Here is a 56,758-nt window from a genome sequence, read left to right as displayed (position 1 = left end):
TCGCTGCAGGGCGTGCGGTGTCTCGGGTACTGCTACGACTCGCCGGCTGTTCTGGACGGGGAGCAACCGGGTAGTGGTGAGCAACTCGGCGGGTTGTTCGGCGATCCGCGCGCCGCCGAGCGGCGGACGAGGCCCGGCTGGGCGGAGCCGTTGAAGATGCGGGCCACGCAGATACCGCACGCGAGCGCGGTGGATCGTCCGGTGGTGCTGGCCGGGTTGGTCGGCGACGAAGGCCCTTGGGAGGTGTGGCCGGGCGTCGTGGCTTCCGGCTCACCCGATCAGGTGATAGCTGAGGTCGCCACGTCGGGCCTGCGCGGGCGGGGCGGGGCCGGGTTCCCGGTGGCGAAGAAGTGGTCCGCGACCGCGCGGGAACCCGGGCCGAGGTATGTGGTGGCCAACGGCGACGAGGGGGATCCCGGCTCGTTCTGCGATCGGCTGCTCATGGAGAGCGATCCGCACCGGATCCTGGAGGGCCTGGCACTGGCGGCCTTCGCGGTGGGAGCGCGGCATGGGCTGATCCTCGTCCGGTCGGAGTACCCGACAGCCGCCAGGCGGCTGCGTGCGGCAGTGTCCGAGGCGCGGGAGAGCGGCCACCTGGGCAAGCGGGTACACGGCTCGGACTTCGACTTCGACGTGGAAGTTGTGCGGGGCGCCGGCTCGTACGTCGCCGGGGAGGAGACGGCGTTGCTCCACGCCGTGGCCGGCCTGCGGGCCGATGTGCGGGCCCGCCCCCCTTACCCCACCAGCCACGGGTACCTAGGGCAGCCGACCGCCGTAAACAACGTAGAGACGCTGTCGGCCGTGCCCTGGATCGTCCGGCACGGCGGGGCCGGGTACGCCCGCCTCGGTCATCCGGACGAGCCGGGCACCAAGCTCGTCTGCCTGAGCCAGCGCTTCCGCAGGCCGGGCGTGTACGAGGTGGAGTTCGGCGTGCCGCTGCGCCACCTGGTCGAGGATCTCGGTGGCGGGCTGCGCGAGCCGCACACACTGCGGGCGGTGCAGGTCGGCGGTCCCCTCGGCGGGTTTCTCACGCCGGACCAGCTGGATCTACCGCTGCTGTCCCGGCCGCTCGCGGAGGCTGGCGTCGCGTTGGGGCACGCCAGCCTCGTCGCGGTCGACTCGGCGCTGCCCGCCGCCGCGATCCTGCGGCATGCCTGGGCGTTCGGGGCTGCGGAGAGCTGCGGGGCCTGTACGCCCTGCCGGGTGGGGACCCGCCGTGGGGTCGAACTCGCCGAGCGTATCGGGGAACCCACCCAGGCTGAGGCGGCCCTGGCCGCCCACGAACCACTGCTTGAGGTGCTGACCGAGGCGAGCCTGTGCGCCTTCGGACGCGGAGTGTCCTGTGCGGTGCGCAGTCTGCTGCACGTCTACTCGGACGAGCTGCGCCGGACGGGCGAGTAGATGCAGCTGTCCGTCAACGACATAACTGTCCAGGTAGCTGACGGGGCCAGCGTGCTGGATGCCGTCAAGGCGGCCGGGGCAGTCGTGCCGACCCTCTGCTACGACGAACGGCTCACCCCCCAGGGGTCGTGCCGGGTCTGCCTGGTCGGCGTGAAAGGACGGGCGATGCCGGCCTGCACGACACCCGCCACCGAGGGCATGGTGGTGCACACCGACGACCCGGTCGCCCGTCGGTCGGCGCAGCTGTCGCTGGAACTGCTCGTCTCTCAACTGCCCGCCCGGGCGCTCGACGTTCCCGCCGACCGCAGCGAGCTGGTCCGCACGTGCGAGTACTTCGGGGTGACCGGGAGCCGGTTCGACGGGGCCATCCGAACGCGGGGCGTCGACCACTCCCACCCGTACGTGAAGCTCGACCGGGACCTGTGTATTGCCTGCAATCGGTGCGTGCGGATGTGCGCGGAGGTTCAGGGCACGTTCGCGCTCTCCCTGGCCGGGCGCGGGTTCGACACCGTGGTCGCGGCCGGCACGGGCGACGACTGGGTGTCTTCTCCCTGCGTCGCCTGCGGCGGCTGCGTCGACACCTGCCCGAGCGGGGCATTGTCCGAACCAGGGCTGCTCGACGCTCGCCCGATCAGCCGGACGACCACCACCACCTGCGGATACTGCGGCGTGGGATGCAGCCTGCGGGTGCACGTACGCGACGACGAGGTGGCCGCCATCACCCCCGTGCACGGCGCTCCCGTCAACCGCGGCCACGCCTGTATCAAAGGTCGCTTCGCACATGCCTTCACCCGGTCCCGGGACCGGCTGACCACACCGCTGATGCGTCGCGGCGGCCGGGACTCGCCGTTGGAGCCCGCGTCCTGGGCGGAGGCGCTCACCGTGGTGGCGACCCGGCTGGCCGAGATCCGGGACCGGCACGGGCCGGATGCGATCGGGATGATCTCGTCGGCGCGGGCGACGAACGAGGAGAACTATCTCGCACAGAAGTTCGCCCGTGCCGTCCTCGGCACGAACAACGTCGACAACTGCTCCCGGCTCTGTCACGCCCCGTCGGCGGTCGGGCTGACCGCCTCGTTCGGCTACGCCGGCGGAACCAACTCCGTGGACGACCTCGACGGCACCGACTGCATCCTGATCGCCGGGGCGAACCCGACCGAAGCCCATCCAGTCATCGGGGCGCGGATCAAGCAGCTGGTGCTGCGCGGAGCCCGGCTTGTCGTCATCGACCCGCGTCGCATCGACCTCGCCGAGATGGCCGACGTGCACGTGCAGGCCAGCCCCGGCTCCAACGTCGCCGTCTTCAACGGCATCGCCCGGGTGCTGCTCGACGAGGGCTACGCCGACGAGGAGTTCCTCCGCACGCGGGCCAGCGGGCTGGCCGAACTTACCGAGTTGCTCCGCGACTACCCGGTGGATCAGGCCGCGCGACTGGCCGGGGTCCAGCCCAAGACGCTCACCATGGCAGCCCGCCTGTACGGGACCGCGCGACGCCCGGCGATCGTCTACGGGCTCGGCATCACCGAGCACGCCCACGGCACCGACGGGGTCCGGACGCTGGCAAACCTGGCCATCCTGAAAGGCGCCGTCGGCACGCCAGGCTGCTGCGGCGTGCTGTCGATGCGCGGGCAGAACAACGTCCAAGGGGCGTCGGACATGGGCGCCCTGCCGGACATGCTGCCCGGCTACCAGCGCGTCGCCGACGCTGACGTCCGTGCCCGTTTCGGCCAGTGCTGGGGCGTGGACGTGCCCGACCGGCCCGGGCTGCGCATCCTGGAGATGTTCGAGGCGGCCGTTGCCGGCCGGGTGCGAGCGATGTACGTCATCGGGGAGGACATCGCGCAGACCGACCCCGACAGCGGAAATGTGCGCAAGGCGCTGGCCGCCTGCGACTTGGTCGTCAGCCACGACCTGTTTCTCTCCCGCACGGCCCAGCTCGCCGACGTGGTGTTCCCAGCCGTGTCCTTCCTCGAAAAAGATGGAACCTTCGTCAACTTCGATCGACGTGTGCAGCGGGTCCGCCCAGCACTGACGCCACCCGGCCAGGCCAAGCCCGACTTCGACATCCTGCAACTGCTTGCCCAGACGATGAGCGCCGACCTCGGTTGCCCCACCCCGGCCGATGCCCTGGCCGAGTGCGCCACGCTGACCCCGACCTTCGCCGGCATCTCCCACGCCCGGCTAGACCGGGACGGGCCACTGCACTGGCCGTGCCGCGCGGCGGACCAACCCGGGGAGGGGCGCCTCTACCTGGACTCCTTCGCCACCCCGAACGGGCGTGCTGCCCTGGCCGCGCGACCGTACCTGCCGCCGGGCGAACAACCCGATGCCGCTTTCCCCTACGTCCTGATCACCGGCCGCCGGCTGGTGCACTACAACAGCGGCTCGATGAGCCGCCGCACCCCCAACGTCGAGCTTCGCCCGCGCGAGGCGCTCGACCTCCATCCGGACGACGCCGCCCGGCTCGGGATCGCCGACGGAGACCCTGTCGAGGTGAGCAGCCGCCGCGCAGCCGTGACCTTCTCCGTCCATCTGACCAACACGGTCGCCCCCGGCCAGCTGTTCACCGCCTTCAACTTTCCCGACACCCCCACCAACGCCCTCACGTCTGACGTCACGGACACGGTGACGGGATGCCCCGAATACAAGGTGACCGCAGTATCACTGCGTCCGATCTGACCTCCCAGCTGGGCCGGAGGCGGCACATTGAGCAGCGCCGCCGGTCGCACGCCGGCAGGCGGTGTCGGCCGGCCCGCCGGCACCCGTGGTGACAGGAGGCTCGCATGGCGAAGAGCCCCAGCCGAGGGCAGGTGAAGGCCGAGAAGCTGTGGTGGGATTGGGTGCTGCTGGTTGCCGTCACGGCGGCGGTGCTGGCCGGGGCAGCACTTGTGGTTCGCCGGCCGGCGCGGCGCCGCAGACCTGCTGTGGGCCGCCGCAACCGCGGTCGCCCTGCTACCCGCGATCACATGGGTCGTCCGGTCGTTGCTGCACCGGCAGGTCGGGGTCGACGTGATCGCGGTCCTGGCACCGGCCGGTGCAATCGGCACGCCGACGAACCCCGCAGGGTGCCATCGAAACCGTGCCGCTCGACGCGGTACAGCCGGATGACCGCCTGCTCGTCGGCCCCGGTGAGGTCGTGCCCGTGGATGGGCGCACCGAGGACCCCGCGGTCCTCGACGAGTCGGCAATCACCGGCGAATCACAGCCAGTCGACCGTAAGCCAGACGAAGGGGTCACCAGCGGCGTGGTCAACGCCGGGCCGGCCTTCGGCATGCGGGCCACGGCCACGGCGGCGCAGAGCACCTACGTCGGGATAGTACGTCTGGCCGAGGAGGCGACCGCCCGCAAGGCGCCGATGGTACGGCTCGCCGACAGATACGCCGCCGCGTTCGTGCCATTCACCCTCGCCCTGGCCGTTGGGAGCAGCGGGGTGCGCTGAACGGCCTTCAACTGCACCCAACGGCGCTGAACTGCAATCAACGGCATCGGCCCGACCTGCGCTCATCCATTCCTACAGGTCAGAGTGGGTGCAGCGTCACGGTTCACACGGAGTGCTCAGCCGTATTGGGCAGCAGTCGACAGCGCTCTGTGTCGCCTGGTGGGGGAGTATCCGCAGGTCCGGCCGGTAAGGAGCCCCGGGCTGCTTGGCCTTGCATGAGGGTGCAGATTGGGCGCAGCTTGGCGAAGTGGTCACGGCGTCCGAAGTGGTCACCGGCCCTAGGCGACTATGAGCCGGCTGACCAGCGACGATGCGGGGGACCTGGCTGGCATGACCTCCCAGAGAAGACCGAAGTGGTCAACGTGCCAGCGCTATAGGACCCCCGAGCTTCGCCGGCCACGTCGGCGCCCCCAGACGCCGTCGCCTGAGTTGCTCCATCGACGTATATGTCTGCACTGCAGTGGCGGGGCGTCGACGGCTGTCCCATTTCCTGGAACGCTGATCTCACCCGCAATGCCGTGACCAGGATGTTCTGGTTGGTGACCTCTTCGGCGGCTCCGAAAGCGTCAGCATCCGTGGGTCTGACTGGTCAGCCGGGCGACGTCCTCAATTGCCGATGAGAGTGTGGTCGAGGCGTTCGACCGATCGCGTCCCATCGACGGCCGCTGCTAGCGTCACCGGCAACCATGGAGAATGGAGTGCCGATGGTGGATCGGGCGGAGGTCGGTGGACGGCCGCGGTCGGTAACGATTGCAGTGACTCTGATGACCGTCGTGGCCGTCGGGTATCTCGCAGACGCGGTGGCGGTCGTCGCTGGGGCAGCTGCGTACCCGGACCGTGTGCGCGAGGCACTGAACACCTCCGAGGTCGACCCACGTGCCTTTGACGCACTCAAGCCAGTGGCCTCGGCATTGCCCTACGTCGCGGCGTTGATCACCGCCGTGGCAGCACTGGTCCTACTGGGTATCGCGGCCTCGGTGCGTGCGGGGCACTTCGCGGGCCGCATCATCGCCTGGATCGCGATCGGTCTGTCCCTGATCTGCAGCTCCTGCGGGCTGCGCCAAGCTGGTACGCCCGCTTTCAGCGGAATCGCCTACGTGTCCGCCTTCAGCCGTGACGACTCCGGAACTCACACGTTCGTCCAGCGGTTACCGGCCGCGTACCCGCCGGCCTATCGGTACCTCAGCGCCGGCTTCGCCCTCTTCGCGATGCTCGCCTTGATCGTCGTCGCCGTGCTGCTCGAGCGACCCTCAGCCAACCGCTTCTTCCGTCCGGTCAGACAGCTGGCACCGCCGCCAGCTACTCATTACCTGGGCGGCTCGGCGCCAGCGCCGGTCGCTGGGGCAGCCCGTCCGACGGACGACCAGATCTCCCAACTGTCGGTGCTGGTCCGGCAGCATCAACGCGGCGAGTTGACCGACGAGGAGTTCGTTGCGGCTCGCCAGCAACTGCTCGGTGGCCCCTGATCGCGGCACGTCAGACATGCTGGTATCCGCTCGGCGGGAGACGCAGTTGCGCGGCCGCAGGGTCACACTCCTACCTCCCGCCATCGGCCACCGCGCGGTAACGCCCGCACATGGCCGCCGAGAGGGCGGTCGTGCCACGGAGAAAGCGCCAGACGGCCTGGAGCTGCATCTAACGTGGCGTTGACAGCGGCCCCAGGGTCTGAGCGAACATGGTGGCGTGACCGACAGAGGTCAGGAGCCCATCCAGCTCCGCCCCGGCTCGTACGACGAGCGGGCGGCGGACGTCCAGCCAGCACAAACATCGTCGGCCCTGCGAAGCGGCGAGTCGCGGCGTAGGTTCAACTGGGGCGAGCATCCCCTTGCAGAAGTCGGTTTGGGTGTGACTAGTTTGCTCGCTCTGGCGGGCTGGCTTGCGGCCGGGATTCTCATCTTCATGCTCGTCGACGACCGCGACGGACCGGAAGGCATGACGGGTCTTGCTGTCGCGTTCTCGATGCCGCAGGTTCTTGTGGTGGCATTCGGATTTACCGCGGTGGCGGCTTTCATATGGCACAGGTACTGGGGCGGGCGGGTCTCCCTTGTCGTCAGTATCATGGTCGCCTTGGCCGCGGCCGTCGTGCCGTGTGCTTGGGTGGCCGTAGTTTTTCAATGATTGATCGCCAAGCTGGCGCGTCACTGTCGGGCGACATCCTCAGATACCGCTGTCAAGGCGCGCCGGCCGCTGGTCGGCTCGTCACCGTCCGTGCCCGCGGTCTGCGTGGCTACGGCATCCGGAACTGCCGATGAGCGGTTGCGTCGGGAGCGGTCGACCAGCGTGCGGCTGGCATGCCCGACGGATAGACGAAGGGGGTAGTTCTCGGGGCGTTCCCCGGACTGAGGTTCGCTGTCGCCACCGTCGTCCCGACGGGGCGGTTGACGTCTCCGCACACTGCGACTTGACGCAACCCGAGTTCGTGACGGGCGACCTCATCCGGCCGAATCAGTCGTCAGCGCTCCGCCTGTCATGCAAGCGCCGCCGGCGATCGGACAGGGCTGTCGTTCACTGCCCGAGAGGGCGGTAGCGGAGGTGTACGACGCCGTTTCGGAATCGGCGCTCATCGAGGAGCTCAAGGTCGGCGCGCATGCCGGTCGGCAGCCCTGGCTTGCCCCCGCCGACGACAATGGGCAGGATGAACAGCTGGCACTCGTCGACCAGCCCGGCCTTGAAAGCCTGCGTCGCGAGGTTGGCACCTCCTACGGTGAGATCGCTGCTGGCCGTGGCCTTCAGTTCGTGTACTGCGGCGGGGTCGAAACGGCGTTCGAGTCGGGTGTCGGCAGTTGACGCCGCGGGAAGGGTCGTGGAGTACACGACTTTGCTTGCCGCCTGCCAGGCGCTCGCGAAGTCGGCCATGAGGTCGGACTGCGCGGCCAGAGCGGCGTCGGTCTCCCAGACGGCCATCGTTTCATACAGGCGCCGCCCGTAGAGAAACGTGCCCACAGACCGCAGGAGGTCGGTGGTGAACGCGAATACCTCGTCGTCGATTGGGAACCAGTCGAACGCGCCGCGTTCGTCCTCGATGTAGCCGTCAAGCGACACGTTCGTCACGTAAATCAGCTTCGCCATGCCTCTACCTCTCGATGATTAGCTGCACCAGCCTGGACATTCATCAGCGTGGCGTCCAGCTTGGTGAACGCTTGGAGCCAACCCTCCTCGCTGGGGCGCGCCAGGCGTTCGGGGAGCCACTGGCGGATCTCGAGTCGCGTCCGTCCGTCGGCCTCGTCGTGGAACTCGATCCGGAGTCTCGTCTCGAACGGCTCGATGCCCTCCTGCAGCCGGCCACTGACGTGCATGACGCCTTCGAGCAGTTCGCCGTCGGCGACGTCGGTGAGGTCGACGTGGATGTGCACGCGAAGCTCGGGTTCGGCTGCATTGACCTCCGTCCACCGTTGATAGCCGCCGGGGCGTACGTCGAACTCGATCTCGTCGCGCGGTAGTGAGTTGCCGGTCGGGCCCCACCACGCCGCTAGGTGGTCGGGATCGGTGAAGGCTCGGTAGACGAGCTCCCGCGGCGCGTCGAACACACGCGAGATGACGAGCTGCGGAGCTTCCGTTTTCATTCGAGCTCCCTGGGGTCGTCGGCCATCCGGTCCGTTGCCCGTCCGGCGGCCTGCACCGCGGCGAGGTGGGCATCGAGGCGGGTGAGGGACGAGTCCCAGAACCGCCGGTAGCGCTCGATCCAGTCGGCCGCCTCGCGCAGCGGGGCAGCTTCGAGGTGGCTCGCGCGCCACTTGCCCGACCGCGACCGCGAGATGAGCGCGGCGCGCTCGAGCACCTTCAGGTGCCGTGACACCGCCGGCATCGAGATGGACAGAGGAGCGGTGAGCTCTGTGACCGTGGCGTCGCGTGCGGCCAACTCGGCGACGATCGCCCGTCGAGTCGGGTCGGACAGCGCCGAGAACACCGCGCTGAGCTGATCGGTGCCAGCCATCGGAAGCTCCCTTCACTTAACCACCGTGTTAAGCGTATGAGACGCGAGTGATGTTGTCAACGGATGAGTCGCCGGGCAGGCTCGGTCCTGCCACCAGCGCTGACATGCTGCCAAACAACCTGCGGAAAGACGGTGTCCGCTTCTGCCGCGGACCGAGCGTCACGGAGCGTGGCCGGCCGGCATGGGATGGGGCATCCTGACGTGCCGAGAAGAGTGCGTCGAGTGGCCATGCGTTCCGGTCGTCCGGGCGCTCGTCTCGGGATCCTGTGCATCCTGAGACGGGCGCATTGGCCGCGACGGTTTATCTGAGCGGTACTGTCCGGACATCGGGCGTTGCGGCCAGCAGGAGCGCCGACACGGCCCCGAAAGCGGCCGCACCGACGAAGACCAAACCCGGTGATGCGTACGCCAGCGACCACCCGAACGCCGCGCCGGCCGCAACCGGCACCGCGGTCTCCGCAACGGCACCGATTCCGGTCAGCGCGCCCTGCACGGTCCCCTGCTCGTTGGCCCGGACGCTGCGAGAGATCCATGACTGCGCGGCCGCACCGCCGACCGAGCCGAGCACGCCGACCGCCTGCAGGACGTAGAGCATCCACGGCACGGACACGAACGCGGTACCTACCAGCGACGCGACGCCGAGCAGGCTGCCGGCCACTGCGGCACGCTTGTCGCCGAGCAGGCGGACGACCGGGCCGACGGCCCGGGCCTGGAAGACCGCGCCGGCGAGCGCGCTGGCCGCCATCACGACGCCGATGTGCGCGGTGTTCCACGCGAACTGGTACGTGAGGAAGAACGTCCAGATCGACTGGTGGGTCATGCGGGCGACGTCGGCGCAGAAGTGGGCGTACGCGAGCCTCCCGAGCACCGGCCGGCGCAGGACGACGGCGAGGGAGCCGACAGGGTTCGCCATCCGCAGGGTCAGCGGGGTCGTCCCGTCTTCGGGCCGCGACTCGGGCAGAACGAACCAGCCGTACGCGACGTTGGCGAAGGACAGCGCGGCCGCGGCGAAGAACGGCAGGCGTACGTCGACGGCGCCGAGCAGGCCGCCGATGGTCGGGCCGGCGACGAAGCCGAGCCCGAACGCTGCGCCGATCAGCCCGTACGCGCGGGCCCGCGACTCGGGTTCCGTGACGTCCGCGATGTACGCGTTAACCACGGTGTTCGTACCCGCGCACGCACCGGCGAGGGCGTGGAACAGCAAGAGTGTCCAAGGGCTGGGTGAGATCGCGTGGGCCAGCCAGTCGACGCCGAGGCAGGTCAGCGACGCGAGCAGGACGGGACGCCGGCCGTGCCGGTCGGAGAGCCGTCCGAGCAGCGGCGAGACGACGAACTGCAGCAGCCCGTAGATCGAGCCGAGCAGGCCGGACCAGCGGACAGCGGCGGTGGCGTCCTCGGTGACGGCCGTCATCAGGGCCGGCACGATCGGCACGATCAGGCCGAGCCCGAGCATGTCGAGGAAGACGGTGACGAGGAGAAAGGAGAGGGCGGGCGCCCGGCGCATTGCGGCTCCTGAGTGTCGAGAGGGCAGGGCCCCCTCGCGACTCACGGTCCGCCGAAAGTACGGAGGATCAGAATATCTCCGTTGTCAAAATCATTTTTCACCATCGCACTGCGGCATGCCCCACCGGCAATGCATCGACTACTATCATCAGGGGCTAATCGACCGACAACCTCCGGCCAAGCCGTCCAGCCAAGAAGCGACATCCGGATCTGCCGCGCCCCGCGCGCTGCCAACAACGCACCGACGAGGGCCGCCCGCAGGGCGTGGCGCAGGCCCGTGCCGATGTACAGGTGTGTGGTCTTGATGTATGCGATGCTCGGCCGGGGGGACCGCGTTTCCGACTCTGAGGGCGAAGGCTGCGTCCGCCGAGCGGCATCCCGCGGTCAGCCGCTAATGCGGTAGAAGTGTGGCGGCCGCGCCCGCCAGAAGCGGCGCGGGTATTGCCAGGCCATTCTGAAGGTCGGCCAGGACGCTTCGATCTGCCCCGAGGATCTGCTCCATCTTCTGGCTGTCCGACACCCGGCTCAAGATCGTCTGCCCGTCGTTGAGGTCCCCAATCGGAAACAGGTGCTCACACAGTTCTTGTCCGCGACGTTGTAGAGCTGCCCAGCCCGGCACGTAGGCCAGCGCCACCAGCAGTGAACCCATCCCGCCGAAGACCAGCGTGTACTGAGGTGGCAGATCACCGAGCGGCAGATGTGTGCTCTTCTCCAACATCATGAGCGCGCCGAACTGGAAGGTCACTAGCGCTACCAGGGTTCCGACTGCGGCCAGGAGTCGCCGCAGCAGCCGGCGCAGCGCAAGGAGCAGGACGACTCGTTCGCCTGGCGTGTTGGGAACCGGCCAGGTGGATGCCACGTGCCGCACGCCGTACATGACTCCCCCCGCAGGAGCGCTCGCTAGTGCAGCTCCGCGTTAATCCTTGAGGGGTCAGGACCAGGCGGTGGGGTCGCCGAGGTAGAGGCCGCAGGCGCAGTCGATGGCCTCTTCGGGGGTGCCAACGGGTTGGCCGTTGGGTAGGAACGAGTCCTCGTAGCCGTCGCGGCTGGCCAGGTGGATGGCGAAGCCCCACCGGTCGGCGCTGCCGGTGTAGCGCAGCCGGCACAGGGGCCAGATGTCACCATCCTCGTCGGCGTCGATGTAGGCGTAATCGCCGCGGAAGCGCACCACGAGTCGGGTCAACTGGGGCCAGCGGGCCGCCCGGTGTGTCTCCACCCGGTCGGCGAGGGTGGCCTTGACGGCGTCGGTCGGTCGCACCATGCCGTTCATCGTGCCCGACCACGGTGTGTCGCACCGCGTGGCTCCCGTCGGCGTTGGTACAGATCCTCTTCGCGTGGCCGAGATCATCCCCCGGCCGGTCACGCGGAGAGGTCACTCCTATGCCGCCCCGCGCCCGGAGCGTGGTCATCGACGCTGAACACCGTCCCCGGCTGGAGGCCCTGGCGCGATCGCGGACCGCCCCGCTGCGCGACGTCCAACGGGCCCGCATCGTCCTGGCCGCCGCCGACGGCGCCTCCAACGCCGCGATCGCCCGGGACCTGTCGATCAGGGAGTCCACGGTCCGTACCTGGCGGGGGCGGTTCGCCGAACACGGAATGGCCGGGCTGGGCGACCGGCTACGCCCGGGACGACCCCCGATCTACGGCCCGGACACGCACCTGCGGATCGTGGCTGCCGTCACCAGCGAGCTGCCCGAGGCGGACACCGTATGGTCGCATCGGCTGCTGGCCGAGCACCTGCACGAAGACGGGATCAGCGCCTCCCAGATCGGGCGGATCCTGGCCGATCTGGACCTCAAGCCCCACCGGGTGCGCGGCTGGTTGACCCGCCGCCCGGATCCGGCCTTCTTTACCAAGGCCGCCGAGGTCTGCGACCTGTACCTACACCGACCCGACGGATCCGTGGTCATCTGCGTTGACGAGAAGACCGCGATCGCCGCCCGCAGCCGCAAGCACCCCGACCAGCCCTGCCGAGCGGGCCGAATCGCCCGCCGCGAGTTCGAGTACGTCCGCCACGGCACCGTCTCGATCATCGCAGCCCTGTATGTCCACAGCGGCCAGGTCCACACCGAACGCATTGGCCGCAACAACTCAGATACCTTCATCGACTTCCTGACCAGGCTCGACCAGCGCATCGACCCGACACTGACCATCCACCTCGTGCTGGACAACGGCTCCTCACACACCTCGAAGGCCACCCGCAAGTGGCTGCGGGACCACCCCCGGTTCCAGCCGCACTACACCCCCGCCCACGCCTCGTGGCTGGACCAGGCCGAGCTGTTCTTCTCGATCCTGACCCGCCGGCTGCTCCGCCGAGGCGAGTTCACCTCCCAACAAGACCTCGCCGACCGGATCGACAAGTTCGTCACCGTCTACAACCGGACCGCCAAGCCCTTCCGATGGACCTACGACGGCCGACCACTCAAAGCAGCCTGATCCCTCAAGGATTAACGCGGAGCTGCACTAGGACGACGAGCGAGACAAGTAGTCCGTTGTGCCAGGTCGCGTTCGCGTGGGCTCGCTCGGGGAGGACCCGCGTGACGTTGATGGCCACCACGCCTATGGTCGCGATCGCCGCCACCGGTACCGCCACGTCGCGCACGCGCACCGGATGCAAGGCAGCGAGTTCGGTCCAGCGACGGAGCCCGTAAACGAGGACAGCTGCTGCGGAGGTGCTCAGGGCGACCGCTAGCGGCGCCCACACCAACCACAGCTGGCTTGCGTGGCCTGGATGCGTCATAACCACCGCAATTCCGCCGGCAAGTCCCAGGACAGGGGCGGTGAGCGCCGCCACCGAGGCCGTGGCTGTCCTCTGCATCAGCAACTCCATCCGGTGCCGTCGATCCGTGCGATACGAGACCACGTGCCCCTAGCTAGCTCCGGGGCGACCTGCCTGATGCCTCTCCGCCATCAGGCCAGCAGATCACTGGCGGCTCTGCCAGCGGTAGCGGCCGGTCGGTGGAACTCGTAGCTGGCCATCACGGACCGCAGGTGAACCTCAGGTACGGGCGGGTCGAGGTCGAACGCGTCGCGCTCCGAACGGACGTATGGCGGTGGATACACCGGGAACCGACCGAGAAGCCGTAGCCGGGGCAGCGTCGATGAGCCACTCATGTCGGTGTCGGCCGGGGCCGTCAATGCGCTCAAGTAGTGGAGGCAACGGGAACTCCGCCGACCATCGTCTATGACCAAAGGCGCAGGCGCGGCCTGCAAGGTCAGGTGCACGCTCATAGCCGCGATGCGAGCGCCGCCGTGACGACGACGGATGTCCGGGCTCGGGCTTTCGAGGCGGCTGCTCCTATCCTCCCTGTTCACCAATCCGCCGCGGCCGGTAGGCGGCGGTCGTCCCCGCGAGGCTGCCGAAGGACAGGGCGAAGGCCAGCGGGAGGAACAAGTCCACGGGGGGCGGCCGGAATACGGCAGAAAGGGGCCGCGGCGGCGATCGGCGCGTGGTCGACGCCCAGCTCGCCGACCCCGCCCCTCAGTGCTCGGTACCAGGACAAAAATGGGTGGCCTCGCCAGCCCGTCCCGCCCTACCTTGTAACTGGATCTTCTTCTCCGACCCGCTCACGAGAGGACTTCACCCCGCGTGACGCCGCCTGCTCTTTAGACCTGACATCTTCCCCGTGCATCGGTCGCCGACGTCGCCGTCGGCTCTTTTCCCGTGCCTTCCGTCAGGTCTTCAGAGAGATCATGTCTACGCGTCCTCATATCGTGCTGTCCTGGACCGTTCGGCGCACGCGCCTTCCCCTGCTCGGGTTCCGCTGCGTCCACTGCCATTCCGGCCTCGCCAGCACTGGCGACGGGAAGTTCCGCGTCAGTGCCAACGGCAAACTCCTCAACATCTGGTTCCTGGTCGCCTGCGTTTCCTGCGACCGCATCAGCAAAATCACCGTTCACGATCGCTTCCCGGTCCGGTACCTGGATCCGATCCTTCTGGAGCGCTACTCCGGCAACTCCTCTGCCCTCGTCGCCCGCGTCCTTCTCGACCCGCTGATCGCCCGGCGCAACCGGTTCGCCCTGGAGTGGGACTCATGCTGGGAACTGCTCGCCCCGTCCCCTCCCGAAAGCCGCTGGCCCGTCCAGGTTTCTGTCATCTTCGACGACCCCGTGGCCCCTTCGCCCCGAACGGCTCATCGCCCAGGGGCTGGGCATCAGCCGCGGGGAGATCGCTCGCCGCGTCAAGATCGGCATTCCGCTGAACCGCAGAACTCACAGGGACTTCTCGTTCGTCCTGCTATGAGCCGCCGCCGTGGGCCTGAGCCGGGGCGAGAGGCAAGGTGGCCTTGCCCGGGACTGCATCACACGGCGCTCCGCGCGCGGTCGCTCATGACCGGGCGCGAACGAAGGTCAGGGCCGGCCCGATACCGGCGACGAAGGTGAACGCCCGGGTGCATACATCCGGACGTGCCGATGAAAGGGTGCACCGCTGGTCCGGTCTTGACAACTCCAGAAACCCTCGGAGTGCATCCTTTACGGCGTTCATCCTCCGGCTGCGCCGGTCGGTCTTCGGCGGCCCGCCTGACAATCGTGATCCGCCCGGTGGCTCCGCTTCCGTCAGGCATGAGGGCTCGGATCTTCGTCCGGTGATGGCGCCCGGGTGGGCGGTACAGGAGACAGATCCCGGTGGGTGCCGGTGATCCCGGCCGCCTGTTCGTGCGCCCGGTTCAGGATCGCCTCCGCCTCCCGTCGGGCGGCGGTCACGATCCCCTCGGCTTCGAGCCGCGCCTCGGCGCGGTGGTCGTCGGCCTGTTCCTCGGCGAGTTTGAGGATCTGTTCTACCCGGGTGCCCAGGCCGCTGAGGGTTGGCCGCTGCCGGTTCCGCCGTCGTCGTTCCGCGACGACCGCGGTTCCTGTGGTCGTCCCGTCGCCTGCCACCCCGGCGTCCTCGTCGCCGTCGACCAGGCCGTCCCCGACGAGATCGGATTCCGTCGTACCGACCAGGGAGAGCGCGACGCCGAGCGCAGCGATGGCGACGCCGGACCAGACGGCGGCCGGCCCGAGGGACGGACCGACCGTGGCGCCGACGCCGAGCCCGAAAAGGACGGCGGCAGTCTTGGCCGGCTTGTACATCGGTCCTCCTCGTGTGGTGCGGGCGTGGGGCTTCCGGTTCCAGCATGACGAACGAGTCAACCCGGGTCGATCCCCGACGGAAGGTCCCGGCGCACGAGGGGCGCTGGATCGGCCGAGCTCGTAGTTCCCAGTGGCGGACAATCGAATATCCGGATCTGCCGCTGTCCGCGCGTTGGTAGCGCTTGGCGCCGTGCGCTGTCATGTGCCGAGACGAGGATGTGGGGGCGGGACCCGTAGCAGTGTCGGTGGACGATCGTACGGATTTCCGCGCGGTTCACGCAGGTTTCCGGCCCCAGGCCGAGATCATGGGCGAGGTGGCGAGATCGAGAAGCCCCGCCGCGACGTTGTCGAGATGCCGGTCGACTGCTTCGTTGGTAGCCAGGCCGGCGGCGACCAGCCGGTCGCGGATCTGCGCCACGGTGGCCTGCTCCAGCAGGGTGCAGGCAGCGCCGGTCATCGGGTAGAAGGCGTCGGCTTCGACGTCGACGAGTCCCGCGCCGCGCAGCAACCGAGGCAACGTGCGCCCGTAGGACAGGTCGACCCCACGCTGAGCCATCAGCGTGCGGAAGTCGCGCTTGAGTTTGTTGGCCAACTGCTGGGCCGGACCCGACTCGTCCGGGCAGACCAGCGGCTGCATCATCGGGTCGGCCTCCTCCACCAGCAACCAGCCGCCGGGCCGCAGAGCCGAGATCATGGCGGCCAGCGCCGTGGCACGCTGTGGTACGTGCACCAGGACGAGGCGCGCGTGCACCAGGTCGAATCCATCCCCTGCCGGCGGCTCGACACCGACGTCGTGGCGGCGGACCTCGTAGCCGGCGTCGGCGACAGCGGTCATCCACGAGACGTTGATGTCGGTGGCAAGCACGTGCCCCGCCGGGCCGACGCGCGCGGCGAGCCAGGACGGCACGCTGGGGCCGCCAGCGCCGACTTCCCAACACCGCCAGCCTCTCGCGATGCCAAGCGCGTCGATGTGCCGGAACGTGGAAGGGTTGAACAGCGCCGCCAGGGCGCCAAAGCGAGTCCCTGCTTCCGCCTGCTGATTGTCGAGCAGATAACCGCTGTCATCGGCCATGTCCGCATCATCCCTCTCGCTGATGTCCAGGTTCCGCCACGCCGCGCGGAGCGTGTGGCCGACGAGCGGAGCAACGCGCTCAACTGCCGCCGACCGTGCGCCTGCTGTAGTTCAGGCACTGCCGCGTCGCGCTGTGCGGCGGTGCCACCGTCGCGTGCCCGCTCTGCGCTGCCCTGGGTGACGGTCCTGGATCGGCCTCGGTCGCTTCATCGTTGCCAAAGGAACGCGGCGTCGCTGCAGGATCGGCAACGAAATCCGTAACCACAGCCACCGCCGCCGAAGTTCGCCGAGGTTCGGTAATCGTGTCCTTCCTCAAGCTGCACGACGAACGACATCGGTTGATCACAGACGCCGCAGTCGGGCGTCTCGTCGTTCTGCAGCCACGCCGGCCGACCACCGACCTGGCCCAGCACCTCCGGCCAGGACCGACCGGTCTCGCGAGCCCAACGGTCCCGCGCTCCCAGATAGTCGTCCCCCTCGATCTGCACGAAGCCGATCGCGGACGTCTCGTCGAGCAGCGTGACGCCGTCATCGGGTACCGGGGCGGCCCGCGTGGCATCGGACCCGAACACGAAGGCGCTGTTTCCGCCCGAGGCGGCATCCCATTCGTCGCAGAGCCCCGGCTCGTTCTGGCACATGAAAACCGACAGCAGACTGGCACTGCCGGGATCGGCGTCAGCAAGGCAAATCTGAGGCAGGAACTGCATCGGCCCTTCGCACTCGCGGCACCGAGGCCACTCGAACTCTGGCGGCGTGAGCGGGACTCCGCCCGTACGGGTTTCCGACGCGTCTGCTGCCGCGGCGCCGGCGTAGATCATCAGCTTCACCACGCGGGCAGGGTACGCGGCGCCCTTCGAACAAGCGGTCGGACGAATGCCGTTCTTCGGCGGGGCTGACAAGACTCACTGATTCGTCGCTGACTGCGCGAAGCCCATCCACACTGAGACTCTCGGTTAATCATTCAGATAGCCGACTGCTGCGGAGCCGGATGCGATCCGGACGCGGTAGCCCCAACGTTGCAGAGCCCGAGCCATCCTGCCCGCACCGGCCGGGTTGGCGGAGTGGACATGGACGACGCCGATGTCGAACGGACGCCCTTCGAAGGCCGCACGCTCCAACACCTCCACAACCGGCCAGATCGTGTCGGCCTCACCGAGGTCGTGACCAAGCCACAGCTCGTCCAGCCGCTCGTCGCGGTGGCGTTCGAGGAGGGCGACCCCGGCAACGCTGCTGCGCGACACCTCGGCACTACGGCCATCAACGAAGGAGCGCAGGTCGTCTACCAGAACGATTCGCCGAAGCTTGCCGCCGTCCACGGGACCATCGTGCCGCCCCTCGTCGGGAGATCCGAAGGCCCGGGGACGATCACCTCGGACATCGGGCGCATTCTTCTGCCGCTGACAAAGCGCGGCGTCCGCGATGCACTCGTCACCGTCCATACCCAACGTCGGGTGGCTTGCTCCGTGCCGCAGGGCGGACGCCCCTGCGCTAGGCAGGCTGTCCCGGCTGGTCTCTGGCTGTCGGTCCAGGCCGCGTATCCGTCCGTTCGGGTGGATTGGGTGCCGCCGTCGACGCGCGGCTGGATCCCAATCTCCGGCCGGTGCACCGTCTACAGTTGACTGACCAGCGCTTCCTGGGTCGTTTCGAAGTGCGCAAGCCGTTGATGGGCACTGTGCGTGTGGCTCACCGTGGATGACACGTTCCACCAAGGGTTCCGGGGCGCGGACGCCGGTGATGAGCTGACCGCCCCCGTAGGGCTTCCTTGTGCAACCAGGCGATGGGCTGACCGTTCCCCCTCCTTGTCGGCGGGAGGATCGGGCGTGGTGCGGCGAGCGGTCGAGTCGTAGAGGGGTGACGTTCGGTGAGTGTTCTGGGCGACTTCGTGCGACTCGATCCCGAGGTGATGGAGGCGGTTCGGGCCGATCCCGGCGACGCGTACGTCCGTCTGTCGGACTTCGAGGAGGCGGGTCGACTGGACCTGGGGCGGGCATGGGAGACTCGCCGCCCTCATGGACGCGGCGCATTTCCCGATCAACCCGGTCACCGCCGGCTCGCTCTATCCGGATGAGCGGACGTCCTGGGGCGCGAGAGCCGATTCCCGGTCCCTGACGGTCGAGGAGGTCGCCCGGGCGGCGGCGCACCTGAGCCAGACTCCGTTCGACGTCTTGAGACCTCAGCTGCGGCAGGTGCTGGAGGAAGAGGAGGGAATCCTGGTCAACCTCGATCCTGCGTCACCCCATTACCTGGAGCCGCTCTCGCCCGAGGAAGCCGCGCAGGTTCGCATGTCCGACGTGACCGTGCGGAACATCGAGCTTATCCTCGCCGATCGTTACGAGGCGCTCGTGGTCTTCTTCGACGCCGCCGCAGGAGCCGGCCAGTGCACCGTCTTCTGGGCGGCCTAGACCTAGCCACCCGCGTTCGTGGGACACGGGCGAGGGAGGTCGCCTGACCTACTAGGGGAACTCGAAGTGGTCAACCGGCGACAACACGAGGTTGACCTACCGTAGTTGCCTGCCATCCACACGGTGTTGTTCACCAACGAGTGCAGCGCGCCCCGCGATCCCACTCGCTCAGGTCGCGCAGGCGGTAGGCGCGCGTGCGGGATTCGCGCTCGCCGGCGCGGCACTTCTGGTCGACGCTGTCCTGATATGGCGGTCTCGACGGTTCAGGATGGGCCGATCGGCCGACCAGGCCGGGGCGGCGGGGACCAGAAGGCCTGGGTAGTTTCCCTGTCATGAGTGAGGACACCTTCCGCTCGGTGGAGCTCGAGCGCACCAGCGTGGGAAAGTACGTCGTGCGGAATGTCCGCGGCGGATCGATGTCGATGGGCACGGGCGAGGACGGCAGCTTCACGCCGGTGGAACTGCTTCTGGCGGCCATCGGCGGCTGCACTGCGATAGACGTGGACCACATCACCAGCCGCCGTGCCGAGCCGACCCAGTTCTCCGTCAAGGTCACCGGCGACAAGATCCGGGACGAGGCCGGAGGAAACCGGATGCAGAACCTCAGGGTCGAGTTCACCGTGACGTTCCCGGTGGGCGCGGGCGGCGACAGGGCGCGCGAGGCGCTGCCCCGGTCGCTGCAGCAGTCGCACGAACGGCTCTGCACCGTCTCCCGTACCGTCGAACTTGGCACTCCCGTCTCGATCGTCGAGGCTGCCGGCTCCACCGGAGACTGAGGTCTCCGGGGGTTGACGGGCGGCGAGGCGTTCGATCACCCCGCGGGCGAAATGCTGGTGCTTCTCGATGTGCCGCTACCACCAAACCACATCACTCTCGCTGACACTTCCGTTTACTCGCCGTCGGATCGCTCGCGTCCTGCCGCGGGGAGGACGGCCCGCGTTAGGCAGACTGTTCCGGCTGACCGTGTCGGTCCATCTGGGGCCAGATCGGGGAGCGGGTGGGGAGCCGTCGGGTGTGGGGCGCCACGGTCGATGGTCCGCAGCCGGCGAGGGCGCTCAGCGTCGCGGTCGCAAGAAAAGTTGCCAGGGATACGACGAGCCGAGCGCTCCGCCTGACGTGACTTTACGGGTACGCCGACCCTGACACTGTCTGCGTTCTCGGCTTGCCTGGCGTCACGCATCGACGTACCGTGGCCGGTTGCCGACGGCGGGCGTCGGCGCACGTACCCCAAAGGATCGAACATATGCCGCGTAAGCCCTTCAATCGCAGCATGATGACGACCCTACTAGGCCTGCTCATCGCCGTGTTGACCCCGGCCCTCGCAGTGGCGTCGCCGGCATTCGCTGGCGGCGATCGATGCTGCCAGGTGAGCATCGACAACATGCCCGCGCAGTTTCACGGCGGAGGCGACCCCGAGCCCTTCACTCTGCATGTGGTTAACCAAACCCAGGAGACTCTCCGGTACCTCAATGTGTCGTTCGTCCTTCAGGCGAATGGTCTCGTCGGAGACCTGGTCCACCTCCAGCGTCAGCGCGTTCTCGGCGGACCACACAGCGTCGGAACGTTCACCCAGCACGGTGTGCAGAACGGTGTCGTCACGGCAAACGATCAGATCGACTTCGGGATGCTGGCGCTGCCGCCCGGCGACGGCGTGAACATCCAGTATCAGCTGTCCTTTAACAAGAAGATCCCCAGCACCGGGCTTACGCTTTCAGTACAAGTGCAGCCCAAGCGAAGCGACGGGGGCGTCAGTTCCGCCGGCCCGTATCAGTCCACGATCGTGGCAGCGGGACAGTCGACCCAGACTCAGCCAGATCCAACGCCGACTCCAACTCTGAGCGCTACGGCTAGCGATACGCCGATCGCGGCCGATGCGACCGACGTCGGAGCAGCGCCAACGGACCAGCCATCGCTCAACGTCGGCAGCTCGTCAAGCGGCGGCGGTGGCTCGCTGATGTGGCTGGCGTACACCATTGGCGCTCTGCTCTTGCTCAGCGGAATCGGCGTGATCGGCACGCTGCTGTGGCGGCGCGGACCTCACGAAGTCGAGACCGATTGGGACGAGCCGCAACGGTACGGCCAGCCGACATGCCCGACGCAGCCGCTCGGTGTTCACGCGCCCACCCAGATCGCCGACGACGGAATGTCGAGGTAGGCCGGTGGCCACGGGGCGCAAACACGTGTTGCCCCGACCGTCTACAGCGCGCCCGGCCATCATACGGCTCCGACCGTGCAGTTCCCGGTCCCGCAGGACCCCTTTGCGGATCCTGAGCAGGCCCGGGGTTGACCCGGCAAAGGGGCGCATCCGACGCTGCGCTTGCCGAAAATGCCATCCGGCCAGGCTGCATGCCGGTCGTGGAGGATGCCGCCGAGGCGGTCGCGGCGTCGTATGTCGAGGCGGGTCGTGGCGTCCGGCTCGGGGATCGGCTTGGGCAGCGCGTTGTACCTGCCGAGAATTACGTCCGGGCTGGTCAGGCGGCATGTTCGTACTCGTGTAGGAGGCCGCCGAGGCGGTCTCGGCGGCGGATGCGAAGCTGGTTGAGTTCGTCCTTGTCGCTGATTGGCTCGGGCAGCGGCGCCGTTGGCCGGGCGTTGGCCATCCCCTGATGTGGACGGTGGGCCTTGTAGAAGTCCTCGTATTCGCGCAAGGCGCGGATCAGGTGCCCTGGTTCCTGATCAGGGTTCGGTCGAGCATCTCGGCGCGGCAGGTGCGTACCCAACGTTCCATGATCGCGTTCATGCGTGGCATCTGAACGCCGCTGCGCACGACGGTGATGCCGCTGTCGGCCAGGATCGCGTCGAACAGTGCCGGGTACTTGCCGTCGCGGTCGCGGATCAGGTATCGCGCGGTCGAAGAGCCCGGCGGCGAGCGGCAACAGGCCCAGCAAGGCCAGCAGCCACCACCAACCGCCCAACGACACCCCGACCGATGAGCACCGACCCGAGGACGACCCGTGCGACCCGACCGGCTGGCGAGTTGAAGAACTGCAGGACGGGCACGACCACCCCCGGTACAAAGAGGGACAATAAGCCCCAACTGCCCGCCAGCCTATCGGCAAACCGCACTGGTCGTACCGGAAGCGTGTCGCTGAGCAGTGGCTGGTGCGGTCGCGTCTCCGGTCGCCGTGCGCCCGCCGCGACGACAGTCGGTCGGTATTCCGCAGACGCCTGCCGCACCGGCTCCCTACCGACGCCTGGTCCGGTATCGCCACGGTGAGAAGCGGCTTCGACAGTGCCGCTCAGCGGGCCTTCTTCGTCGCCCGCTTGCGGGGCGGCGTCAACAGGTCGGCGATCGCCGCGATCGCGGACGGCACTAGCCGGTAGTACGCCCAGACGCCGCGCTTCTCGCGCTCGAGCAGGCCGGCCTCGGTGAGGATCCGAAGGTGATGACTGACGGTCGGCTGGGAGAGCCCGAGCGGCGCGGTGAGGTCACTCACGGACGCCTCGCCCTCCGGAGCGGACTGGATGAGACTGAGCAGTCGCAGCCGGGCTGGGTCGGCGAATGCCTTCAGCACTCCCGCGAGCCGCTGGGCATCGGCACGCTTGATCGGCTCGCCAGCAAGCGGCGAGATAGCAGGCTTAGCAGTTTTCGCAATTCCCACGTCTGCCATCGTTCCACCAACACCATCGATAGGCCGGTGGAACCGGGACCGGGTCACCGTCAGTTTGCGGGTAGGGAGCCGTGTGGACCCGTCCCGGCCGTGCCCGCAGCCCGGATGGGCGAGTGTCGGCATCGGCGCAGCGTGGCGCGGATCTTGGGCCACTCGGCATGATGATCTGCGGGAGGGCGAGGACTTCCCGACCGCCGGGCACGTCGTGGACTACCTACGGGCCTACGAGCAGCGGTACGACCTGAGGGTGCGTCGGCCGGTCCGGGTACACGAGGTGCGGCGAGCCGGGGAGCGCCTGGCGGTGGAGACCGACGCCGGGAGATGGCTGGCCCGGTACGTCATTTCCGCCACCGGTACGTGGGAGTGCCCGTACGTGCCCGACATCCCGACCAGCCAATCTGACTCGCTTCAGGCGGCTTGGTGGGGGAGTGGCTCCGCATCGCCGCACGGCGCGGCACGCCAGTTTCAAGATTCCGGGGTCGGGCAACAACGGGCGCCAGCCAGTCAAATCCTAAGGGAGCCGCGCCCAACGGCTCCGTATCGCCCTCGGCAATGGCGTCAGCGCCTCGCTGCCGCCATTGCTGTCTCGCGGCGCGAACTCCAGTGCAGACTCTGCCCGTCGGAGCCTCATTCTCCCTGGCTGGATTGACGACTGCGCTGCCATTGGCGCAGGGGAGTCGAATTGACTGCGTTAGTTGCGCCATAGGGTCCTCGTGGGTAGCTCACGGCTGTAGTGTTTACGCATTGTGAGGTGCTAGGCTTTAGCGCATGAGCACCCATTTGTGTATTGGGTGCTACGCGGAAATGCTCAATTCCCCCTCGGACACCAACCGAACCCCAACGGTGCGCGCCAAGGTCGATGATGGCGTGCACCGTTTCTGTTTCTGGCTCGTAGATGAGTTTCAGGCCGAGGCCGAGGGCCAGGCGCTGCGGAAGGTGCGACGGTAGGCGTCCGGTGGTACACCGACGGTGCGGTTGAAGTGTCGGCGCAGCGTCGTGGCGGTTCCCATGCCAGCCGCCCGGGCGATGGCGTCGATGCTGTTGTCGGTGTTCTCCAGCAGCTCCTGGGCCCGGCGGATCCGCTGCGTTGACAGCCACTGCAGCGGGGTGGTGCCTGTTACCGACTTGAAGTGGCGGGCCAGGTTGCGCGAGCTCATACTCGCCTGGCGAGCCAGGTCCTCCACGGTCAGCGGACGGTTCAGCCGTTCCATCGCCCAGGGGAGCAGGTTGGCGAGGGGATGGTCGTCGCGGGCGGGCACCGGGGTGGTGACGAACTGGGCCTGGCCGCCGGCGCGATGCGGCGGCACGACGAGGCGGCGGGCGACGGCGTTAGCGACCGTCGAGCCGTGGTCGCGGCGGATCAGGTGCAGGCACAGGTCGGTCGCGGCGGCCTTGCCGGCAGAGGCGAGCACGTTGCCGTTGTCGACGTAGAGCACGTCCGGGTCGACCTTCACCCGGGGATAGCGGGCGGCCAACGCCTCGGTGTGGGCCCAGTGCGTTGTCGCGCGCAGCCCGTCCAGCACCCCGGCGGCGGCCAGCACGAACGCACCGGTGCACAGCGAGACCATCCGAGCGCCCGCCTGGTGGGCCGCGCGGACGGCGTCGAGCAGGTCGGGTGGCACGTCCGCGTCGATGTCCTCCACGGCAGGGATGATCACGGTGTCGGCGCGGGCGAGTCGGTCCAACCCGTCGTCAGGTTCCATACGGAATCTGCCGATCCGGACCGGGCCCGGGCCGCAGACCACGAGGTCGTACCACGGGTCTGCCAGGCCGGAGGGGTCGCGGACGAAGACTTCGCAGGCCATGGCGAGCTCGAAGTGCGGCATCCCGTCGGTGGCGGCGAGCGCGATAGTGGCCATGTCCGAAATTGTATGGGGCATGGCGTTCCAGACACTAGTCCGTGGCCGGCCGCTGCTGGGAGGCTGTCCTTAGTCGATCTTTCGAGGAGCACGGAGGAACTGCAGATGGGTTCGGGTCAGACCGTGGCGGTGTTCGGTGCGTACGGACACACCGGGCGGTTCGTGGTGACGGAGTTGCGCGATCGCGGGTTCGTCCCGCTTCTCCTCGGTCGCGACGCGGGCAAGCTCCAGGCGCTGGCGGCGTCGCATCCGGGGCTCGAATACCGGGTGGCGTCGGTCGACGATCCGGCCTCGCTCGACCAGGCATTGAAGGACGCGGCCGCGGTCATCAACTGCGCCGGCCCGTTCGCCTCGACCGTGGCCCCCGTGATCGAGGCCGCCCTGCGCACCGGGGTCCCGTACGTGGATGTGGCGGCCGAGATCGAGGCCAACCTCGACACGTTCACGCACTTCACCGCCCGCGCTCAGACCGCAGGCGTCGCGGTGGTCCCGGCGATGGCCTTCTTCGGCGGACTCGGCGATCTGCTCGTCACGACGGCGATGGGCGACTGGATGGCGGCCGACGAGGCGCACATCGCGTACGGACTGAGCAGTTGGCACCCCACGGCTGGGACCCTCGCCTCCGGCACCGTCTCCCGGGAACGGCGCGATGGCCAACGTGTCCGCTACACCGGTGGCCGGCTGGAGTATTACGTCGACGAGTGTGACCTGCCGACCCTGGAATGGGACTTTCCCGCTCCGATTGGCCGCCGGACCGTCCTCGGCGAGTTCACGATGGCCGACGTCGTCACCGTCCCCAGCCACCTGTCCATCCCCGAGGTGCGCACGTACATGACCACCGACGCGGCCAAGGACCTGGCCGCTCCAGACACACCCGCACCGACTGCTGTCGACGAGCGCGGCCGATCCGCGCAGACGTTCACCGTCGACGTCATCGTGCGCTCCGGCGACACGCAACGACGCGTCGTCGCCAGCGGCCAGGACATCTACGCCATCAGCGCACCGCTGGCGGTCGAAGCGGTCCATCGCATTCTCGGCAGTCAGACGAGGACGAGCGGCGTCGCCTCCGCCGGCAAGATCTTCGACGCGCCCGACTTCCTCCGCGCGCTGTCCGCGCACATCTCGCTCGAACCGCGCCACGAGTCTCGCGCGCCACAGTTCTCCTGATCGCCCAGCCACAAGTGACAGCCCAGACAGTCCCCAATGTCGGCGTGCCGCACCGTCACGACGGGTGCGCGCTGAGATCCACTGCAGCGCGCACCGTTTGCGTTCCCGGCTGATAGGTGAGCCGGAGGCCGAGTTGCCGGTGGACCTCGGCCTTGTCAGCGGGGTCGGCGTCGCGGAGCACGGCAGCGATGTCATCGAGCGCCTGTACCAGGTGATTGATCTCCTCTCGGTGCATCCGGCGCGGGCTGTTGCCCGGCGCTCCACCTTGTCCCCGTCCGGAGAGGCTGGACGGTCTACGACTGCCCGACGAGGAGATCCGCCGCCGTCCACGCCCAATGCGGCAACCAGTTGAGCGACGGCACACGGATAAGAGCGACCGGCAGTAGGTGCTACTTGAGGCGTCGGGTGGTGGGGCGGGTGTCCTACCGGTAGAGCGTTCGGGCGCGGCGGATGAGTTGACGTACGGTGACGAGGGCGGCGCGGTCCAGGTGCATGGTCGCGCCCTCGGGCATCGGCCCGACCTGCGCGGCTGCGGCTTTGACGGTGGGGCGCAGCAGTGGGCTGTCGTGCCGGTTGGCCGGCGCGGACACCACACCCAGGGGTATGTCATCGCCCTCGACATGCGTGGAGCGCTTCAAGCCGCCTTTGCCTCGGTCGACCGGGGATCGGCCGGCCCGTTCGCCGCCGCAGGGCGCCTTGGTGATCGCTCCGTCCACGGCCTGGTCCTGCAACGACAGACCGATCATCTGGTCGTAGGCGGCCAGGGCCAGGGCGTGGACCTTCTCGCCGATCCCGGCCGCTGCCCAGTCCTTGAGCCGGCGGCGGATGGCGCGGTCCGAGCATCCGACGGTGGCGATGCGTTCGTAGCTTGAGCCGTGGAGCAGGGCGTCGATGACGTGCTCGAACACGACGCGGTCGGGGATGCGGCGGCGGTGGCAGCCCAGCGGATGGGCCGGGTCGAACTCCGGCCGCTGTGGAAGTACCGCGGCGAACTCGACCCAGACGGGGTTCAACAGCGATGATGGCAGGGCAGGCACGGGACTCCTGTCGATCACTGAGCGTAGAGAACTCCATGATCGATAGATCCGGTGCCTGTTTGCTGCCCCCGACCAGTCGTCTGTCCGAATCGGCGCCTACTGCCGGTCGCTCTTAAACGATCAACTTCAAGGGATCGGTGCTCGTACGCGGTCAGGGTCGTGAGGCGGCCGCCGGGCGGAAGCCCGCCGAAGGCAGAGACCACGCAGCTACGGGCGTTTGCCGAGGAGGGAGCGCGTCGCGCCAACAGCCCTCATCGGCGGTGTCCGGCAAGCCACAATTGTCGTATCAGCCGGTCCACGGATGACCCGGAGCCGGCGCTCGGGTCCGCGGCCGGTGGAGGCTCATCAAGGGCCATGAACCGAACCGGGCATCCGTCACGGGAGGTCGACATGAGCACCCCGCAGGAAGATCAGGACGGCGCAACGGACGTCATCAAGGAGCCGACCGCGCCCATGAAGCTCGAGGTCGTCGTCATCCCTGTGGCTGACGTCGACCGCGCCCTGCGCTTCTACGAGGGATTGGGGTGGCGGCTCGATGCGGACTACGAGGCCGGCCCGAAGTTCAGGATCGTGCAACTCACGCCGCCGGGGTCGGCATGCTCGATCCACCTCGGCCGCGGGCTCACCCCCGCGGCGCCTGGCACTGCCCAGGGCACGTACCTCGTGGTCTCCGACATCGATCAAGCCCGCGCCGACCTGATCAGCAGGGGCGTGGAGGTGAGCGAGGTCTACCACAACGTCTACGACACCGGCGACCAAGAACGGGTGGACGGCCCCGCCCCAGACCGTCGCAGCTACGCCTCATTCGCCTCGTTCACCGACCCGGACGGCAACGGGTGGCTGCTGCAGGAGGTCAAGGAGCGGCAACCCGGACGGTGACGAGTCCGCACGACCGAGGAGGTTTTGACTGATGGATGTTGAAGATCTTGCGCAGCTCCTGCATGAGACGGCCGAACACCACGGCTCGTTTGAGGCGGTCGCCCCACCGCACGACTGGTGGGACTGGTACGCGGCGTACATGCGTGCGCGCGAAACCGGGAACCCCCCGGACGATGCCTCCGCGGCCGCCGGGCGCTACATGGCAGAGGTCAAGCACGTTGTCGTCTCACCCGCTTGACGCCCGCACCGGTATCTGAACTGAAGAACCGGGCCGATGCCCGACGACGCGACCATGCACCTGGACCGCGCCTACGACAACACCCCGACCCGCGACCTGCTCGACGAACTGGGCCTGCACGGCGAGATCGCCCGCAAGGGCGTGCCCGCGCCGATCCAGGTCGGCAAACGTTGGGTGGTGGAGCGCACGAACTCGTGGATGAACGGCTACGGCAAGATCCGCCGCTGTACCGAACGCGACGCGAAGATTATCGACTTCTGTCTTTGCCTGGCCGCCGCATACGGTCACGTGGCGTCGCGCATCGGCGATGCATTGCGGGAGTGCGCCAGCGGGCCAGAGCTAGTCGGGTACGGCTACCCGCAGGACGTCGACATCGCCGCCGAGGTCGCAGCGAGTGACATCGGGCCGGTGCTCGACGGCGAGCGCTTCCGGCCCGTCAGTTGCCGGGTGTGAGCAGCTCGACCACTACTTGCTGAGGCTGAGATGCCGAGAGGGGTTTGGGCACTTCAGTCGAGGTTTGGCCAGGCAAGCACACGGTGCAAATTGATCTCGTAACGTGGCTCCGGGCGGGCGTAAACCACGGGCCATCCACGCGCCACAAGGTGATGTCACCGGAGGTCAAACCAGGCCACCTGAGGGCGCGTCGAACAGGCGTAGCGCGACCCCATGAGCCGATCTTGTGAGATTCCCAAGCTAACGGTCCGCTCCGCCCAGGTGTGCCCGTCGCGTGCCCGGTCGGACGGGCGGGTGGGTCAACGCAGCATCGGGACGGCAGGGCGTTTCCAGGGCGTCAGGACGTGAGTGGGGCGTCAAACGGCGACCAATGTTGACCATCCGGCCATCGGCTGCCGGGCATACGGCGAGGTCACCGCCTTGATCGAGGCGGTGACCTGGTGGGCGACGGACGAGTCGACCTGTACGCCGGATGCTGTTCGACGTACTGTCCCGGCCATGACCAAGACGGGCGGGTCGACGACTCCGAAGCGGGATGCTGGGTTGGGTGCGTGGTTCCTGACCTTCGGCTTGGGTGTCCTCCTGATCGAGCTTTATGCGGGCGACCATCCGTTCACCGGCGAGCCCACGTCATGGGGACTCGGCGAGGTCCTCACTGTGATGGGCGGTGTCTTCCTCTGCCGGGCAGTCCCAACACACCCACGACACCGTGTTCCCCGGCGCCCGCGGCTACCACCAGCGCCGCTCCAACTTCAACCGCCGTGCCTGGACCCCGGCCATCGCCGGTGACCCGAAACGCGGCAACCCACCGATCCTGCCCGGCATGCACTTCCACGACCTCCGACACACCCACAAGACCTGGCTCATCGAAGACGGCATCCCCGAGATCGCCCAAGCCCGCCGCCTCGGACACCGACTCGCCGGCGTGCGAGGCATCTACAGCCAGGTCACCGAACCCATCATCAACAATCTCGTTGACGCGCGGCAGCGCCGCTGGGAAGCCACCCAACCCGACGGCCCCGACCCGGTCGTCCGCCGGCTGAGACCCGCCGCCTAATCGGTCGTATCAGTCGAGAGTACGGCCGTCAGGCCCGCCTCACCGTCTGCCGGTCCTGTCGCGCAGCCAGCGCTCGAATTCGACGGCGACGATGCGTTCGTCATGCACGCCGGTCGCGTCGTCGGAGGCCAGCCAGACGATGGGCGGGCCCATCACCGCGGGCTCCAGGAACCCTTGGCCCTCGGGTACGGCGTCGAGGGGCAGCATTCCCGTGACGGTCGCACCCCCGGGCAGCAGCAGGTTGACACTGACGCCCGCGTCTCGCAGGTCGGCGGCCATGATCCGGGACAGCGCCTCGCTGCCGGCACGCGACGGCCCGTAGGGGACGAACCCGGCTCGGTGCATGGTCGAGTGGCTCACGGAGATGTTGACGATGCGGCCGCCGCCGGCGGCCAGCATCCGCAGCGTGACCTCGCGCGCTACCAGGAAGTAGCCGGTCAGATTGGTGTCGATCAGCGCACGGAAGCCGTCGACCGGCACCTCCCAGAAGCCCTGGGGGTGGGTCATGAAGCGCGGGTTGACCGTGCGCATGCCGATCCCGGCGTTGTTCACCAGCATGTCGATGCCGCCGAGCCGCGACCACGCCTGGTCGACCGCCCTGGCCACCGACGACTCGTCCCGTACGTCCAGCTCGATGCCGACCGCCCCGGGCAGGTCGGCGGCGACCGAGCTCGCGCGCTGGCCGGATCGGCCGGTCAGCGCGACCGTCGCTCCCGCCGTGGCCAGGGCGGAGGCCATGGCCAGTCCCAGTCCACTCGTCCCGCCGGTCACCAGCACCCTCATCGGAACACCCCCCACGAACGACCCACCCGCGCTCGCCAGCCGTGCTCTTCAGCAGCGTGGAAGCTCACGACCACGACGCTAGGAGTTCGTGCGGGCTCGAAGTCAAGCCGCAGCCGGTATCCCCGGGCCCGCTCGCTCCGCCCCCAAGCAACGGGCCTGCATCGCCGTGGCCGCTCGGCGTACCCGGGTCAGCGGGCACACCGTGCGCTACTACATGGGCGCTTGCCCGGTCGCACAACCCTGGCCCTTTCCCCGCTCTGACCAGCACCGCCAGCATGAAAGTGGCTGTGACTGGCTGGTCGGACCTGAAAACTCGGGCGTCCATTGAGGGTGTTTAGCTGCCAGTGGGGCCGGGCGGGACAGCCGTCGGCGGGACTGGATGAGGCCGCGTTCCTCGGTGACGTGCGGGCGGGAAACTACCCAAGGGAAATGCCCCAAGGGCAACCTCTTCCTCACATGTACCAGGGCCTGCTCGGGCCTGGCGGGTGACCCGGTGATTGACCAACGGAGCCGCGGCGAGATGAAACGCGAGATGAAATCTGGCAAGCAGGCACGGCAAGCATTGAAACTATCCTGCGGGCTGTGGCGTAATTGCTGGCAGATCTTTTCGCCACGACCGGACCTGGAGGATCGAATGTCACTGAGGATCCGCAGGGCGAGGCCCGGCACCCTGGCTGCCGCAGCCGCGCTCGCCGTCACCGCCGCGCTCGGCGCGGCGGTCCCGGCCGCCGCCGAATCCACCGACGTCCCGGGGGCGGCCGCCCCTCCGATTCCGTTGCGGGTAACGACCTACAACATCCACGCCGGAGCCGGCGAGGACAACGTCTTCGACCTGCACCGGACCGCCGAGGCGCTGCGCTTGTTGGACGCCGACGTGATCGGCCTTCAGGAGGTCGACCTGCACTGGGGTGCCCGGAGCGACTTCGTCGACGAGGCTGGGGTCCTGGCCGAGCTGTTGGGCATGCGGGTGTTCTTCGCCCCGATCTACGACCTCGAGCCGGCCACCGAAGGCGCGGCCCGGCGGCAGTACGGCGTGGCAGTGCTGAGCCGATACCCGATCCTGGACGCGACGAACCACGAGATCACACGCCTGTCCACCCAGACGCCGAACCCCGTGCCCGCCCCCGCGCCCGGCTTTGCCGAGGTGACGGTCAACGTCCAGGGCGCACACGTGCACGTCTACTCCACCCATCTCGACTACCGGTCCGACCCCTCGGTTCGTCGTGCCCAGGTCTCGGACATGCTCGGGATCCTGGCGGCCGACTCCGGACCGAAGGTCCTCGTCGGCGACTTCAACGCGGAACCGGCCGCCCCTGAGCTCGCCGCGCTGTGGCAGCCACTTCGGGACGCCGCCCCGGACGGAGGCGAGACCTACCCCGCGGTCAACCCGATCAAGCGGATCGATCTCGTGACGGTCTCGCCCGATGTCACCGTGCTCGGGGCGCACGATGTCACGACCGCGGCGTCCGACCACCGACCGGTCGTCGCCGACCTGCTGGTGCACCAGCGCGGAGCCGATCGCTGACGATCGCGGCGTCACGCCTTGCCGGTGCCCGCCAGCCGTGCCGTCGTTCCTCGGCAGAATGACGGGGTGGTGGCGCGAGGTTACGGCAGGAAGTATTCGGCCATGAGCCGACCGACCCATTGAGCAGGCTGACAAGGCGTCGGCCTGGGAGCGCAGGAACTGGGCCCAGGTGCTGGAGGCGCGTTTGGGTGCGGGATCGATGCCGGCATCCTTCAGCGGCTCCCAGACGGTGGAGGCGGCAACCTTTACCCCCAGGACCAGCAGCTCGCCGTGGATCCTGCGGTACCCCCAGCTCGGGTTCTCCCGGGCCAGACGCAGGACCAGCACGCGGATCGAACGCACGGTCGGCGGCCGGCCCGGCCGTCGGGGCTTGGACACGGCGGCGTGTCGACGGGCGACCAGATCTCGGCTCCGAAGGGGTGCAGTCCTTGCTCTGCCTCGACAGGCCGACCGCTGTCCGGCTGGTGAGGGTCACATCAGTCTCCGGGTGGACGCGCAGGCACGGACCGGGCCCGGGGCCGGTGGCGCCGGCCGCGGATAGGTTCGACCGCCCCCGTCCATCCTGTCGCCCGGGCGCCGCAACTTGCGTCCGGCGAGTACGTTGACGGCCAGCAATTCCGTTGACGTCTCGCCCACGGCGAGTGCTGAAGAGGGTGGTGCCGGTGACGGCGACGCTCGTCCCCCCGCCGGTGACCGATGTACGGCGTGCCGGGCCGGCCGGTCTGCGGGGCTGGATCGTCGGTGGCCTCCGGGACACGCCACGCCGGCTGGCCGCCGTGCTGGCCGGCCTGGTCGCCCTGGGGTTCGTCGTCGGGGTGGTGGGGTTCATCGGGGTGCGGCAGCGGGCCGACCTGATCGACGGCGTGACGTCTCGCAGCGGCGCGCTGGTGGTGGCCGCTCAGAACCTCTACCGGGCCCTGTCCGAGGCGGACGCCACAGCGGCGAGCGCCTTCCTGTCCGGCGGTGTGGAGCCGGCGGCGCAACGTGACCGCTACAGGCAGGGCGTGACCGATGCCGCGGCGGCGTTGACCGTGATCGCGGCCGGGCGGTCGGGAGACGGGGCCAGGGACGGCGCCGTGGGGGTGATCGCGGCCGAACTCCCGGTGTACACCGGGCTGATCGAGACGGCGCGCGCCTACAACCGGCAGGGGCTGCCGGTCGGCGCGGCGTATCTGCGGGAGGCGTCGGGGCTGATGCGGCAGCGGATGCTGCCGGCCGCCCAGCAGCTCTACCAGTCGGTCACCGTGGAGCTTGACCGGGCGCGCGGCGGCGGCGCCGGGTTCCCCTGGATCGCCGTGCTGCTCGGGCTGGTGGCCATAGCCGGTCTGGTGCGGACGCAGATCTGGCTCACCCGGCGGACCAACCGTGTGTTCAACATCGGGCTGGTGTCGGCGACTGCGGCCGCGGTGGTGCTGGTCGGCTGGCTCGGCGTGTCCGCGGTCGTCATCGGCACCCGGCTGGACGCCAGCGACCGGGACGGATCGGCGCAGGTGGACCGGCTCGTCCAGGCCCGGGTCGCGGCGTTGCAGGCCCGCGCCGACGAATCGTTGACCCTGGTGGCCCGCGGCGCCGGCGGTGACTTCGACAAGGACTACAGCGCGGTGATGAGCCGGCTGATCGGCCCGGATGGACACGGCGGACTGCTGCGCGACGCGGCCGAGCGGGCCGCCGACGAACCGACGCGGGCCGCGGCCGACAGCGCTGCGGGGCAGGCCCGGGACTGGCTCGCCGCACACCAGAAGCTGCGGCAGCTCGACGACGGTGGCCAGTACACCGAGGCGGTGACCGCCGCGGTGGGCACCGACCCCGGTGCGACGACGAGCATCTTCAACGAGTTGGACGAAACGCTCGCCAGCGCCATCGCCCGCAACAGCGACCGGTTCGAGGTCGACGCCCGGTCCGCCCGTCGCGGCTTGTCCGGCATGGACCTCGGCGTGGTGGTCCTGGCCGGGTTGATGGTGGCCGGCTCTGCGGCGGGCATCCAGCGACGAATCGCGGAGTACCGATGAATGTCTCTCGACTGATGTGCGCGACCGTGGCGCTGACCATGGCCCTCGGCCTGGCCGGCTGCAGCGGTGGCAGTGGCGGCGGGATCCTGCCGGCCGGCACGTCCGCCGTCACGCCGGTCCGCCCGGTCGGGTTGCAGGATCCGGCGGAGGTCCCGGACGGGGCCAACGCCGGCCCCGCCTCCTGCGATCCACGGGCCAGTCTCCGCCCAGCGGCCACCCAGCCCCGCCCCGGCCAGATGCCGGCCGGCTCGACCATGGCTCAGATTTTGCACCGGGGCCGGCTGATCGTCGGTGTCGATCAGAACAGTTACCGGTTCGGGTTCCGGGACCCGCTCACCAGCGAGCTGACCGGCTTCGACGTGGACGTGGCCCGCGAGGTGGCCCGGGCCATCTTCGGCGATCCATCCAAGATTCAGTTCAGGGCCACGAACTCGGCGTCGCGGATCCCGTCCCTGCAGGACGGGACGGTCGACATCGTCGTACAGACCATGACGATGAACTGCGAACGGTGGCAGAAGGTCAACTTTTCTACCGAATACTTCACCGCCGGCCAGCGGATCCTGGTGCGCCGCGGCTCGCCCGTGCGCGGCATTGCCGACCTGGGCGGCCAGAAGGTCTGCTCGGCGATCGGCAGCACGTCGATCCGCAACGTCGCTGCCGCACCGGCCAAGCCGCTGCCGGTCGGGGTGCCGGACTGGACCGACTGTCTGGTGATGCTTCAGCAGAACCAGGTCGCTGCCGTCTCCACCGACGACAGCATTCTGGCCGGGCTGGCCGCGCAGGACCCCAACGCGGTCGTGGTCGGGCCACGGTTCAGCGACGAGCCGTACGGGATCGGCATCAACCGTGACGCCACGGACCTGGTCCGGTTCGTCAACGGGGTGCTGGCTCAGTTGCGGGTGGACGGCACGTGGACCCGGCTCTACACCCGGTGGCTGACCGCGCTCGGCCCGGCTCCACAGCCGCCGACCGCACGATACCGGGACTGACCGGCGTGACCGCACCGGCTCCGCTGAGCCGTGACGAGGTCGACGTGGCCATCGTCGCGCTGGGGGCGGCCCACGACCGGATCTCCGCCGCCATGTACGCCCTGGACAACCACCCCGGCCTGGCGGCGGTCCGGGTGCCCGGCCTGACTGGGCAGACCGAGCGGTACGCCGCCGACCTGGCCGCCCACATCGACGCGCTCTGGTCCCGGTTCACCGCACTCGGCGTGGTCCTGGACCAGATCCGGACCCTGCGGGCGCAACGGTCCCGGCCCGGTGACGAGGAGTTGGCGAAGCTCACCTGGTTGCTGCGTGCCCCGGTGGTCCCGGTCGGCGCGAACGGAGTGGTTCTCGACGATGCGCTGCCGGCTGCCGTCCGGCTGCCGCTGATGGAGCTCGCCCGTCAGCTGGAAACAGGCAGCGCCGACGCCATCGACCGGTTGTCCATCCTGGTTGAGGCCGGGTCGGCGCTGGCCGTCCGGTTCGGGCCGCCAAGCGAGGCGCTGGCCCGGCTACGGGCGGCCGTCGACGCGCTTGGGCCGGACGGGGCGCCTACCGCCGCCCTGGACCGGCTCGGCGAGCGGCTCGCCGACGCGTACCGGGAGGCGTCCGGCGATCCGCTGGCGGTGGCGCCGGGCGGCCCTGGCGCCGGCACGCTGGACACCCGGCTGCGTGAGCTGGCCGCTGACACCGCGACGGTGGCCGCCGTGCTCGACGCGCTCGTCGGACTACGCGACGGCTACCCGCGACGGGCGGAGCGGCTGCGCGCCACGGTCGTCGAGGTCGAGGCCGGCGAGGAGGCGGCCGCCCGGGCCTGCGCCGCCGCCGAGGAAAAGATCGCCAACACCGGCCTGCCCGCCGTACCGGACGCCACCCCCGCGCTACGGGCCCAGCTGGCGCAGCTCGACCAGCTTCACCGGGAGCGGCGGTGGAGCCGGCTGGCCGACGAGCTGGCGGCGGCGGAGCGGGCCGCCGTCGCGGCGGTCGAGCGGGCCGCCGGGCTGCGGGATGCCGCGGACGGGCTTCTGGAGCGCCGTGCCGAGCTGCGCGGGCGACTGGCCGCCTACCGGGCCAAGGCGGCCCGGCTCGGCTTCGCCGAGCACACCGAGCTGTCCCGTCGGCACCGCGCCGTCGAGGACCTTCTCTACTCCAGCCCGTGCGATCTGCCTGCGGCGACCCGGGCCCTGTCCGCGTATCAGCGGTATCTCAACGACCTCAGCGAGCGGGGGACGACATGAGCCAGCGGTGCGTACGACCCGACTGCACCGGCAGCTACGGGCCGGAGGGCTACTGCGACGAGTGCGGGCGCAAGGCCCCGGCCGGGGTCCTGCCGGCGCAGCCGTCCCCCGGCGCCGGGCCGGCGCGGCCCGGGTCGGGCGTGGGACCGGTGCCGCTCGCCTCCGTCGCCTCGACCCCGGTGAGCGCGCGTGGCGGTTCGGTGCGCACCGGCTCGCGGGGCTCCGGCCGCAGCCGTGGGGCCACCCGCGGTGGCCTCGGCGCCGGCCTGATCGAGCTGCCCCGGGTCCCGCTGCGCGACCCGGCCAGCGCGGTGATGGCCGAACCGGCGGTGGCCGAGTCCCGCCGGTACTGCATTGCGTGCGACAAGCCGGTAGGCCGAGGGCGGGACGGCACCCCGGGCCGAGCCGAAGGCTTCTGCCCCAACTGCGGCACCCCGTTCTCCTTCCTGCCCCGCCTCGGCCGCGGCGACGTGGTCGACGACCGGTACGAGGTGCTCGGCGCGCTCGCCTACGGCGGGCTGGGCTGGATCTACCTGGCCCGGGACAGGAACGTCAGCGACACCGTCAGCGACCGGTGGGTGGTCCTCAAGGGGCTGATCAACACCAGTGACCCGGACGCGATGGCCGCCGCCGTGACCGAGCGGCGCTATCTGGTGGAGATCGACCATCCGAGCATCGTCAAGATCCACGATTTCGTGCAGCATCCGGACCCCAAGACCGGAGTGCCGGTCGGCTACATCGTGATGGAGTACGTCGGCGGCCAGTCGCTGCGGGACATGCTGGTCAGCCGGCGGGCGGTCACCGGCGAAAGGGCGCTGCCGCTGCCTGAGGTGATCGCCTACGGCGTCGAGATCCTGCCCGCGTTGGGCTATCTGCATGAGCGCAACCTGCTGTTCTCCGACTTCAAGCCGGACAACGTCATCCACGCCGAGGAGCAGCTCAAACTGATCGACCTCGGTGCGGTCCGGCAGGTCGACGACGACGTGAGCGCGGTCTACGGCACACCCGGCTACCAGGCTCCAGAGGTCGCCGAGGTGGGGCCTTCGGTGGCGGCCGACCTCTACACCGTCGGCCGGACCCTCGCGGTGCTGAGCTTCGACTTCCGCGGCTTCGCCAGCACCTACGCCGACCGGCTGCCGGACCGCTCCGAGGTGCCCCTGCTAGGGCGCGAGGAGTCGTACGACCGGCTCCTGCGCCGGGCCACCCACCTCGATCCGGACCGACGCTTCCAGTCGGCGGCCGAGATGAGCGAACAGCTCCTCGGGGTGCTGCGAGAGGTGCTGTCGGCCGCCGACGGCGTGCCCCGGCCGGCGGTGTCCCGGCAGCTCACCCCGGAACGGCGGGCGTTCGGCACCCGCGCCGGCGAGGTGGGCTTGACCGCCATTGCCCGGCGGCTCGACCCGGCGGAGGTCGCCGCCGCGTTGCCGCTGCCGCAGGTGGACCTCCTCGACCCGGGCACCGGCTTCCTGACCACGCTGACGGCGACCGCCCCAGGCGAGCTGATCGCGCAGTTGCGCAACGCCCCGGTGCGCAGCGTCGAGGTGGCGCTGCGCATCGTGCGGGCCCGGATCGACGGCGGCGACCTGGCCGGCGCCGCCGCAGACCTGGACCGGCTCTACGCCGACGACCCGTTCGACTGGCGGATCGACTGGCACCGCGGCCTCGCCGCCCTGGCCGCGAACCGGCCCGGGGACGCCCGGGTGGCCTTCGACGCCGTCTACGACCAACTGCCCGGCGAGCCGGCCGCCCGCCTGGCGCTGGCCGCCGCAGTGGAGAGCACCGGGGACCCAGAGCTCGCCGAGCGGCTGTACGACCGGGTCTGGCGGACCGACCATGGCTTCATCAGCGCCGCCTTCGGGCTGGCCCGGCTCCAGCTCGCCAAGGGCGGCCGAGTCGCCGCGCTGCGCGTCCTCGACCAGGTGCCGGAGAGCTCCAGCCACCACATCGCCGCCCAGGTGGCCGCGGTCCGGGCCAACCTACCGGCGGACGGGCTTCCCGCCGGCGCCGGCGAACTGCTAGCCGCCTCCGACCGGCTGCAGCGGCTCGGGTTGGACGTCGAGCGGCAGGCCCGGTTGACGGTGGAGATGCTGGAGGCGGCCCTGGCCTGGGTCACCGCCGGGCACACCCTGCCGCCGGACGCCCGGGTCCTCGGGCACGAGCCGCACGAGAAGGGGCTGCGGCTGGGCCTCGAACGCGCCTACCGCACCCTGGCGCAGCTGGCCGCCGACCCGCCCACCCGCATCGCGCTGGTCGACCGGGCCAACGCCGTCCGGCCGAGGACACTGACATGACGGCCCCGTCTTGCCCCGAGCACGGCCCGGCCGGCGATCCGCGAGATCACTTCTGTGAGGTGTGCGGGCGCAACCTGCGGACCGGCGAGGAGGCGACGGCCACCGCGGCCCCGCTGCCAGGCCCGAGATCCGGCACACCGCCGGTCGTACCGTGGTTGTCCTCCCGGGCGACCGAGGGCGACTGTGGCGGGTGCGGCGCCCAGGTTCCAGGCGGCGGATACTGCGACTCGTGCGGCCGCCGGCGCTCGGTCGGCCGCGACCACGCCGAGCTCGACCTCGGCGTCCTTGCGGCAGTGACGGACCGGGCCCGCCGGCCGCGCAACGAGGACGCGGTGGCGATCGGTCGAGTCGCCGGCGCCACCGTAGCGGTGGTCTGCGACGGCGTCTCCACCTCGACCCGCGCCGACACCGCCGCCACCGCCGCAGTGGAGTCGGCCATCGAAGAGCTGCTGGACGCCCTGCGGGGCGGCGCGGATCCGGCGGAGGCCAGCCGGCGGGGCGCCCGGGCGGCGGCCGTCGCGGCCCGGGGCGCCGCCGGACCCGCGGATCGTGACACCCCACCCAGCTGCACGTACGTCTCCGCCATCGTCGCCGGAGACGGGGTGACGGTGAGCTGGATCGGGGACAGCCGGGCCTACTGGCTCGGGCCGGATGAGGCGCTGTTGACCCTCGACGACTCGTTGCGGGCCCGAGTGGCCGCCGGCCTGCCGGTGCCGGCGGCGCTGGCCGAGGAGGACCCCCGTTCCCCAGCCCTGATCCGCTGGCTCGGTGTGGACGGCGACGATGAGGAAGCCCACGTCGTGACGGTCCGTCCAAGCGGTCCTGGCCGGATCGTGGTCTGCTCCGACGGGTTGCACCATTACCTGCCGGGCGCGAACGAGCTGGCCGCAGCGGTGTCCGGTCTGCCGCCGACGCCGCTGGCCGTTGCGCAGGGCCTGACCAGGCTGGCGTTGGAGGGCGGCGGCCACGACAACGTGGCGGTCGCCGTACTGCCGTTTCCGGCAACTGAGACAGGAGGAACACCGGCATGAGCGGGCAACCCGAGTTCGTCGCCGAGGTCGACCAGAACGAATACCTACCGGTGGGACGACGGATCGTGGACGCGATCGTCACCGTCACCGCCTCCGGCGCGGACCTGCGGGGTGACACCGGCCCGCTGAGCGCGGCGCAAGTGATCATGATCGACACCTCCGGTTCGATGACCGCGCCGCACTCGAAAATCCAGCAGGCGAAGCGGGCCACCGCGGTCGCCATCGATACCCTGCGCGACGGCGTGGCCTTCGCGGTCGTCGCCGGCTCAGCACACGCCCGGATGGTCTACCCGCCGCAGCCGGGCATGGTGCCCGCCTCCCCGCAGACCCGGGCGCAGGCCAAGGCGGCGGTGGCCGGGCTGCGAGCCGAGGGCGGAACCGCCATCGGCGCCTGGCTCAACCTGGCCAATCATCTGTTCGCCAGCCAGCCGGCCGAGGTGAAGCACGCCATCCTGCTCACCGACGGGCAGAACCAGCACGAGCGGCCGGAGGACCTGCAACGGGTGCTGGACGCCTGCGAGGGCCGGTTCATCTGCGACAGCCGAGGAGTCGGCGCCGACTGGGTCGCCGACGAGCTGAGGAAGGTGGCGTCCACCCTGCTCGGCACCGCCGACGGGTTGGAGAACCCGGCCGACCTGCCGGCCGCGTTCCAGGCGATGACCGCGTCCGCGATGGGCAAGTCGGTGGCTGACGTGGCACTGCGGGTGTGGAGCCCGGCGGGCGCCACGATCCGCTTCGTCAAACAGGTCTTCCCTCAGGTCGAGGACCTCACCGGCCGGCGCAGCGAGGTCAGCGCCCGCATCGGCGACTATCCGACCGGCGCCTGGGGCGCGGAGAGCCGGGACTATCACGTCTCGGTGGAGCTGGAACCACAACCGGTGGGGGAGGAGTTGCTCGCCGCCCGGGTCAGCCTGGTCAGCGCCGGCCAGGTGCTCACCGAGCGACTCGTGCTGGCCCGGTGGACCGACGACGAGGAGCTGTCCACCCGGATCAACCGGCAGGTGGCGCACTACACCGGCCAGGCCGAGCTGGCCGCCGCGATCCAGGACGGGCTGAAGGCCCGGGACGCCGGCGACGTCGAGACCGCCACCGCGAAGCTCGGCCGGGCGGTGCAGCTGGCCACCGAGTCCGGCCATACCGACACCGCCAAGCTGCTGGCCCGGGTGGTGGACGTGGTCGACGCGCCGACCGGCACGGTCCGGCTGAAGAAGCAAGTGGCCGGAGTGGACGCCGAGCTGACCAACGTGCGGTCGGTGAAGACCATCCGGGTGAAGAAGACGCAGGCCTGACGGGAGCGGAACGATGGCCACCTGCCCCAAAGGACACGAATCGACGACCGTCGACTATTGCGACCAGTGCGGTGCCCCGATGTCCGGCACGTCGACGCCGGCCGCTGCGGCCCCGCCGTCCGTGGCACCGGTCTCGCCTGCAGCCCCGCCCGCGGAACCCGCCGCCACCGGTACGCCGTGCCCGGTCTGCGGTACGCCCCGGACCGGCCGGTTCTGCGAGGAGGACGGCTACGACTTCCTGCTCGCCCCGCCGGTGACCGCGGCGGATCCGCCCACCTTGCCCGTTGGCGTCGCCGGCCCGGAGGCGGGTAGTGAGACGGCCGCCGGACCGGTGGCTTCGGCCGCGCAGGCGGCGCTGGTCGTCGTGGTGGGCACCGACCGCGGCTACTTCGACGCCGTACTCGGCATGGGCGGCGAGGACGCCGGCGAGTTGACCTTTCCTCGGTTCATCGTCGAGCGCCGGTTCCCGTTGGTGGGCCAGCAGCTGCTGATCGGGCGGTCCAGCCGGTCCCGGGGCATCCATCCCGACATCGACCTCAGCGGCCCACCGGAGGACCCGGGTGTCTCGCATACCCACGCGCTCCTGGTCGCGCAGCCGGACGGTTGGGCGGTGGTCGACCTCGGCTCATCCAACGGCACGTACCTCAACGACCCGCAATCGGCGCCGGTCCCGTCCGAGACCCCGGTGCCGATCGCCGCCGGTGACCGCGTCTTCGTCGGCGCTTGGACCTGCCTGTCCATCCGTCCCGCCTAACCTGATCTTGAACCTTCGGCAGTCGCCGTATCGGCGTGCTGACGTCGTAGCGCGGGGTGGGCTGTTGCTGTGGCCGGCTGATCGCCCGGGGCCTGGTCGGGAGTGTTTCGACGCTCCGGCCGGCAGGTGGCCTTCGCGCGGAGGTGCCGACACCCGAGGTTCCCACCGGGATGTGCACACCGGGTACCCACGAGCTCGCTCCCGTTCGTCCGATCCGGTTCGGGCGGAGGGTGGCCGGCGTCGGCGACAGATTCCCGTCCCGCTCGGCGGACTGGGATGTCCGGTCGGCGCAGACCGTGCCGGAAACATCGCTGACCCGGTGGGCAAACGGGCAACCGCCGTGCCCGTCGTCATCGCCAGGGCCGCTGCGGTCCGGTGTGTCGGGTGAATCGATCCTCCGCAGGCAGGTACCTGATGAGTGGCAGCTGCGAGACGTCGGCGGGCGTCAGGACGACCGGCTTGTCGAGCCCCGTGCCCACCGTGCGCAGGAAGGCGCGCAGCGCGTCGAGGTGCCGCTGGTCCCGGAGCTCGCGGGCGTCGAGCACGAACTCGATCTCGTCCTCGGCGAGGAAGTCGGTGACGATCTCCAGGCCAGTGGTCGGCCGGATGAGCAACGACGGGTACGCCCCACGGCGGCTGGCGGCGAAGATGTCGCCGACCCGGCCGGGCAGCTGCAGGGGTGACCGGTCGACGACGTACTCGATCGGCCAGCCTTGCGACCGGACGACGTCAAGCAGCCGCTGCCAGTCGAACAGGCCAGCGTCGAAGACGTACGCGTCGAGCAGGCTGTCGCCCTCGACGTAGTCGATGTGCCAGTCCTGCAACCTGACCAGGTCGACCACCTGCCACCAGCCGGCCCCGTCGACGTCGGAGGCGGCCGAGAGGAGCGGCGCAGCCGAGGTCGCCGGGTCGGGCGGGCCGGCAGCCACCGGATCGACGCCGACGCGACCACTCGGCCGCGACCCCCACCACCGGCGCCGGGTGAGGACGAGGCCGAGTCCGCCCAGCACGGTCACCACGTGGCGTAGCAGGTCTCCGGTCACGTTGGCCATGATCCTCGCTGGCCCGTACGGGGGCGAACGCGATCGGTGGCCGGGGCGTACCCGGAGGCTGGCCTTGCTACAGGCCCGCCAGCGCGGTCGCGTCTCGAGCAGGCTGGCCCCAGGCACGCCACCGACGGTTGTCCGGAACCTGTCAAGTCCAGCGAGACATGTTGTTGATCGTGGGTTAGGCCGGTGATTGCGCTGCTGATGGCGTGATCGATGGGTGGCTCGTCGTCGGCTCGGCGGGGTTGCTGGTGTCGGGTTTGTTGATCCATGCCCGGTCCGGCAGGCGGGGGGCGACGGGTGAACCGCTCGGGATGTGTGGCCCAGGCCGCATCGAGGGTGCGTTGCCGCTCGGCGTGGACGAGGTCGGCGGTGCCGTGGTGCACCGAGGTCTCGGGCACCCGCGGAAACCGTGTGGTCGCACGCACCTGTGCTGCTCCTCGGCTTTGTGCGGGTCTCTCGGGGCATATCGCGGGCGGTGAGGCGGGTAGGTCATCATCGTGTGGTGACTGAGGTCTGTCCGTCGTGCGGCGGAGCGCTGACGGGACGGACGCTTGGCACGTCAAGGTCCAGTGCAGCGCCGCGTTAGTCCTTCGGGGGTTGTTCGGTCCAGTCGTTGAGGTAGAGAAGGCCGGCACAGTCGATGGACTCCTCGGGCGCGCCGGTGGTCCAGCCGCGACACTGCCTCTACCGCCGATCTGCTCCGTGGCGCTCAAGGCACATCGCGAAGCTCAGGAGATCGTGAAGGCTGAAGCCGGCCGGCGTGACAGGACAACGACCCGGTCATCACCACGACGTTCGGAGCTTCGATCGTACGAGATCCTAGCTCGCCGACTACCTCGTCAAGATCTTCCTTCCGGCCGCCCCAGCGTTCCGCGACTCAATCGAACTCGCATATGCACACTGGCAACACGCCAAGGCCCGCGAACAGACCGAAACGAAAATCCACGACCTGTGGCCTGCGTACGCAGCACGCTGGCCACGGCTCGGGCTAGGCGCCCAGCGCCCCGTGATGATCATGAGCGAGGTCCCGACGGTCCCGTCTATGATCCACTGGCAGCGCGACCGCGACGGAGGAACACAAGTGATCGACGCGATCTTTTTTGATGTCGGCGGGACGATTCTCGACGAGTCCCACGAGTTCGAAACCTGGGCGGACTGGCTCGGCGTTCCACGGCATACGTTCTCGGCGGTCTTCGGTGCGGTGATCGCCCGGGGTCTGGACTATCAGGAGACGTTCCGGGTCTTCCGGCCCGGGTTCGACCTTGCGGCCGAGCTCGAGCGCCGAGCAGCTGCTGGCAAGCCGGAGTCGTTCGGCGAAGAGGATCTCTACCTCGACGCGCGACCGTGCCTGACGTCCTTGAAGGATCAGGGCCTGTTCGTGGGCTTGGCCGGCAACCAGCCGGCTCATGCTGAAACGATCCTCCACGCTCTCGACCTCTCCGTGGACGTGATCGGCACGTCGCACGGTTGGGGCGTGGAGAAGCCGTCACCGGCCTTTTTCGAGCGGGTCATTCGCGAAGGCGGTGGCGATGCGTCTTCGATCCTGTACGTCGGCGATCGGCCCGACAACGATGCACGCCCGGCCAAGGAGGCCGGTATGAAGACGTGCCTGATCCGGCGCTCTCCGTGGGGTCACATCCTCGACATCCCAGACGTGTCTGAGCAGTGCCTGTTCCGCATCGATTCGCTGGACGAACTCCCGAGCCTGGTTGCGAAGCACAACGCGGCAAGCGGCTGGACGGACCTACGACGGACGACTCCTCAAGATCACCTGAACCCCCGAAGGACTAACGCGGCGCTGCACTAGTGTCCTGCGCCTGATGTTCGTTGGCTATGTGTAGTGTGTGTTGTATGCCGAGGACTGGGCGGCCGAAGGCCGAGTTGGTGTTGACCGACGAGGAACGCGCGACGTTGGTGCGTTGGTCGCGGCGGGCGAAGTCTTCTCAGGCTCTGGCCCTGCGGTGTCGGATCGTGTTGGCGTGCGCGGAGCCGGGGGCGACCAACAACCAAGTGGCCGCCGATTTGCGGGTATCGCGGCCGACGGTGGGTAAGTGGCGGAGCCGGTTCGTGCAACGGCGTCTGGCCGGTCTGGTCGACGAGGATCGGCCGGGCCGTCCGCCGTCGATCACCCTCGACCAGGTGGAGGAGGTGCTGGTGTCCACGCTGGAGGAAACACCCAAGGATGCTACGCACTGGTCCCGCAAGTCGATGGCCGAGAAGTCGGGGTTGTCGAAGTCGACGATCGGGCGGATCTGGCGCAAGTTCAACCTCAAGCCGCACCAGGCCGACACGTTCAAGCTCTCGACCGACCCGCTGTTCATGGAAAAGGTCGTCGACGTGGTCGGGCTGTATCTGGACCCGCCCGCCGGTGCGGTGGTGCTCTCAGTGGACGAGAAAGCACAGATCCAGGCGCTCAACCGCTCCCAACCGGTGCTGCCGATGATGCCCGGCATGCCCGAACGGCGTACCCACGACTACGTGCGCAACGGCATCACCAGCCTGTTCGCCGCGTTCAACGTCGCCGACGGCACCGTCATCAGCGCCCTGCACCGCCGGCACCGGGCGACGGAGTTCAAGAAGTTCCTCGCCCGTATCGATGCCTCGGTCCCCGCCGGGCTGGATGTCCACCTGATCTGTGACAACTACGGCACCCACAAGACCCCCGCGGTCAAGGCGTGGCTGGACAAGCACCCTCGCTTCCACATGCACTTCACCCCGACCAGCTCGTCCTGGATCAACCAGGTGGAACGCTGGTTCGGCTTCCTGACCGACCAGATGATCCGCCGCGGCACCCACAAATCCGTACAGGCACTGGAAGCCGACATCCGCTCGTGGGTCGCCAACTGGAACGAGAACCCACGTCCCTTCGTGTGGACGAAGACAGCCGAAGAGATCATCGAGTCCCTCGGCCGATTTATTCAACGAATCTCAGGCGCAGGACACTAGCGACCGCGCTGCTGGGTTGTCTGGGGTCGATCTGCGTCGTTGCGGCGCTTGTTGTCGTCTCGCACAGCCGCGCATGGGGGCTGCGGGCGAATGGACTGACGCGGGTTTCGACCCGTCCTTGGACTACCTTTTCGACGGGCAGCCGGTGCCGTTGCCTGCGCCGTGGGCGTTGGTGCCGCAGGCGAAACGGGCGGCACTGGAGGCCGAGCTTTGCGCGGAGGTCTCCGAGGGTCATCCCTTGTTCGGGAACCCCGTGATCGCAATTGCCCGTTGTGAGGGCTGCGACGAGGCGGTATTCAGCGTCGAGGTCGGCCCGGTGCGGTTCGTCATGGTTCACCTGACCTGGCGTGGTTCCCGAGAGCAGCCGCCGTGGCCTCGGACGCGAGATGTAGCCCTGCCACTGTCTCGCTCCTTAACCGTCCACGACACTGATGACGTGCCGCGAATGCCGTGGTCCTAGCCCGACCGTTCAGATCGGGGCCGGTCGGTTGGTAGGTCGATGGTGATTCCGCCGAGGCAGAGGTGGATCATCGCGGTCAGGGAGTCAAGGTTGGTCAGCCCATAGCCGCGGCGTTGGATGAGTCGGATGCGGGCGTTGATGCCTTCCAGCCGTGAGTTGGACAGCCCGAGCCGGACGGCGGCGACGATGCCGTCGAAGTTGCGGCGTATCCGGCGGGCCAGGGCGACCATGCTGGGGATGCGGCTGCGCGCTGCGCGGGTGCACCAGCGGCGCAGGTAGGCGTCGGCAACGTCGGGATGCACGCCTTGGTAGAACTCCCGGAGGTCTTCTTTGAGTTGCCAGGCGCGGAAGACCCGCCACTTGTGGCGGCGCAGGTGGGCCAGGATCTTCGTGTCAAGGGGTTCGTGTTTCTCGGCGGCGACGCGCCAGGGTGTAGCGGGTGCGTTTCCAGGCCCGCTGCGGGGAGATGCCCGGGACAGCCAGAGGTTCGCCGAGTGGGGTCGCCCGGTGGACGCCTTCGAGGGCTTCGTTCGCCCATTTGATGACGTGGAACGGGTCGGAACATATAGTCGCCTGCGGCAGCGCCTCGCGGGTGGCGTCGCGGTAGATGGTGCTCATGTCCATGCTGACCGCGGTGACCTTCGCCCGGCGGTCGGCGCCGAGGGCGTCGTAGAAGCTGTGCAGCGCGGCCTGGGTGCGGCCTTCGGCGACCCAGGCGACCCGGCCGGTGTCGTGGTCACCGACGATGGTCAGGAACTTGCGGCCACGTAGGAGATCTCGTCCACACCGATGCGGTAGAGGTCATCGAGCCGGGCGTCGTTGACATGCGCCGCGACGACCCGGCCCACGATGTTGTCGACCGCCTCCCATGAACAAGCGCAGCAGCCGGGCGACCGCGGTCTTGTCCATCCGCTGCGCCAGCCATGCCACCACGTCCTCGAAGTCGGCGGTGTGCCGGGCACCCGAGCGCGCCCACCCGACCCGTTCAGTGCGGACCCGCCCGCAGCCGCGGCAGTCGACGCGGTGCACGTCAGCTTCCAGGAACACCCGACACGCCCCGAAATCCAGATGCCGCCACCGCCGCCGCGACGTGTCATACCGCGCCCTGGTGATCGTGCCGCACGGGCAGGTCAGCCGCCGGCCGCGGCGACGCAACCCGACGACGATCCCGACATCGGTGAACGACACCGCGTACACCCAGGCGCCGGGCAGTTTCAGGACACGGTTGAATGCAGTTGTGACGCGCACGGGGGTCTCCTCGACGGAACGGGTTGGTCTCAGCAACCCCCGAACCTAGAGGTGGCGAACGTGCGCGTCCTTCACACCCCACCCGGACCACCCGGACCTCCATGCCACCAGCGCATCAGCCCTGAACCTCGGCGAATACCGCCCACACAAGCCGAGGAGTAGCACGCCTGTTCGATTTTTGGCGCCGACTGTCTCCACGGATCACCAGTGGTAGCCCAGGTTCACGGCTAGTGCGGCCACCGCAGTGGAGAAGAACACGGCCCATCCCACGAGCTGGCGGGAACCCACCCGCAGGTGCGCAAAGAGCGCGCCGAGGAAGTGCAGCACGAGGCCAGCGGCGGCGAGTGTCCCCAGCAGTGGCACGGCGAACCCGGCTAGCAGCCCCAAAGAGCCCGCCGCCAGCAACATGCCCAACACCGGTACCCACGACCGTGGCACGCGCTTCATGTCCGCCTGGGCCTTTGGATAGTCGTGGCCGATCAGGTAGGTGACGGCGGCGATGCCGGTGAAGACCGAGGCGAGGATGGTGACCGTGACGTAGGCGGCGAACATGAGACTCCTCTGTGGTTGTTTGCTTCAGTACGAGCTAGCCCGGTGGGATGTGACGTGCTGTGTTGTGACCTGAAGCACAAGCATTGGCATGGCCCCGCTATCGCCTTCTGTTGTGCCGAGAACAGCACATCTGATCATGGCGGGACACAGCGAGCGGCGCACTGATCGACATCTTGCCGAGCGAGTGTCGCGGGCATCGTGCCGATAGTCGTGGACAGGTTCGATTATACTCAGTATGCTACGCAGCATGATATCGAGTGTGGTGACATCATGAGCATCCGGCATGCGCTGCTGGCGCTGCTGGGCGAGGGCCCGAAGTACGGCCTCCAGCTGCGCGAGGAGTTCGAGGCGCGCACCGGCGAGGTGTGGCCCCTCAACGTCGGCCAGGTGTACACGACCCTGCAGCGGCTGGAGCGCGACGGCCTTGTCGAGTCCGACGACGACGCCGAACCTGGACCGCAAAAGGGGTTCCGGATCACCGCCGACGGTGCCGAAGAGCTGGCCGGCTGGCTGCGCACGCCGCCCGATCTCGGGTCGCCGCCGCGCGACGAGCTGGTGATCAAGATCCTGATCGCGGTGCGGCTGCCCGGCGTCGACGTACACGAGGTCATCCAGGCGCACCGGCGTTACCTGGTCGAGCTGATGCAGCAGTGGACGCGGCTCAAGGAGGAAGAGGGCGATCTCGACCTCAGCCTGGCGCTGGTGGTGGACGCCGAGTTGTACCGGCTGGACTCGGTCGTGAAGTGGCTGGACACGGCCGACGGCCGGTTGAAGCGTGCCGCGCTCGAACCCCCGGCCCCGGCGCGGGCTCCGGCGCCGCAGATCCGGCGCAGGTCCGGGGCGCGCCGATGAGCGGAGTGCTAGAACTGCGCGGCGTCTCGAAGACCTACCTGGACGGCACCGACGAGGTGCATGCGCTGCGCGAGGTGGACCTGGCCGTCGAGCCGGGCAAGATGGTCGCGGTCATGGGACCCAGCGGCTCGGGCAAGAGCACGCTGCTCACCATCGCTGGGGCACTGGAGACGGCAACCGCCGGTGAGGTGTTGGTCGCGGGTCAGCGGCTCTCGGCGATGTCGCGTGACGACCGGGCACGGCTGCGGCGGCGTGCCATCGGGTACGTGTTCCAGGACTTCAATCTGCTGCCCGGGCTCACCGCCGCCGAAAATGTGGCGCTGCCGTTGGAGCTCGACGGGCTGTCGGCTGGCAAGGCCCGCGCCGCCGGGCTGCGCGCGCTGGATGCGTTGGGTCTGGCCGACCGAGCGTCCCGGTTCCCGGACCAGCTTTCCGGCGGCGAGCGGCAGCGGGTGGCGATCGCCCGGGCCGTCGTCGGGGACCGCCGGCTGCTGCTGGCCGACGAGCCGACCGGCGCACTCGACTCGGCCAACGGTGAGGCCGTCATGCGGCTGATCCTGGCCGCCTGCAAGGGCGGGGTGGGCGCGGTGGTGGTGACCCACGACGCGCAGCTCGCCTCGTGGGCCGACCGGGTCGTGTTCATTCGCGACGGCCGCGTGGTCGATCGCACGGCCCCTCGCCCGGGGCCGGACTCGCTGCTGGCCGGGGAGGCGGCCCGATGAGCGTCGCCGTGGAGGATCCGCCGTTGGTGCTCGGCACCGGCCACGGCGGGATGCCCGCGCGGCGCGCCGTGGTGCGCTGGGCCTGGCGGCTGTTCCGGCGTGAGTGGCGCCAGCAGTCGATCGTGCTGGCCCTGCTGCTGGTCGCCGTGGCGGCGACCACCGTCGGCCTCGGCATCGGCTCCAACGCCCCGTCGGAGGCATCCGTGTTCGGCACCGCCGACCACCTGGTGACCCTAGCCAGCACCGGCGCGCAGGTCGAGGCAGACATCGCCAAGCTGCGCAGCTCGTTCGGCACCGTCGACGTGATCGAGCACGAGAAGAAGATCCCGGTGCCCGGCTCGGCGAACGGCGTCGACCTGCGCGCCCAGGACCCCAACGGGCCGTACGGCCGTACGATGCTGCGGCTCGACTCCGGCCGGTGGCCGCAGGGCCCGGACGAAATCGCCGTCACCGATCGCGTGGCGACGGTCTTCCGACTGCACGTCGGCGGCGGCACCTGGGACCAGGGCGGCAAGCGGCGGACCGTGGTCGGTCTGGTGGAAAATCCGCTGAACCTGCACGAGGCGTTCGCCCTCGTGGCGCCCGGCCAGGCCACCGCGCCGGATCACGTCGACGTGCTCATCCGGGCGTCCCACGCGGACTTCGTCACGAAGCCGCGGCCGGACGGTGCGGGGGGCCAGGTCCGCTCCAACGAGGCGGACACGTCCAGCGTGCTGGTGCTCGTGCTCGCCACGATCGGGCTGGTGTTCGTCGGCCTGCTGGCGGTGGCCGGATTCACGGTGATGGCCCAGCGGCGGCTCCGCGCGCTCGGCATGCTCGGCGCGATCGGCGCGAGCCACCGGCACGTCCGGCTGGTCCTGCTGGCCAACGGCGTGGTCACCGGCGGGGTCGGTGCGCTCGCGGGCGCGATCGTGGGGGTCGCCGGTTGGATCGCGCTGAGTCCCCAGCTGGAGTCGCTGCTCGGCCATCGCATCGACCGGCTCAACCTGCCCTGGACGCCATTACTGATCGCCGTCCTGCTGGCCACTGTGACCGCTGTCGTGGCCGCCTGGTGGCCGGCCCGCGCCGCCGTCCGCATCCCGGTCGTCGCCGCCCTCTCCGCGCGGCCGGCACCACCCCGCCCGGCGCACCGGTTCGCGGTCCTCGGCATGGTGCTGTTGCTGCTCGGCCTGGCCTCGCTGTTCCTGGCTCGGCAGACGAAGGTGCCCTTCATTCTCGGCGGCGTGCTGGCCACCGCGATCGCGCTGCTGCTGCTCGCCCCGGTCGGCGTCGCCACCATCGGGCGGCTCGCGCGGCACGTTCCCTTGGCGCCACGGCTGGCGATGCGCGACCTGGCGCGCTACCGGGCCCGGTCCGGCGCCGCGCTGGCCGCGATCGCGCTGGCCGTCGGCATCGCCGCTGCGGTCGCCCTGAGCACCGCTGTCACGGCGGCGAAGGCGGCGGCCCCCACCGGTGGTAACCTGCCCGCCGACCAGATCGTCGTCTGGCTGTCGCAGGAATCCATGAACGGCCCGGTGCCGATCCTGTCGTCCACGCAGGCGGACGCCATGGGGAAACAGATCGACACGATCGCCGCTGACCTGCACGCCACCTCGGTGGTGCCGCTGACCGGCGCCGTCGACCCGAACGGGCCGCTCGAACGCGGCGGCCGGCCGCCGGTCGTGCTGGCGAAGCCGCACGCCGCCGGCAACGGAGTCGAGTACAGCAGCAACGATGCCGTGCCGGTGTTCGTCGCAACGCCCGAACTGCTCGCGTACTCCGGCATCGACCCGGCGAGCATCAACGCCGGCACCGACCTGCTCACCCCGCGGGCGAGCATCGCCGGGTACGACCTGATTCCCGTCCGGCTCCGCGAATGGCATCCGGCCCTGCAGCACGTCACGCTGCCCAGCTACAGCTCGCTGCCCAACGTGCTCCTCACCACGGACGGCATGACGCCGCTGCACCTGACCCAGATTCCGGTCGGCTGGCTGGTCAAGGCACCGCATGCGCTGACGCCGGCACAGATCGACAAGGCGCAGCAGACGGCGGTCGCCGCCGGGCTCAACGTCGAGTCCCGCCCAACCGGTGTGGATCAGGCGCGGCTGGCCGACGGCTTCACCGCGGCCGGCATCACGATGGCCCTCGGGGTGCTCGCCATGACCGTCGGGCTGATCCGCAGCGAGACAGCCCGGGATCTGCGCACGCTGACCGCGGCCGGCGCACGGCGGAGGACCCAACGGGCGCTCACCGCCGCGACCGCCGGGGCGCTGGCGCTGTGCGGGGCGATCATCGGCACTGCCTGCGCGTACCTGGCGATGGTGGCCTGGTACCACCGCGAGGTGCACTGGCTGGCCCACCCGCCGGTGCTCAACCTGGCCGCGATCCTGGTCGGTCTGCCGATCGTCGCGTACCTCGGAGGATGGCTGCTGGCCGGACGGGAGGCGCGAGTGATCGCCCGCCAGCCGCTGGACTGACGGGTGGAGATCTGTCCGGTGGCGAGCTGTCCCAGGCGCGGATCGAACGTCCTGCGGTACCGGCACAATTCGTACGACGAGCGGCCGACTGTTCGCGTGCTCACCGTCGAACGCCATGCGCTAGAGAGCGCGATGCAACGCGCACCCGGCGCACACCCTGGTGACCAAATCACGCTACTCGACGCCGATGCCTGGTACATCTACCCTCTCGCGGGAACTCCTTCGTTGACGGTCTCGTTGGCCCAGGCAGCTGGCGGCAGCGTGGTGAGCGTTCGGGTCGACGGCGACATCGACCCCATCCTGGCTGCTCGAGTCGAGACCTTGCTCGATCTGCTGTAGCAACCCCAGTGGTACCGATGGCGGTGCACGCTCATCAGCGAATCGCGCTTCGTGCGCTCGCGTCGTCCTCGTGACGAGGGATGGGCCGCGAAGGGCCACGCAGACGGGTACGGCTTGGGCGTGGCTCCTGGGAGCTGGCACGAGGTGCCCAGCTCCTTGAGGATGTCGCAGGCTTGTTTGGTAGCCCGGTCGAAGGCGCCACGCGGCAGGAACCACGGGGCGTGGCCCAAATTTGCTCGGACGAGCGACCTCGCGCGGACGTCACCCTGTGTTGCCCACCTTCACCCGGCGAATCCTCCACTTATGGACGCCCGGCCGACCGCTCGATCAGCTCCTCGGATGGAGCGGCGCCAGATCCATCCAGCCGGTTCACTGGATAACGGCTCGCGTTCGCAGCCGGCTCGATACTCTCGGCTTCGGGATTCATACGGACATCCGGAGCCACTCGATCGGCGAGATCGCCGGTGACGCGGGCGATCGACGTCCCGGCGCGCAGCCGGCTCTCGCCACGACTGGCGCGGGGGACCTCTCATGCCGATAGGAGCGCCATGCCCGGCAAGTTGCGATCGCCTGTCCTGCACCTCGTCGTCTGCGGCGCCGAGCCCGCCGTCGAGCTCGGACCGTTCATCACGGCCTGCCAGGAGTTGAGGTGGGAGGTCCACCTCATCGCCACCCCGGACGCGGTCGACTCGATCGACCGGGACGGGCTCGCCGACCTCACCCACCATCCGGTACGCGAGGACGAGCAGCCGGAGACGCTCCATCCCCTGCCGCCGGCCGACGCCTTCGCCGTCGTGCCGGCCAGCTTCGACCTGGTGAACAAGTGGGCGTATGGCCTCAACGACAACCTGGGCCTGCGGCTGCTCAACGAGGCGATCGCCGTCGGCCTGCCGGTCGTCGCCGTGCCGGCCCCGGATCCGGTGCTCGCCCAGCACCCCGCCTTCCTGGAGAGCCTGGAGCGGCTGCGGCACTGGGGCGTGACGGTGACCCGGCCCGCCGGGCCGTCCGAGGTCGCCGAGCCGGTCCCGTGGCACACCGCCGTGCAGGTGATTTCCGCCTGGACGCGGTTCGCCCGGGTCCCCGGGCAGCCCACTGGAGAGCGACAGCGCAGCGCCGACGACTTGGCGCGGCAGTCCGGCTAGCGCCTCGTCATGCAGCCTTGAACGGGTAATCCGGGTGGCGGATCTTGGAGTTGATCGCGAATCCGGATTTCGGTTGGGCGCGGTAGTTGCGCCAACGGATGTACGCGCCGATGGCGGTGCCCCGCTCGGCGTGGGTGCGGTGGTCGGTGCCGTTGAGGGCGAAGTATCGGACGGCGGCGAACTCGACTTCGATCCAGTTCAGCCAGGACGCGTAGGTCGTTCGGAACACCAGGTCGACCTGGTTGGCTGTGCACCAGGTGCGCGGACCTCGGGGTGCTTGTGCGGGGAGAAGGTTGCCCAGGATGACGTGCAGCCTCTGGTTGGGCCAGCGGCGGCGCAGGGTCTTGGAGGAGGCTGAGGAATTCGTGCCAGCGTTTGCGGTCGAGGATTCGGTAGTGGAGCCGCCCGGTGGCAGGTCCAGGGCGGCGATCATGTGCCGAACGCCCTGGTCGCGGGTGTAGGTCGCCCGCAGCCGTACCGCTTGGCAGCGCCACGCCACCCCAGCCACTGGCCCGTCGGCCCACCGGCTCGGCCACGCCCCACCATTCGGTGCGGTGGTCCCGCGAGGCCGAACTGCCGCAGCGTCTGAATCCGATGGTCAACTGACGGATGATGGGGGAGCGGGTTGGGAACAACAGGCTGCATTGGACAGCGCTGAAGCGCAGCGAACGGCACCCAACTGCGCTCAACGGGCACCACGCCTACCTGCGGCTCTGCGTTTTAGCAGGTCATAGGCGGTGCAGCGTCCCGATTCGCACGCAGTGCTCAACAGCGCTGAGTGGACTTCAGCGGCGCTCTATCTCGCCTGGTGGGAGAGTCTTAGCGATCAACTGGTCAACCGGAGGAACTTCTCCCAGGAGCCGATGGCGGTCCGGTTGGCGATCAGCGGCAGGGCACCGGCCTGTTCCGCGGTCACGTACCGGTTGTTCGCGTTGGCCAGCAGGCTGACCGTGCCATCGGCGTTGGTGATGATTCGGAATTTCTCCCAGGACCCCACCGCTGTGCGGTTGGCGATCAGCGGCGAGGCACCGGCGTTCTCCGCCGTGACGTACCGGCCGTTGACCCGGGCGCGGAGCGCCACGAACCCGCCCCCCACGTCGATCTGGTCGAACTGCTGCGATGGACCGATCACGGTCCGGTTGGCGATCAAGGCGGAGGTGCCGCCGTTGTCCGCCGTGACGTACCGGAGGTTCACGTTGGCCAGCAGGTTGACAAGGACCGGCGGCGTGACGACGCGGAACCTCTCCCAGGAGCCGATGGCGGTCCGGTTGGCGATCAGCGGCAGGGCACCGGCCTGTTCCGCGGTCACGTACCGGTTGTTCGCGTTGGCCAGCAGGCTGACCGTGCCATCGGCGTTGGTGATGATTCGGAATTTCTCCCAGGACCCCACCGCTGTGCGGTTGGCGATCAGCGGCGAGGCACCGGCGTTCTCCGCCGTGACGTACCGCCCGTTGACCCGGGCGCGGAACGCCACGAACCCGCCCCCCACATCGATCTGGTCGAACTGCTCCCAGGGCCCGATTACTGTCCGGCTGGCGGTCAAGGCTGAGGCGCCGGCGTTCTCCGCGGTCACGTAACGGTTGTTGACGGTCGCCAGCAGGCTGGTCGTGGGACCGCCGAGCAGTCGGGCCAGAGACGCGTAGTCGCCCTTGAGGACGTCCAGATCGGGGGTGGAGAAGTCGGAGCCGGGGATGGGGGTGCCCGCGGCGTGCTGCCAGACGGTAAAGGACGACCAGCCGGCCGGTAGCGGCGGCGGATTCTGTGAATAGTTGGCGATGAACAGCGGGTTCGCCGCGAAGCTCTGGCTGCTGGCCGTACAGGGATTCCACCAGTTCGTGTTGGTGTAGATCATGGCCTGCCGACCGGTGCGTACCGCGATCTCGGTGACGAAGTCCCGGATCCAGGCCACCAGTTGGGCGGGTGTCATGTTGTAGCAGTCGTTCAGGCCCCATTCGGTCCGGGGCCACTCGATGTCCAGCATCGGCGGGAGGCTGCGTCCATCGGAGACGTAGGGGGCGAAGCCGAGCAGGACGTCCGCCTGCTGCTTGCCGCTGCTCAGGTCAGGTCGGGCTCGGTGGTACGCCCCGGTGTACAGGCCGTTGGCCCGGGCACCGGCATAGTTGGTGGCGTAGAAGGGATCAGGATTGTTGTGCGACACCGCTCGGCCGTCCTGCTCGCTGACCCGGATATAGGCGAACTTCGCGCCGCCCCGGGCTACCGCGGCCCAGTCGAGCGACGGTCCCTGGAAGTAGGACACGTCAACGCCGGTGATCGAGTATCCGGTCGGGGTGGGCAGCGCCTGGGCCGGCGATGCAACCCCGGCCAGCCCCACGAACCCCAACGCCGCACTCAGCAGAACAGCCAGTCCTCTGCGTACCATGGCTCGCCTCCAGACACCGTCAAGGCGTCACGCCGCGTCCGTAGAAAGCGTAACCGCGTCTCGGACGCACAGGTATGGGCCACTTGTCCCTAGTTGCCGGTCGTCGGGCCGGGCTGGCGGGTTTCCTGCCGCAGACCAACGACGGTCATGGCTGGCGTGGGACCGCACCGCCGACGGGCGCCAGACATGCCCGCGACAGGTGGAACGAGCGCAACCGCTCGCACTCACCGTCCGGGCACCGAGATGCGTCCCGCGAGCTGAGACTCCGATACCACTGCCAGCGCATTGACCACGGGTTCCTGCTCGGTGACCTCATCGGCGGACCCGAAGGGGCACTCCCTGCTGTACTCGACAGGCCATACGCTGTCGGGCCGGCCGGGTCACACCAACACCGACGAGCGCGACGGACGACCCGACCAGCTGTACTGCCGTTTCTGGCTCGACTCTCAACCCGCGCCAGTGGGTGGGTACTCCCTGCGCAGTCAGGAAGTACCTGGCTCGGGCATCAGGGTTGCCCCTCAGCTCCGCCCGAGCCGCCACCGCCTACGCCGGGTTTCTCTGCCTCGCCCAGGTCGGCGACAGCGGCGCGGATGCGGTCGAACGTCGCGATCCGCTGATCGTCGCCGGGCAGGACGAGGCCGAGGCAGACCAGCTTGAACTCCCGCTCCCCGCGGGGTTCCAGATGAAGACCGGCGCGCCGCACCCCTGCGGAAGGGCTGGCACCCAACCGACGAAGCCGCGCGCGTCCCGGGCGACGGAGACTCTAGTGATCATCTCGACTCCCGTCGTGCCCGGCTGCCGGTGTCGGCCGTCGTCAGCCGTCCCGGAGAGCGTCGTCGATGCTGGTCTCGCGGCGGCCGAGATGGACCGGGTTCCGGCCGGAGAGCAGGTCCAGCGCCGCCTTAACGCAGGCGCCGTACTCGCGGCTGGAGCTGACCCACCACCGCCGGGCGTACCGCCTCGCGGTCTCTTCGCCCACGCCGTTGGCATCGATGCCGAGGTTCCGGCACAGCGCCACGGCCCGGGGCAGGTGGAAGACTGGGTCACCACGGTCGCGCGCTGCACCCCGAAGATCCGCTTTGCCCGCGCGCACGTGTCGTACGTGTCGATGCCGGCGTGGTCCAGTACCACTTTCTGCGCCGGCATGCCGCGGTCGACCAGCCAGCGCAGCATCGCGTCGGGCTCGTTGTAGTCGGCGTTCATGTTGTCGCCGGACACCAGGATCGCCCGTACCTTGCCGCCGTCGAACAGCCGGAGCTTCGCAAAAGAGTGCGGGGAACCCGCCCGCCCGAGGGTTCCCCGCACTCCGACTCGAGGAAGGGTCAAACTCTGGCCTCTTCCCCGACCCTGGCCTGTGAAGCCGAGGTCGCCTTCGGTGCCCGGCCTCCGGGCATCCACCAGTTGGCCTTGCCGCACAGTTCCATCACCGCGGGGACGAGGATCATCCGGACAATGGTGGCGTCGATGAGCACGGCGACGGCCATGCCCAGACCTCCCTGCTTGACCGAGACGTCGGGGCCGAGCAGGGAGGTCGTGAAGACGGCGATCATGATGGCGGCCGCGGCCGTGATGACCTTGGCG

General features: G+C 69.3%; 52 protein-coding genes and 6 pseudogenes (2 of these 58 running past the window's edge). 31 read left to right on the top strand and 27 right to left on the bottom strand.

The genetic code is table 11. From position 1 onward, the window contains the following. The 5 genes and pseudogenes from OG799_RS15570 to OG799_RS15550 all read left to right on the top strand — a co-directional run. On the top strand, positions 1 to 1,401 hold the 3' portion of the coding sequence (locus OG799_RS15570) for an NAD(P)H-dependent oxidoreductase subunit E (protein WP_406045744.1). The gene continues 336 nt to the left of window position 1, outside the view; the window shows 1,401 of its 1,737 coding nt (coding positions 337–1,737); the start codon falls outside the window, past its left edge; it ends in the stop codon at positions 1,399 to 1,401. Beyond that, complete coding sequence (fdhF, locus tag OG799_RS15565) at positions 1,402 to 4,080, top strand: formate dehydrogenase subunit alpha (RefSeq protein WP_406045743.1); 2,679 nt, start codon at positions 1,402 to 1,404, stop codon at positions 4,078 to 4,080. Between the two features lie 104 nt (positions 4,081 to 4,184). Then, a pseudogene (locus OG799_RS15560) lies at positions 4,185 to 4,816 on the top strand (heavy metal translocating P-type ATPase); the annotation flags it as partial. A gap of 788 nt (positions 4,817 to 5,604) precedes the next feature. After that, positions 5,605 to 6,306 (top strand): SHOCT domain-containing protein, encoded by a 702-nt coding sequence (locus OG799_RS15555; RefSeq protein ID WP_406045742.1) that lies wholly within the window; start codon positions 5,605 to 5,607, stop codon positions 6,304 to 6,306. Positions 6,307 to 6,523: 217 nt separating this feature from the next. Next, the gene (locus OG799_RS15550; RefSeq protein ID WP_406045741.1) at positions 6,524 to 6,958 is read left to right on the top strand and encodes a hypothetical protein; all 435 of its coding nucleotides are present in this window, start codon (positions 6,524 to 6,526) and stop codon (positions 6,956 to 6,958) included. Between the two features lie 387 nt (positions 6,959 to 7,345). Here the strand turns inward: OG799_RS15550 and OG799_RS15545 are convergent, their stop codons facing one another. The 6 genes from OG799_RS15545 to OG799_RS15520 all read right to left on the bottom strand — a co-directional run bounded on the left by OG799_RS15545 (position 7,346) and on the right by OG799_RS15520 (position 11,538). Further along, positions 7,346 to 7,909 carry a dihydrofolate reductase family protein gene (locus OG799_RS15545; RefSeq protein ID WP_406045740.1) on the bottom strand — a complete coding sequence of 188 codons (564 nt, stop codon included), beginning with the start codon at positions 7,907 to 7,909 and terminating at the stop codon, positions 7,346 to 7,348. After that, entirely contained in the window at positions 7,897 to 8,403 is a 507-nt protein-coding gene (locus tag OG799_RS15540; protein ID WP_406045739.1) for an SRPBCC domain-containing protein, read from the bottom strand. The genes OG799_RS15545 and OG799_RS15540 overlap by 13 nt, the downstream gene beginning before the upstream one ends. Beyond that, positions 8,400 to 8,774 (bottom strand): ArsR/SmtB family transcription factor, encoded by a 375-nt coding sequence (locus OG799_RS15535; protein ID WP_406045738.1) that lies wholly within the window; start codon positions 8,772 to 8,774, stop codon positions 8,400 to 8,402. The genes OG799_RS15540 and OG799_RS15535 overlap by 4 nt, the downstream gene beginning before the upstream one ends. Before the next feature lie 301 nt (positions 8,775 to 9,075). Beyond that, the gene (locus OG799_RS15530) at positions 9,076 to 10,278 is read right to left on the bottom strand and encodes an MFS transporter (protein ID WP_406045737.1); all 1,203 of its coding nucleotides are present in this window, start codon (positions 10,276 to 10,278) and stop codon (positions 9,076 to 9,078) included. Positions 10,279 to 10,668: 390 nt separating this feature from the next. Next, a complete protein-coding gene (locus OG799_RS15525) occupies positions 10,669 to 11,154 on the bottom strand; it encodes a hypothetical protein (RefSeq protein ID WP_406045736.1) in 486 nt (161 codons plus the stop codon). Between the two features lie 54 nt (positions 11,155 to 11,208). Then, the gene (locus OG799_RS15520) at positions 11,209 to 11,538 is read right to left on the bottom strand and encodes a hypothetical protein (protein ID WP_406043997.1); all 330 of its coding nucleotides are present in this window, start codon (positions 11,536 to 11,538) and stop codon (positions 11,209 to 11,211) included. 119 nt (positions 11,539 to 11,657) lie between these two features. On the opposite strand from OG799_RS15520, the gene OG799_RS15515 reads away from it, so the two are divergent. After that, on the top strand, positions 11,658 to 12,713 hold the full coding sequence (locus OG799_RS15515) for an IS630 family transposase (protein ID WP_406043999.1): 1,056 nt from the start codon (positions 11,658 to 11,660) through the stop codon (positions 12,711 to 12,713). 4 nt (positions 12,714 to 12,717) lie between these two features. Here the strand turns inward: OG799_RS15515 and OG799_RS15510 are convergent, their stop codons facing one another. Beyond that, positions 12,718 to 13,107, bottom strand: coding sequence for a hypothetical protein (locus OG799_RS15510; RefSeq protein WP_406045735.1), 390 nt, complete (start codon positions 13,105 to 13,107; stop codon positions 12,718 to 12,720). Between the two features lie 863 nt (positions 13,108 to 13,970). Here OG799_RS15510 and OG799_RS15505 point away from each other — a divergent pair. Continuing rightward, on the top strand, positions 13,971 to 14,660 hold the full coding sequence (locus tag OG799_RS15505) for a DUF1062 domain-containing protein (RefSeq protein WP_406045734.1): 690 nt from the start codon (positions 13,971 to 13,973) through the stop codon (positions 14,658 to 14,660). Positions 14,661 to 14,834: 174 nt separating this feature from the next. Here the strand turns inward: OG799_RS15505 and OG799_RS15500 are convergent, their stop codons facing one another. From OG799_RS15500 to OG799_RS15485, 4 genes are all read right to left on the bottom strand, one after another. Further along, positions 14,835 to 15,350, bottom strand: a complete 516-nt coding sequence (locus tag OG799_RS15500) for a DivIVA domain-containing protein (RefSeq protein ID WP_406045733.1) — start codon at positions 15,348 to 15,350, stop codon at positions 14,835 to 14,837. 274 nt (positions 15,351 to 15,624) lie between these two features. After that, complete coding sequence (locus OG799_RS15495; protein ID WP_406044189.1) at positions 15,625 to 16,422, bottom strand: methyltransferase domain-containing protein; 798 nt, start codon at positions 16,420 to 16,422, stop codon at positions 15,625 to 15,627. A gap of 206 nt (positions 16,423 to 16,628) precedes the next feature. Next, positions 16,629 to 17,252, bottom strand: coding sequence for a DUF1963 domain-containing protein (locus OG799_RS15490; RefSeq protein WP_406045732.1), 624 nt, complete (start codon positions 17,250 to 17,252; stop codon positions 16,629 to 16,631). A 123-nt stretch (positions 17,253 to 17,375) separates the two neighbouring features. After that, entirely contained in the window at positions 17,376 to 17,738 is a 363-nt protein-coding gene (locus OG799_RS15485) for a cyclic-phosphate processing receiver domain-containing protein (protein WP_406045730.1), read from the bottom strand. A gap of 693 nt (positions 17,739 to 18,431) precedes the next feature. Here OG799_RS15485 and OG799_RS15480 point away from each other — a divergent pair. The 3 genes from OG799_RS15480 (at position 18,432) to OG799_RS15470 (ending at position 20,979) form a co-directional block, all read left to right on the top strand. Continuing rightward, positions 18,432 to 18,824, top strand: coding sequence for a hypothetical protein (locus OG799_RS15480; RefSeq protein ID WP_406045728.1), 393 nt, complete (start codon positions 18,432 to 18,434; stop codon positions 18,822 to 18,824). A gap of 332 nt (positions 18,825 to 19,156) precedes the next feature. Beyond that, positions 19,157 to 19,600, top strand: coding sequence for an OsmC family protein (locus OG799_RS15475; protein ID WP_406045727.1), 444 nt, complete (start codon positions 19,157 to 19,159; stop codon positions 19,598 to 19,600). A gap of 590 nt (positions 19,601 to 20,190) precedes the next feature. Continuing rightward, entirely contained in the window at positions 20,191 to 20,979 is a 789-nt protein-coding gene (locus OG799_RS15470; RefSeq protein WP_406045726.1) for a hypothetical protein, read from the top strand. A 316-nt stretch (positions 20,980 to 21,295) separates the two neighbouring features. Here the strand turns inward: OG799_RS15470 and OG799_RS15465 are convergent, their stop codons facing one another. Together OG799_RS15465 and OG799_RS15460 are read right to left on the bottom strand one after the other, a co-directional pair. Further along, entirely contained in the window at positions 21,296 to 21,544 is a 249-nt protein-coding gene (locus tag OG799_RS15465; protein ID WP_406045725.1) for an integrase, read from the bottom strand. A 519-nt stretch (positions 21,545 to 22,063) separates the two neighbouring features. Next, complete coding sequence (locus OG799_RS15460) at positions 22,064 to 22,435, bottom strand: ArsR/SmtB family transcription factor (protein WP_406045724.1); 372 nt, start codon at positions 22,433 to 22,435, stop codon at positions 22,064 to 22,066. A gap of 73 nt (positions 22,436 to 22,508) precedes the next feature. Between OG799_RS15460 and OG799_RS15455 the strand changes: the two genes are divergently transcribed. Next, the gene (locus tag OG799_RS15455; RefSeq protein WP_406045723.1) at positions 22,509 to 23,084 is read left to right on the top strand and encodes an NAD(P)-binding domain-containing protein; all 576 of its coding nucleotides are present in this window, start codon (positions 22,509 to 22,511) and stop codon (positions 23,082 to 23,084) included. Positions 23,085 to 23,337: 253 nt separating this feature from the next. Here the strand turns inward: OG799_RS15455 and OG799_RS15450 are convergent, their stop codons facing one another. Then, positions 23,338 to 24,294, bottom strand: coding sequence for a helix-turn-helix domain-containing protein (locus OG799_RS15450; RefSeq protein ID WP_406045722.1), 957 nt, complete (start codon positions 24,292 to 24,294; stop codon positions 23,338 to 23,340). On the opposite strand from OG799_RS15450, the gene OG799_RS15445 reads away from it, so the two are divergent. Continuing rightward, a complete protein-coding gene (locus OG799_RS15445) occupies positions 24,253 to 25,461 on the top strand; it encodes a saccharopine dehydrogenase family protein (protein WP_406045721.1) in 1,209 nt (402 codons plus the stop codon). The two genes, OG799_RS15450 and OG799_RS15445, sit on opposite strands and share 42 nt — an antisense overlap. Positions 25,462 to 25,516: 55 nt before the next feature. Here OG799_RS15445 and OG799_RS15440 read toward each other — a convergent pair whose 3' ends face one another. Together OG799_RS15440 and OG799_RS15435 are read right to left on the bottom strand one after the other, a co-directional pair. Next, on the bottom strand, positions 25,517 to 25,696 hold the full coding sequence (locus OG799_RS15440; RefSeq protein WP_406045720.1) for a hypothetical protein: 180 nt from the start codon (positions 25,694 to 25,696) through the stop codon (positions 25,517 to 25,519). A 244-nt stretch (positions 25,697 to 25,940) separates the two neighbouring features. Then, positions 25,941 to 26,498: pseudogene (locus tag OG799_RS15435) on the bottom strand (IS5/IS1182 family transposase); the annotation flags it as partial. A 390-nt stretch (positions 26,499 to 26,888) separates the two neighbouring features. Between OG799_RS15435 and OG799_RS15430 the strand changes: the two are divergent. The 4 genes and pseudogenes from OG799_RS15430 (at position 26,889) to OG799_RS15415 (ending at position 29,125) form a co-directional block, all read left to right on the top strand. Next, positions 26,889 to 27,377, top strand: coding sequence for a VOC family protein (locus OG799_RS15430; RefSeq protein WP_406045719.1), 489 nt, complete (start codon positions 26,889 to 26,891; stop codon positions 27,375 to 27,377). A gap of 31 nt (positions 27,378 to 27,408) precedes the next feature. Continuing rightward, entirely contained in the window at positions 27,409 to 27,615 is a 207-nt protein-coding gene (locus tag OG799_RS15425; protein ID WP_406045718.1) for a bleomycin resistance protein, read from the top strand. 24 nt (positions 27,616 to 27,639) lie between these two features. Further along, positions 27,640 to 27,894: pseudogene (locus OG799_RS15420) on the top strand (IS5/IS1182 family transposase); the annotation flags it as partial. Between the two features lie 841 nt (positions 27,895 to 28,735). After that, positions 28,736 to 29,125, top strand: coding sequence for a tyrosine-type recombinase/integrase (locus tag OG799_RS15415; protein WP_406045717.1), 390 nt, complete (start codon positions 28,736 to 28,738; stop codon positions 29,123 to 29,125). A 39-nt stretch (positions 29,126 to 29,164) separates the two neighbouring features. Here OG799_RS15415 and OG799_RS15410 read toward each other — a convergent pair whose 3' ends face one another. Then, on the bottom strand, positions 29,165 to 29,908 hold the full coding sequence (locus OG799_RS15410; RefSeq protein WP_406045716.1) for an SDR family NAD(P)-dependent oxidoreductase: 744 nt from the start codon (positions 29,906 to 29,908) through the stop codon (positions 29,165 to 29,167). A gap of 397 nt (positions 29,909 to 30,305) precedes the next feature. Between OG799_RS15410 and OG799_RS15405 the strand changes: the two genes are divergently transcribed. From OG799_RS15405 to OG799_RS15370, 8 genes are all read left to right on the top strand, one after another. Beyond that, positions 30,306 to 31,433 (top strand): endonuclease/exonuclease/phosphatase family protein, encoded by a 1,128-nt coding sequence (locus OG799_RS15405; protein ID WP_406045715.1) that lies wholly within the window; start codon positions 30,306 to 30,308, stop codon positions 31,431 to 31,433. A gap of 662 nt (positions 31,434 to 32,095) precedes the next feature. Then, entirely contained in the window at positions 32,096 to 33,442 is a 1,347-nt protein-coding gene (locus tag OG799_RS15400; protein WP_406045714.1) for a hypothetical protein, read from the top strand. Continuing rightward, positions 33,439 to 34,431, top strand: coding sequence for a glutamate ABC transporter substrate-binding protein (locus OG799_RS15395; protein ID WP_406045713.1), 993 nt, complete (start codon positions 33,439 to 33,441; stop codon positions 34,429 to 34,431). Before OG799_RS15400 ends, OG799_RS15395 begins: the two co-directional genes overlap by 4 nt. Positions 34,432 to 34,436: 5 nt before the next feature. Then, positions 34,437 to 35,666: a hypothetical protein gene (locus tag OG799_RS15390; protein ID WP_406045712.1), complete on the top strand. Its 1,230-nt coding sequence runs from the start codon at positions 34,437 to 34,439 to the stop codon at positions 35,664 to 35,666. Continuing rightward, positions 35,663 to 37,957, top strand: coding sequence for a tetratricopeptide repeat protein (locus OG799_RS15385; protein WP_406045711.1), 2,295 nt, complete (start codon positions 35,663 to 35,665; stop codon positions 37,955 to 37,957). Before OG799_RS15390 ends, OG799_RS15385 begins: the two co-directional genes overlap by 4 nt. Continuing rightward, entirely contained in the window at positions 37,954 to 38,988 is a 1,035-nt protein-coding gene (locus OG799_RS15380) for a PP2C family protein-serine/threonine phosphatase (RefSeq protein ID WP_406045710.1), read from the top strand. The genes OG799_RS15385 and OG799_RS15380 overlap by 4 nt, the downstream gene beginning before the upstream one ends. Then, positions 38,985 to 40,277 carry a vWA domain-containing protein gene (locus OG799_RS15375; RefSeq protein ID WP_406045709.1) on the top strand — a complete coding sequence of 431 codons (1,293 nt, stop codon included), beginning with the start codon at positions 38,985 to 38,987 and terminating at the stop codon, positions 40,275 to 40,277. Before OG799_RS15380 ends, OG799_RS15375 begins: the two co-directional genes overlap by 4 nt. Positions 40,278 to 40,356: 79 nt before the next feature. Next, positions 40,357 to 41,031, top strand: coding sequence for an FHA domain-containing protein (locus OG799_RS15370; protein WP_406045708.1), 675 nt, complete (start codon positions 40,357 to 40,359; stop codon positions 41,029 to 41,031). Positions 41,032 to 41,381: 350 nt separating this feature from the next. Here the strand turns inward: OG799_RS15370 and OG799_RS15365 are convergent, their stop codons facing one another. Further along, on the bottom strand, positions 41,382 to 42,074 hold the full coding sequence (locus tag OG799_RS15365; RefSeq protein WP_406045707.1) for a hypothetical protein: 693 nt from the start codon (positions 42,072 to 42,074) through the stop codon (positions 41,382 to 41,384). Positions 42,075 to 43,161: 1,087 nt separating this feature from the next. On the opposite strand from OG799_RS15365, the pseudogene OG799_RS15360 reads away from it, so the two are divergent. Together OG799_RS15360 and OG799_RS15355 are read left to right on the top strand one after the other, a co-directional pair. Then, positions 43,162 to 43,812: pseudogene (locus OG799_RS15360) on the top strand (HAD family hydrolase); the annotation flags it as partial. A gap of 119 nt (positions 43,813 to 43,931) precedes the next feature. Continuing rightward, on the top strand, positions 43,932 to 45,026 hold the full coding sequence (locus OG799_RS15355) for an IS630 family transposase (protein ID WP_406046297.1): 1,095 nt from the start codon (positions 43,932 to 43,934) through the stop codon (positions 45,024 to 45,026). A gap of 456 nt (positions 45,027 to 45,482) precedes the next feature. On the opposite strand, the gene OG799_RS15350 is transcribed toward OG799_RS15355, so the two are convergent. The 4 genes and pseudogenes from OG799_RS15350 to OG799_RS15335 all read right to left on the bottom strand — a co-directional run bounded on the left by OG799_RS15350 (position 45,483) and on the right by OG799_RS15335 (position 47,286). Next, positions 45,483 to 45,860 carry a transposase gene (locus OG799_RS15350; protein WP_406046296.1) on the bottom strand — a complete coding sequence of 126 codons (378 nt, stop codon included), beginning with the start codon at positions 45,858 to 45,860 and terminating at the stop codon, positions 45,483 to 45,485. Between the two features lie 19 nt (positions 45,861 to 45,879). Then, positions 45,880 to 46,242, bottom strand: a pseudogene (locus tag OG799_RS15345) (transposase); the annotation flags it as partial. Between the two features lie 45 nt (positions 46,243 to 46,287). Then, positions 46,288 to 46,674 carry a helix-turn-helix domain-containing protein gene (locus OG799_RS15340; protein ID WP_406046295.1) on the bottom strand — a complete coding sequence of 129 codons (387 nt, stop codon included), beginning with the start codon at positions 46,672 to 46,674 and terminating at the stop codon, positions 46,288 to 46,290. A gap of 261 nt (positions 46,675 to 46,935) precedes the next feature. Next, complete coding sequence (locus OG799_RS15335; RefSeq protein ID WP_406045706.1) at positions 46,936 to 47,286, bottom strand: DoxX family protein; 351 nt, start codon at positions 47,284 to 47,286, stop codon at positions 46,936 to 46,938. Between the two features lie 270 nt (positions 47,287 to 47,556). Between OG799_RS15335 and OG799_RS15330 the strand changes: the two genes are divergently transcribed. The 5 genes from OG799_RS15330 to OG799_RS15310 all read left to right on the top strand — a co-directional run bounded on the left by OG799_RS15330 (position 47,557) and on the right by OG799_RS15310 (position 52,797). Then, positions 47,557 to 48,138 (top strand): PadR family transcriptional regulator, encoded by a 582-nt coding sequence (locus OG799_RS15330; RefSeq protein WP_406045705.1) that lies wholly within the window; start codon positions 47,557 to 47,559, stop codon positions 48,136 to 48,138. After that, positions 48,135 to 48,860: an ABC transporter ATP-binding protein gene (locus OG799_RS15325; RefSeq protein WP_406045704.1), complete on the top strand. Its 726-nt coding sequence runs from the start codon at positions 48,135 to 48,137 to the stop codon at positions 48,858 to 48,860. The genes OG799_RS15330 and OG799_RS15325 overlap by 4 nt, the downstream gene beginning before the upstream one ends. Then, on the top strand, positions 48,857 to 51,316 hold the full coding sequence (locus OG799_RS15320; RefSeq protein WP_406045703.1) for an FtsX-like permease family protein: 2,460 nt from the start codon (positions 48,857 to 48,859) through the stop codon (positions 51,314 to 51,316). Before OG799_RS15325 ends, OG799_RS15320 begins: the two co-directional genes overlap by 4 nt. 96 nt (positions 51,317 to 51,412) lie before the next feature. Next, a complete protein-coding gene (locus tag OG799_RS15315; protein ID WP_406045702.1) occupies positions 51,413 to 51,655 on the top strand; it encodes a hypothetical protein in 243 nt (80 codons plus the stop codon). Between the two features lie 548 nt (positions 51,656 to 52,203). Continuing rightward, entirely contained in the window at positions 52,204 to 52,797 is a 594-nt protein-coding gene (locus OG799_RS15310; protein ID WP_406045701.1) for a flavoprotein, read from the top strand. 7 nt (positions 52,798 to 52,804) lie between these two features. Here OG799_RS15310 and OG799_RS15305 read toward each other — a convergent pair whose 3' ends face one another. The 5 genes and pseudogenes from OG799_RS15305 to OG799_RS15285 form a co-directional block, all read right to left on the bottom strand. After that, positions 52,805 to 53,230 (bottom strand): hypothetical protein, encoded by a 426-nt coding sequence (locus OG799_RS15305; protein WP_406045700.1) that lies wholly within the window; start codon positions 53,228 to 53,230, stop codon positions 52,805 to 52,807. A gap of 393 nt (positions 53,231 to 53,623) precedes the next feature. After that, positions 53,624 to 55,177: a GH25 family lysozyme gene (locus OG799_RS15300; RefSeq protein WP_406045699.1), complete on the bottom strand. Its 1,554-nt coding sequence runs from the start codon at positions 55,175 to 55,177 to the stop codon at positions 53,624 to 53,626. 814 nt (positions 55,178 to 55,991) lie between these two features. After that, positions 55,992 to 56,156 (bottom strand): hypothetical protein, encoded by a 165-nt coding sequence (locus OG799_RS15295; protein ID WP_406046537.1) that lies wholly within the window; start codon positions 56,154 to 56,156, stop codon positions 55,992 to 55,994. A gap of 104 nt (positions 56,157 to 56,260) precedes the next feature. Next, positions 56,261 to 56,380 (bottom strand): annotated as a pseudogene (locus OG799_RS15290) (hypothetical protein); the annotation flags it as partial. Positions 56,381 to 56,499: 119 nt separating this feature from the next. Next, positions 56,500 to 56,758: the 3' portion of an MMPL family transporter gene (locus tag OG799_RS15285; RefSeq protein ID WP_406045698.1), read on the bottom strand. It continues 1,820 nt past the right edge of the window; 259 of the gene's 2,079 nt are visible here — the last part of the coding sequence; the start codon falls outside the window, past its right edge; its stop codon occupies positions 56,500 to 56,502.

It is taken from the genome of Micromonospora sp. NBC_00898 (assembly GCF_045207895.1).
Classification (GTDB): domain Bacteria; phylum Actinomycetota; class Actinomycetes; order Mycobacteriales; family Micromonosporaceae; genus Micromonospora.
Note: the sequence above shows the minus strand (reverse complement) of the source record. Positions and strands in the feature narration are given on the sequence as shown.

Bases quoted from the DNA above. Each gene is read 5' to 3' on its own strand.
- OG799_RS15330 (WP_406045705.1), top strand. From the start codon at position 47,557: ATGAGCATCCGGCATGCGCTGCTGGCGCTGCTGGGCGAGGGCCCGAAG.
- OG799_RS15450 (WP_406045722.1), bottom strand. From the start codon at position 24,294: ATGGCCACTATCGCGCTCGCCGCCACCGACGGGATGCCGCACTTCGAG.
- OG799_RS15535 (WP_406045738.1), bottom strand. From the start codon at position 8,774: ATGGCTGGCACCGATCAGCTCAGCGCGGTGTTCTCGGCGCTGTCCGAC.
- OG799_RS15475 (WP_406045727.1), top strand. From the start codon at position 19,157: ATGAGTGAGGACACCTTCCGCTCGGTGGAGCTCGAGCGCACCAGCGTG.
- OG799_RS15310 (WP_406045701.1), top strand. From the start codon at position 52,204: ATGCCCGGCAAGTTGCGATCGCCTGTCCTGCACCTCGTCGTCTGCGGC.
- OG799_RS15480 (WP_406045728.1), top strand. From the start codon at position 18,432: ATGGACGCGGCGCATTTCCCGATCAACCCGGTCACCGCCGGCTCGCTC.
- OG799_RS15395 (WP_406045713.1), top strand. From the start codon at position 33,439: ATGAATGTCTCTCGACTGATGTGCGCGACCGTGGCGCTGACCATGGCC.
- OG799_RS15355 (WP_406046297.1), top strand. From the start codon at position 43,932: ATGCCGAGGACTGGGCGGCCGAAGGCCGAGTTGGTGTTGACCGACGAG.
- OG799_RS15540 (WP_406045739.1), bottom strand. From the start codon at position 8,403: ATGAAAACGGAAGCTCCGCAGCTCGTCATCTCGCGTGTGTTCGACGCG.
- OG799_RS15410 (WP_406045716.1), bottom strand. From the start codon at position 29,908: ATGAGGGTGCTGGTGACCGGCGGGACGAGTGGACTGGGACTGGCCATG.
- OG799_RS15530 (WP_406045737.1), bottom strand. From the start codon at position 10,278: ATGCGCCGGGCGCCCGCCCTCTCCTTTCTCCTCGTCACCGTCTTCCTC.
- OG799_RS15425 (WP_406045718.1), top strand. From the start codon at position 27,409: ATGGATGTTGAAGATCTTGCGCAGCTCCTGCATGAGACGGCCGAACAC.
- OG799_RS15300 (WP_406045699.1), bottom strand. From the start codon at position 55,177: ATGGTACGCAGAGGACTGGCTGTTCTGCTGAGTGCGGCGTTGGGGTTC.
- OG799_RS15305 (WP_406045700.1), bottom strand. From the start codon at position 53,230: ATGATCGCCGCCCTGGACCTGCCACCGGGCGGCTCCACTACCGAATCC.
- OG799_RS15325 (WP_406045704.1), top strand. From the start codon at position 48,135: ATGAGCGGAGTGCTAGAACTGCGCGGCGTCTCGAAGACCTACCTGGAC.
- OG799_RS15510 (WP_406045735.1), bottom strand. From the start codon at position 13,107: ATGGAGTTGCTGATGCAGAGGACAGCCACGGCCTCGGTGGCGGCGCTC.
- OG799_RS15500 (WP_406045733.1), bottom strand. From the start codon at position 15,350: ATGTACAAGCCGGCCAAGACTGCCGCCGTCCTTTTCGGGCTCGGCGTC.
- OG799_RS15380 (WP_406045710.1), top strand. From the start codon at position 37,954: ATGACGGCCCCGTCTTGCCCCGAGCACGGCCCGGCCGGCGATCCGCGA.
- OG799_RS15505 (WP_406045734.1), top strand. From the start codon at position 13,971: ATGTCTACGCGTCCTCATATCGTGCTGTCCTGGACCGTTCGGCGCACG.
- OG799_RS15520 (WP_406043997.1), bottom strand. From the start codon at position 11,538: ATGGTGCGACCGACCGACGCCGTCAAGGCCACCCTCGCCGACCGGGTG.
- OG799_RS15430 (WP_406045719.1), top strand. From the start codon at position 26,889: ATGAGCACCCCGCAGGAAGATCAGGACGGCGCAACGGACGTCATCAAG.
- OG799_RS15555 (WP_406045742.1), top strand. From the start codon at position 5,605: ATGACCGTCGTGGCCGTCGGGTATCTCGCAGACGCGGTGGCGGTCGTC.
- OG799_RS15320 (WP_406045703.1), top strand. From the start codon at position 48,857: ATGAGCGTCGCCGTGGAGGATCCGCCGTTGGTGCTCGGCACCGGCCAC.
- OG799_RS15370 (WP_406045708.1), top strand. From the start codon at position 40,357: ATGTCCGGCACGTCGACGCCGGCCGCTGCGGCCCCGCCGTCCGTGGCA.
- OG799_RS15460 (WP_406045724.1), bottom strand. From the start codon at position 22,435: ATGGCAGACGTGGGAATTGCGAAAACTGCTAAGCCTGCTATCTCGCCG.
- OG799_RS15375 (WP_406045709.1), top strand. From the start codon at position 38,985: ATGAGCGGGCAACCCGAGTTCGTCGCCGAGGTCGACCAGAACGAATAC.
- OG799_RS15525 (WP_406045736.1), bottom strand. From the start codon at position 11,154: ATGTACGGCGTGCGGCACGTGGCATCCACCTGGCCGGTTCCCAACACG.
- OG799_RS15495 (WP_406044189.1), bottom strand. From the start codon at position 16,422: ATGGCCGATGACAGCGGTTATCTGCTCGACAATCAGCAGGCGGAAGCA.
- OG799_RS15545 (WP_406045740.1), bottom strand. From the start codon at position 7,909: ATGGCGAAGCTGATTTACGTGACGAACGTGTCGCTTGACGGCTACATC.
- OG799_RS15440 (WP_406045720.1), bottom strand. From the start codon at position 25,696: ATGCACCGAGAGGAGATCAATCACCTGGTACAGGCGCTCGATGACATC.
- OG799_RS15335 (WP_406045706.1), bottom strand. From the start codon at position 47,286: ATGTTCGCCGCCTACGTCACGGTCACCATCCTCGCCTCGGTCTTCACC.
- OG799_RS15515 (WP_406043999.1), top strand. From the start codon at position 11,658: ATGCCGCCCCGCGCCCGGAGCGTGGTCATCGACGCTGAACACCGTCCC.
- OG799_RS15385 (WP_406045711.1), top strand. From the start codon at position 35,663: ATGAGCCAGCGGTGCGTACGACCCGACTGCACCGGCAGCTACGGGCCG.
- fdhF (WP_406045743.1), top strand. From the start codon at position 1,402: ATGCAGCTGTCCGTCAACGACATAACTGTCCAGGTAGCTGACGGGGCC.